39 protein-coding genes are annotated in these 42567 nt (G+C 47.0%); 24 read left to right on the top strand and 15 right to left on the bottom strand.

From position 1 onward, the window contains the following. Nucleotides 1-322: 322 nt before the first annotated feature. A complete protein-coding gene (locus ACNKW2_RS14850; RefSeq protein ID WP_419149253.1) occupies nt 323-973 on the bottom strand; it encodes an XRE family transcriptional regulator in 651 nt (216 codons plus the stop codon). Nucleotides 974-1143: 170 nt separating this feature from the next. Next, a complete protein-coding gene (locus ACNKW2_RS14845) occupies nt 1144-3183 on the bottom strand; it encodes a glycoside hydrolase family 97 protein (RefSeq protein WP_419149252.1) in 2040 nt (679 codons plus the stop codon). A 183-nt stretch (nt 3184-3366) separates the two neighbouring features. Here ACNKW2_RS14845 and ACNKW2_RS14840 point away from each other — a divergent pair, with 183 nt between their 5' ends. Next, nucleotides 3367-4014, top strand: a complete 648-nt coding sequence (locus tag ACNKW2_RS14840) for a cupredoxin domain-containing protein (protein ID WP_419149251.1) — start codon at nt 3367-3369, stop codon at nt 4012-4014. Then, complete coding sequence (locus tag ACNKW2_RS14835; RefSeq protein ID WP_419149250.1) at nt 3995-5233, top strand: hypothetical protein; 1239 nt, start codon at nt 3995-3997, stop codon at nt 5231-5233. The genes ACNKW2_RS14840 and ACNKW2_RS14835 overlap by 20 nt, the downstream gene beginning before the upstream one ends. A 35-nt stretch (nt 5234-5268) precedes the next feature. Here the strand turns inward: ACNKW2_RS14835 and sthA are convergent, their stop codons facing one another. Next, nucleotides 5269-6705, bottom strand: a complete 1437-nt coding sequence (gene sthA, locus ACNKW2_RS14830; protein WP_419149249.1) for a Si-specific NAD(P)(+) transhydrogenase — start codon at nt 6703-6705, stop codon at nt 5269-5271. A gap of 36 nt (nt 6706-6741) precedes the next feature. After that, the gene (locus tag ACNKW2_RS14825; RefSeq protein ID WP_336568242.1) at nt 6742-7875 is read right to left on the bottom strand and encodes an acyl-CoA desaturase; all 1134 of its coding nucleotides are present in this window, start codon (nt 7873-7875) and stop codon (nt 6742-6744) included. A 127-nt stretch (nt 7876-8002) separates the two neighbouring features. On the opposite strand from ACNKW2_RS14825, the gene fabR reads away from it, so the two are divergent. From fabR to ACNKW2_RS14795, 6 genes are all read left to right on the top strand, one after another. After that, nucleotides 8003-8626 carry an HTH-type transcriptional repressor FabR gene (gene fabR / locus ACNKW2_RS14820; RefSeq protein ID WP_419149248.1) on the top strand — a complete coding sequence of 208 codons (624 nt, stop codon included), beginning with the start codon at nt 8003-8005 and terminating at the stop codon, nt 8624-8626. 376 nt (nt 8627-9002) lie between these two features. Continuing rightward, nucleotides 9003-10556: a 2-isopropylmalate synthase gene (gene leuA / locus ACNKW2_RS14815; RefSeq protein ID WP_419149247.1), complete on the top strand. Its 1554-nt coding sequence runs from the start codon at nt 9003-9005 to the stop codon at nt 10554-10556. Further along, the gene (gene leuB / locus ACNKW2_RS14810; RefSeq protein ID WP_419149246.1) at nt 10553-11629 is read left to right on the top strand and encodes a 3-isopropylmalate dehydrogenase; all 1077 of its coding nucleotides are present in this window, start codon (nt 10553-10555) and stop codon (nt 11627-11629) included. The genes leuA and leuB overlap by 4 nt, the downstream gene beginning before the upstream one ends. Before the next feature lie 21 nt (nt 11630-11650). Continuing rightward, nucleotides 11651-13054: a 3-isopropylmalate dehydratase large subunit gene (leuC, locus tag ACNKW2_RS14805; protein ID WP_419149245.1), complete on the top strand. Its 1404-nt coding sequence runs from the start codon at nt 11651-11653 to the stop codon at nt 13052-13054. Beyond that, nucleotides 13051-13650 carry a 3-isopropylmalate dehydratase small subunit gene (gene leuD, locus ACNKW2_RS14800; RefSeq protein WP_419149244.1) on the top strand — a complete coding sequence of 200 codons (600 nt, stop codon included), beginning with the start codon at nt 13051-13053 and terminating at the stop codon, nt 13648-13650. Before leuC ends, leuD begins: the two co-directional genes overlap by 4 nt. Nucleotides 13651-13727: 77 nt before the next feature. Next, the gene (locus ACNKW2_RS14795; protein ID WP_419149243.1) at nt 13728-14318 is read left to right on the top strand and encodes a hypothetical protein; all 591 of its coding nucleotides are present in this window, start codon (nt 13728-13730) and stop codon (nt 14316-14318) included. A gap of 39 nt (nt 14319-14357) precedes the next feature. Here the strand turns inward: ACNKW2_RS14795 and ACNKW2_RS14790 are convergent, their stop codons facing one another. Further along, nucleotides 14358-14732 (bottom strand): hypothetical protein, encoded by a 375-nt coding sequence (locus ACNKW2_RS14790; RefSeq protein ID WP_419149242.1) that lies wholly within the window; start codon nt 14730-14732, stop codon nt 14358-14360. Between the two features lie 54 nt (nt 14733-14786). Between ACNKW2_RS14790 and ACNKW2_RS14785 the strand changes: the two genes are divergently transcribed. Then, nucleotides 14787-15239: a tellurite resistance TerB family protein gene (locus ACNKW2_RS14785; protein ID WP_419149241.1), complete on the top strand. Its 453-nt coding sequence runs from the start codon at nt 14787-14789 to the stop codon at nt 15237-15239. Here ACNKW2_RS14785 and ACNKW2_RS14780 read toward each other — a convergent pair. Then, a complete protein-coding gene (locus ACNKW2_RS14780; RefSeq protein ID WP_419149240.1) occupies nt 15236-15769 on the bottom strand; it encodes an RNA polymerase sigma factor in 534 nt (177 codons plus the stop codon). The two genes, ACNKW2_RS14785 and ACNKW2_RS14780, sit on opposite strands and share 4 nt — an antisense overlap. 356 nt (nt 15770-16125) lie before the next feature. On the opposite strand from ACNKW2_RS14780, the gene ACNKW2_RS14775 reads away from it, so the two are divergent. From ACNKW2_RS14775 to ACNKW2_RS14750, 6 genes are all read left to right on the top strand, one after another. Next, nucleotides 16126-16314 (top strand): hypothetical protein, encoded by a 189-nt coding sequence (locus tag ACNKW2_RS14775; protein ID WP_419149239.1) that lies wholly within the window; start codon nt 16126-16128, stop codon nt 16312-16314. Next, entirely contained in the window at nt 16262-17374 is a 1113-nt protein-coding gene (locus tag ACNKW2_RS14770; protein ID WP_419149238.1) for an AMP-binding protein, read from the top strand. Before ACNKW2_RS14775 ends, ACNKW2_RS14770 begins: the two co-directional genes overlap by 53 nt. Beyond that, nucleotides 17371-18192, top strand: coding sequence for a siderophore-interacting protein (locus ACNKW2_RS14765; RefSeq protein ID WP_419149237.1), 822 nt, complete (start codon nt 17371-17373; stop codon nt 18190-18192). The genes ACNKW2_RS14770 and ACNKW2_RS14765 overlap by 4 nt, the downstream gene beginning before the upstream one ends. After that, nucleotides 18167-18397, top strand: a complete 231-nt coding sequence (locus tag ACNKW2_RS14760) for a hypothetical protein (RefSeq protein ID WP_419149236.1) — start codon at nt 18167-18169, stop codon at nt 18395-18397. Before ACNKW2_RS14765 ends, ACNKW2_RS14760 begins: the two co-directional genes overlap by 26 nt. 135 nt (nt 18398-18532) lie before the next feature. Next, nucleotides 18533-18832, top strand: a complete 300-nt coding sequence (locus tag ACNKW2_RS14755; RefSeq protein WP_419149235.1) for an amidohydrolase family protein — start codon at nt 18533-18535, stop codon at nt 18830-18832. Nucleotides 18833-18838: 6 nt separating this feature from the next. Continuing rightward, nucleotides 18839-19315, top strand: coding sequence for an amidohydrolase family protein (locus ACNKW2_RS14750; protein ID WP_419149234.1), 477 nt, complete (start codon nt 18839-18841; stop codon nt 19313-19315). Between the two features lie 41 nt (nt 19316-19356). On the opposite strand, the gene ACNKW2_RS14745 is transcribed toward ACNKW2_RS14750, so the two are convergent. Next, complete coding sequence (locus ACNKW2_RS14745; RefSeq protein WP_419149233.1) at nt 19357-20322, bottom strand: AraC family transcriptional regulator; 966 nt, start codon at nt 20320-20322, stop codon at nt 19357-19359. Nucleotides 20323-20455: 133 nt separating this feature from the next. Here ACNKW2_RS14745 and ACNKW2_RS14740 point away from each other — a divergent pair, with 133 nt between their 5' ends. Next, nucleotides 20456-22600 carry a TonB-dependent receptor domain-containing protein gene (locus ACNKW2_RS14740; protein WP_419149232.1) on the top strand — a complete coding sequence of 715 codons (2145 nt, stop codon included), beginning with the start codon at nt 20456-20458 and terminating at the stop codon, nt 22598-22600. Nucleotides 22601-22648: 48 nt separating this feature from the next. On the opposite strand, the gene ACNKW2_RS14735 is transcribed toward ACNKW2_RS14740, so the two are convergent. Then, nucleotides 22649-23863 (bottom strand): isochorismate synthase, encoded by a 1215-nt coding sequence (locus ACNKW2_RS14735; RefSeq protein ID WP_419149231.1) that lies wholly within the window; start codon nt 23861-23863, stop codon nt 22649-22651. A gap of 175 nt (nt 23864-24038) precedes the next feature. On the opposite strand from ACNKW2_RS14735, the gene ACNKW2_RS14730 reads away from it, so the two are divergent. The 7 genes from ACNKW2_RS14730 to ACNKW2_RS14700 all read left to right on the top strand — a co-directional run bounded on the left by ACNKW2_RS14730 (nt 24039) and on the right by ACNKW2_RS14700 (nt 34186). Continuing rightward, the gene (locus ACNKW2_RS14730; RefSeq protein WP_419149230.1) at nt 24039-24719 is read left to right on the top strand and encodes a DNA-3-methyladenine glycosylase I; all 681 of its coding nucleotides are present in this window, start codon (nt 24039-24041) and stop codon (nt 24717-24719) included. Nucleotides 24720-24754: 35 nt separating this feature from the next. Continuing rightward, on the top strand, nt 24755-26176 hold the full coding sequence (locus ACNKW2_RS14725; protein WP_419149229.1) for a protein adenylyltransferase SelO: 1422 nt from the start codon (nt 24755-24757) through the stop codon (nt 26174-26176). Continuing rightward, nucleotides 26177-27958 (top strand): ABC transporter ATP-binding protein, encoded by a 1782-nt coding sequence (locus ACNKW2_RS14720; RefSeq protein WP_419149228.1) that lies wholly within the window; start codon nt 26177-26179, stop codon nt 27956-27958. It begins immediately after the preceding gene. 146 nt (nt 27959-28104) lie between these two features. Next, complete coding sequence (locus ACNKW2_RS14715) at nt 28105-29154, top strand: OmpA family protein (RefSeq protein WP_419149254.1); 1050 nt, start codon at nt 28105-28107, stop codon at nt 29152-29154. 323 nt (nt 29155-29477) lie between these two features. Then, nucleotides 29478-32075 carry a bifunctional aconitate hydratase 2/2-methylisocitrate dehydratase gene (gene acnB / locus ACNKW2_RS14710; RefSeq protein ID WP_419149227.1) on the top strand — a complete coding sequence of 866 codons (2598 nt, stop codon included), beginning with the start codon at nt 29478-29480 and terminating at the stop codon, nt 32073-32075. A 233-nt stretch (nt 32076-32308) separates the two neighbouring features. After that, the gene (locus ACNKW2_RS14705) at nt 32309-32941 is read left to right on the top strand and encodes a 2OG-Fe dioxygenase family protein (RefSeq protein WP_419149226.1); all 633 of its coding nucleotides are present in this window, start codon (nt 32309-32311) and stop codon (nt 32939-32941) included. Nucleotides 32942-32950: 9 nt separating this feature from the next. Next, on the top strand, nt 32951-34186 hold the full coding sequence (locus ACNKW2_RS14700) for a cysteine desulfurase-like protein (RefSeq protein ID WP_419149225.1): 1236 nt from the start codon (nt 32951-32953) through the stop codon (nt 34184-34186). A gap of 253 nt (nt 34187-34439) precedes the next feature. Here the strand turns inward: ACNKW2_RS14700 and ACNKW2_RS14695 are convergent, their stop codons facing one another. The 5 genes from ACNKW2_RS14695 to glnA all read right to left on the bottom strand — a co-directional run bounded on the left by ACNKW2_RS14695 (nt 34440) and on the right by glnA (nt 39702). Then, the gene (locus ACNKW2_RS14695; RefSeq protein WP_419149224.1) at nt 34440-34898 is read right to left on the bottom strand and encodes a cyclic nucleotide-binding domain-containing protein; all 459 of its coding nucleotides are present in this window, start codon (nt 34896-34898) and stop codon (nt 34440-34442) included. A gap of 22 nt (nt 34899-34920) precedes the next feature. Next, nucleotides 34921-36318, bottom strand: a complete 1398-nt coding sequence (gene ntrC / locus ACNKW2_RS14690; protein ID WP_419149223.1) for a nitrogen regulation protein NR(I) — start codon at nt 36316-36318, stop codon at nt 34921-34923. Further along, nucleotides 36315-37397 carry a nitrogen regulation protein NR(II) gene (gene glnL / locus ACNKW2_RS14685; RefSeq protein ID WP_419149222.1) on the bottom strand — a complete coding sequence of 361 codons (1083 nt, stop codon included), beginning with the start codon at nt 37395-37397 and terminating at the stop codon, nt 36315-36317. The genes ntrC and glnL overlap by 4 nt, the downstream gene beginning before the upstream one ends. 131 nt (nt 37398-37528) lie before the next feature. Further along, nucleotides 37529-38056 carry a DUF4124 domain-containing protein gene (locus tag ACNKW2_RS14680; RefSeq protein ID WP_419149221.1) on the bottom strand — a complete coding sequence of 176 codons (528 nt, stop codon included), beginning with the start codon at nt 38054-38056 and terminating at the stop codon, nt 37529-37531. A gap of 239 nt (nt 38057-38295) precedes the next feature. Next, a complete protein-coding gene (gene glnA, locus ACNKW2_RS14675; protein WP_419149220.1) occupies nt 38296-39702 on the bottom strand; it encodes a glutamate--ammonia ligase in 1407 nt (468 codons plus the stop codon). Between the two features lie 781 nt (nt 39703-40483). Here glnA and ACNKW2_RS14670 point away from each other — a divergent pair. Then, entirely contained in the window at nt 40484-41692 is a 1209-nt protein-coding gene (locus ACNKW2_RS14670; RefSeq protein WP_419149219.1) for a tyrosine-type recombinase/integrase, read from the top strand. A 4-nt stretch (nt 41693-41696) separates the two neighbouring features. Here the strand turns inward: ACNKW2_RS14670 and ACNKW2_RS14665 are convergent, their stop codons facing one another. Both ACNKW2_RS14665 and ACNKW2_RS14660 read right to left on the bottom strand, forming a co-directional pair. Beyond that, a complete protein-coding gene (locus ACNKW2_RS14665; protein ID WP_419149218.1) occupies nt 41697-41897 on the bottom strand; it encodes a hypothetical protein in 201 nt (66 codons plus the stop codon). A 3-nt stretch (nt 41898-41900) separates the two neighbouring features. Next, nucleotides 41901-42284, bottom strand: coding sequence for a hypothetical protein (locus tag ACNKW2_RS14660; RefSeq protein ID WP_419149217.1), 384 nt, complete (start codon nt 42282-42284; stop codon nt 41901-41903). Nucleotides 42285-42567: the final 283 nt, after the last annotated feature.

The raw sequence follows: 42567 nt of genomic DNA, 5'->3' as shown, positions 1-42567 counted from the left end.
TCGATGATAGTGTGGGCTTCCCATGTGAAAGTAGAACATCGCCAGGGCCTTATAAAGAAAACCCCGATTCGAAAGAGTCGGGGTTTTTTGCGTTTAGCGCACAATAAAAAGCGCGGGATAAACCCGCGCCTACCCGGTAAATCTAACCTCTGGGATATTTGTCCTGCGCTCGTAGTATCATCGTTGTAGGAGGTGGTTTATCCGCCGATTTGTGTGGTGTACACAGCTAGTAGAAGAGCCTAAAGCTTTTCCCTCCGACAACATTATTATGGAAAATATACGTCGCGCGGGGTAAACCCGCGCCTACAGGAAAGGTGGAAGGCTAGATTGCGCGTCCGCACCAAACAACACGCCCTGAGATCCCATGTTGCTCGGCATTTTCTGGGGTGATGTGCCAGTTGGGGTAAGCGGGATTATCACTGATAACCTCCATGTGGTGCTGTTTAGGCACTATGCGCTTGGCCATTAAGCCATCTTCCGTTTGTATAATAAAGACCGCAGCATTGCTTGGCTGTTGTTGCGATAAATCCACCAACACCATGTCGCCATCTAGTAATGTCGGCTCCATACTGTCTCCGCGAATACTAACAAATGCCAGTTGCTCTGAGTACACACCAAGTTGATTACTCAGCCAGCGTTTGTTTAAAGCAAATTGCTCTGTGGTGGTCTCTATTCCGGTGATGCTACCTGTACCGGCACTGGCCTCGATATCCAGCATAGGGACTACAGTTAGTTCTTGGTTATTAGCTGTTGCGCTTGATTGATTTTGCTCTCCCGTCAGTAACCAATTCAGATCGATTGCAAACATCTCATACAAGCGTTCAATGTAGTTCATAGATGGTCTACTAAGACCACGGCAGATACGATAAATATGTGAGGGGGATTTGCCTGTCAGTAAAGCAAACTGACGTTTGTTGCCTGCCGTAACTTGTTCGACTAAGGTAACAAAACGTCGAGAAAATGCAGTTGCCATCGCTATTATCTCTAAGCACTTTTAAAGCAGGCAAGGATACTGAGGTGGGCCGCTACTGTACAGCGTCGGCAAGCTGTTTGCTGATTACTTCACCAGCGGGTGATAAACCGACTAGCAGCGTAAGAGTTTGCCACATCGATAAAACGAGCATCGATGTGGCTTTGGCTCAATTAAAGTGCTTTGAAGCGAATAGCGACTCCGCCACTGGTGGCCAATTTTAGCTTTAGCTTATCGTTTTGCGTTACTTTTTGACGATAAATGCGCATATCATATGGGTTGTTTTTCCATTCGGCGTGTTCACCATCGGCATAGATCTGAGCTTCATAGGTTTTGCCTGGCGCTAAGAAGTTTAGGCTGATATCAAGCTCTCTGGCTACTTCATCGGTCACTGCTCCGAGATACCAATCATCACCACTGTATTGTTTGTGCTTGCGCTCCTTACGGGCAAAGACCACATAATCGCCTACCTCACCATCGAGTGCGATACTTTGCTCCCAGTCGGTTGGTACGTCTTTAATAAACTGGAACGCGTCAGGCTTTGCGAGGTAGTTTTCTGGCAAGTCGGCTGCCATTTGAATTGGGCTATATAACACCACATACAAAGCCAATTGTTTTGCTAAAGTCGTTTGTGGGCGGTTGCTTTGGTCGCCAAGGCCATTGAAGCCCATATCAAAAATACCCGGAGTAAAGTCCATTGGTCCTGCTAACATTCGAGTATAGGCCAGCATAGGTACGTGCTCTGGCGGATTAGGAGGAGTGCCCCAAGCGTTAAACTCTTGGCCACGTGCGCCTTCTCGGGTGATCCAGTTCGGATAAGTGCGGCGTAAGCCAGTTGCTTTGATAGGCTCGTGAGTATTAATGCTGATTTTATGCTGTGCCGCGAGCTTAACGTTATCTAGGTATTCGTTCACCATAAACTGGCCATCGTGCCATTCAAAGCGGGCATTACCTTGGGGGTCAATGCGCTTAATATTACCGCCATCGGCAACATAGCCGGTTTTTACTTGCGTTACGCCAGCTTGCTCATACAGCTCGAAGGCATCAGCCATTTGGTCTCGATAGTTACTGACGTTGCCTGAAGTTTCATGATGACCGATTAAGCGTGCCCCCACTTTTTCGGCGTGTGCAGCGATGGCGTTCATATCAAAGTCTGGGTAAGCTTCTGTAAAACTAAACACGTCACCGTTGTAAAACCAATCACCGTCCCAGCCGGTATTCCAGCCTTCTACAAGAACACCATCGAAGCCATGCTCAGCAGCAAAGCTTAAATACTCTTTAGTGCGCTCTGTGGTTGCACCATGTTTATCTCCGCTTCCCCAAGTATGCTTATTGATGTGCATGCCCCACCAAATGCCTATATATTTCCCCGGTTCAACCCAAGAAACATCACCTAGTTTGTTGGGCTCGTTGAGGTTTAAAATGAGGTGAGAGTTCAATAAATCAGTAGCATCATCACCAATCTGCAAGGTGCGCCATGGGGTAGTGAATTGGCCATTGGTTTTGACTGCTATGCCATCCGACCAAGGAGTCAAATCGGCCACAAAGGTGCCTGGTCTGCGTTGGTTAAGAGTCATACCGGCGAAATCAACTAAGGCTGCTTCATGAACACTAATGTGCACACCATCTTTGGTTCTTAACGTAAAGGGGGTATGTGCATGAGGGGCTTGTTGTAATGCGGTGGTGTTATATACGTATTCATAGCGGTTCCAGCCTCTAGCTGGGATCCACCAAGCGGTACTGTTAGCGCTATCAGAAAAAGCAAACTCTGTGAGCTCTCGGGTAATATAAAGCGGCTGGTCATGAGCTACTTCATAACGAAAGCCAATGCCATCATCAAAGGCGCGGACGCGAACTGTGTATTGTTGTTTGGATTCTTCATTAGCGAACGTGACTGCTAGCTCATTGTGTTTATCGACAATGACTCTTGCTTCACCCCAAGGCTGTTCCCAGCTGGTATTTACGCTGTTACGAGAGTGTGAGGAAATAGCCATGCCATCGCGCAAGGAAGCTGCCCTTGCAAAGTCAAAGCCGAGTTTAGAGCTGTGTATGACTTCTTTGCCTTTGAAGCTCACTGTGTAGCTTGGCTGACTATTATCGTCACTCAAGGTGAAGGTGATTTGACCGTTCGGTGAGCTTACAGCAACTTGTTCGGCATAACTGCCTGTTGCAAACAAGCTCAAACCGAGCAAAGAAATGGAAATGGCGCGCATAGTGCTTCCTTTTGTTTTTCGCACGAGCAATTCGTGATCTTATGAACATAAGCTAAGCTTAATGGTGTATCACTTGAATGGCGTATAAGCTGCATACGTATTCATCTGTTAAATGCGATGAATGGAATAATTATGCTGCCCGGTCTATTACTAACTGACGATAATAAGGAAGCTTGTTAGCTTATGTTGCGTTTCTCTGGGCTCAAGCCATTACTGCTGAGTTTATTACTGGTTCACAGCGCAACAGCGGTGGGCGTTGAAATACAAGTCTTTGATAATAATAATTCACCATTAGTGAATGCTGCAGTGTGGCTTACTGCACCTGAGTTGCCCTCAGTAGGAGCCAAAATTAACTATCAAATGACACAACAAGATAAAACCTTTGCGCCTCATGTGCTGATGATCCCCACTAATAGCCAAGTGGCATTCCCTAACTTAGACCCAATACTGCATCATGTTTACTCATTTTCAGCGGCCAAGTCGTTTGAGCTAAAACTGTATAAAGATGAGCCAAAACAGGTGTTGTTTGAACGTTCTGGGATTGTTGAGCTAGGCTGCAATATTCATGATTGGATGTTGGGGTACATTGTTGTGGTGCCGAGTAATTTCTTTGCCTTAACCGATAGCGAGGGCAAAGTTGATATTGCACTGCCTGAGCCAAGCATCGACCAAGTCCAGATGCATGTATGGCATGAGCGTTTTAGCGATATTGCTCAGGTTGAGTCTATTAGCTGGTCGCAGATAGACAATAACCGTCAGGTCGAGTACGTCATCAAACAGTCTTTGTTGGCCCCCTTGGAGGACTTCTCTAGTGAGTTTGATAACTACTAATGCACTGGCGCTGGGGTGCTTGCTTTCTGCCAGTGCTAGTGCCGTAGACTGGTCAGCGCAAGGGCAATTGCAACTCAGCTGGCAACAAGATGAAGGGCAAGCGGCATGGTATCAGCCTGGTTGGGGGGTCACGCGCTTTGGTGCTGAGCAGTCGGGTATCAACGTCAGCCGTGGTGCTGTGGCATGGCGGGCCGATTTCGACAGCCTGTGGTCTTTGCATGGCGTTGCTCAATACGTGCCCGACCCCGATGATAAGCTTGGAATGAGCGAACTGTACTTACAATATCGCACCTTGCCACAAAACAACCGGCGATGGCGGGTGCGAGTAGGTGGCTTTTATCCGGATTTGTCTATGGAAAACCCGGATATTGGTTGGTCTTCGCCTTATACTTATCAGTACTCGGCAATCAACTCATGGATTGGCGAAGAGGTGCGAGTGTTTGGCGGCGAGTTGACTTTTGAGCAGCCAGCCAGCAGGCGCAGCCGAGGCAAGGGCTGGGCAATACATGGGGGAGTCTTTAAAGGCAATGATCCTGCTGGTACTTTGCTGGCATGGCGCGGTTTTACGCTGCATGATAGACAAACGGTCATCAATGAACGCATTGCCTTTGCTCCGGTGGCGGCATTATCTGCACCGCAGCTTGCCAAGCAGGCACAGTTTGTTGAACCATTCACGGAAGTGGATGGCCGCTTTGGTTACTATCTTGGCCACCATTATCAGTTTTCCCCGCGCAATGAAATTAACCTCTATTGGTATGACAATAATGGCGATCCGGCACGTGTTAACTATGCCACTGGACAATACGCTTGGGATACCAAGTTCATCAGTGTGGCATGGCGCTATAAACTGACAAAACACAGCCATTTTATAATGCAAGGGATGCAAGGCAATACCGCGATGGGGCCCTTACGTGGCGTAGATAATGATTTTCACAGCTGGTATGCCATGTTGACTCAGCGACTGCAATCTTGGCGCCTGAGCGCGCGAATTGAGCGTTTTAAAGTCATAGACAAAGACACCTGGAGGTTTGATCCCAATGCCAGTGAGGGCAGTGCGGTTACTTTAAGTGCGAAATATCACTTTAATGAGCATTGGATTGTGGGCGGTGAGTGGCTCTACCTCGACACCCAAGTTGCTAATCGTGAAGACTTTAATGGCCAACCACAGCAATATGACAATGTCTGGCGCCTCAGCGCTGAGTATCGTTTTAGGTTATAGGGCATGGATGGCGGTTGCACCCATGCCAGCCGTGCTTAATCGAGTAGGCGGTTAAGCCCATTTAACGCTGCGACTCGATAGGCCTCAGCCATCGTTGGATAGTTGAAAGTGGTATTAATAAAGTACTCAACATTATTACCACTGCCTTTTTGTTCCATAATGGCTTGGCCGATATGAATAATTTCTGAGGCTCTCTCACCAAAACAGTGGATCCCTAAAATCTCTTTGGTTTCAACATGGAATAGGATTTTCAAACTGCCTACCTCGGTACCCGTAATTTGCGCACGTGCTAGGTGCTTAAACTGGGCACGACCCACTTCATAAGGGATCCGAGCCGCGGTGAGCTCTTGCTCCGTTTTTCCCACTGAACTCATCTCTGGAATGGTGTAAATGCCGGTTGGAATATCCGTGATTAAGCGGTCATCGCAGGCGCCATGGACAATGGCGTTGGCAGCAATACGGCCTTGATCAAAGGCGGCACTGGCTAAGCTGGGATAACCAATGACATCGCCCACCGCAAAAATGTTGTCGACTTCGGTTTGGTAATGCTCATTAATCTTCAACTGACCGCGGCTATCCGCTTTTAAGCCGACGCTCTCTAAATTCAATGTGTCGGTATTACCAGAGCGACCGTTGGCCCATAAAATACAGTCCGCTTTGACTTTTTTGCCCGACTCTAAGTGTAATACCACGCCTTTGTCATGGGTTTCTACCTTAGAAAACTCTTCATTGTGACGGATCACAATACCGTTGTTCCAAAAGTGATAACTCAGAGCATCTGAAATTTCGGCGTCCATAAAGGCCAGCAAGCGGTCTCGAGTGTTAATTAAATCGACCTTGGCACCTAATCCTTTAAAAATAGAAGCGTACTCACAGCCAATCACCCCGGCACCGTAAATAAGCACTCGTTGGGGGTTATGCTCAAGACTCAAAATGGTGTCGCTGTCGTAAACTCGAGGGTGATCAAAATCCACCCCCGGTGGGCGGTAAGGGCGTGAACCGGTGGCAATCACAATGGTTTGTGCTGTTAATAGCTCTTGCGAACCATCTTGATGTTGAACCTGGATGGTGTGGGCATCAACAAAGCTGGCATCGCCTTGAAATAAATGGATACGGTTGCGGCCATAAAAGCTCGAACGCAGCGTTGACTGCTTGGTGATAACATCACTGGCGTGGTGAAGAATATCTTGGAACGTATGACGCTGTGGGCGTTCGGTAAAGCGGTAAAGAGGATTGGCTTTATACTCTATTAAGCGACTAACCGAATGCCGTAATGCTTTTGAAGGAATGGTGCCCCAGTGGACACAGCCACCACCAACAGCATGTTGTTTTTCGATGACAGCGACTTTTTTGCCGCTTTTCGATAGGTTCATGGCGGCACCTTCACCGCCAGGGCCTGTGCCAATGATTATGGCATCGTATTGATAAGATTCTGCAGTTGTTTTGGTCTTTTCTGCGGCTTTTTTGCTCACGGCCTCACCCCTTTGATTTGCTGAGGCCGTTGCAGATTATGCAGTTGCTGTCTTCAACAGCCTCGAATTCAGTGCTATCCAAGCTTGCTTTTGACTTTCCCAAGCTTGTTCTAACTCTTTATATTGTTGCATTAATGCGGAATGTTCGCACTGTGCAATCACGGCTTCTTTCTTCGACTCTAATACCTGCTTTTGTACTGCACAGTAATTTTGGAGCTTTTTAAGAAGCAAATCATACTCTTGTTGTAACAATGTAAGCTTATCTTGGGCCAAAGGCAATTTTGCGAGACTGACTTTAGTCTTATTCAGTAAGGTTTCGGCCTTGGCTTTTTCAATTCTTTCTACCGGTGTGCGTTTCAACTTAGTGGCTAAGCCAAGCGCAGCAAACGTTCTGATCAGCCACTTGGTTGGATCGTAATGGTACCAGCGAATGCCATTGCGATAGTCGCTGGCAAAAATGTGGTGAAAGTTGTGATACCCCTCGCCATAGGTGAACAGAGCTAAAAAGCCATTGTCTCTGGCGGTGTTTTTCTCGGTATAAGGGCGACTACCCCAAATATGCGCCAATGAGTTAATAAAGAAAGTAAAGTGTTGGCTTAATACCAAACGCAATACACCGGCAAGCAGTAACATGCCCAGCACATTACCAAAAATTAGGCCTAGCACTAGCGGGATACCAATATTGGTGAGCCACACCAACTTCATATAATGTTTGTGCTGCCACATAACAATGGCATTACGCTGCAGATCGCGGGCATTGCTATAGTCACTGTAAGATGCCCCCTGATAGTCTCTTAGCATCCAGCCAATATGGCTGTACCAAAAGCCGTTGGTGGCGGCGTAAGGGTCTTTCACCGGATCATCCACTTGGCCGTGATGCACACGGTGATCGCTGCTCCAATGTAGCGCGCTATTTTGCAGGGCAAACGCACCACCGATAGCAAAAATAAATTGGATGACAGGGTGGGCATCATAAGCTTTATGGGCCCACAGGCGGTGATAGCCCGCGGTGATTGAAAGTCCGGCGTAGAACATACAGGCAACAAACGCCACCCAGTGACTGGTGGTATAGCCATACTCAAAGCCATACCAAGGAACCAAGGTGATAGCGGCTAAAAAAGATAAGCTAAAGAACAGCACATTGGTCCAAATAATTGGCGGTTTTTTCATCGATGGATCTCTAATAAATAAATTCAGCGTACAACTGTACGCTAAAATAGTATTTCAAACTTTCCGCGTCAAGGTTTAGACTGAAGTTTATTGTTCTTATTTTGCGAACCGAAGTGGGGAAATGTCCATGGCAGGCGTGCGTGCCCAGCAAAAACAAAAGACTCGTCAAGCGCTTATAGAGGCTGCTTTTAACCAGTTAAGTGCTGAACATAGTTTTTCTAATTTAAGCTTACGTGAGGTAGCGCGAGAGGCAGGAATAGCACCAACCTCATTTTATCGTCACTTTAAAGACATGAATGAGCTGGGGCTAACCATGGTAGATGAAGCGGGCCTAACGCTCAGGCAGCTAATGCGCCAAGCGCGTCGCAGAATCGCCAAAGGAGGCAGTGTCATCAATACTTCGGTGCACACCTTTATGGAGTTTATTGAGCAGTCGAGTAACCAATTTCGATTGTTATTACGTGAGCGTTCAGGCACATCGCCAGCGTTTCGCGCAGCCGTTGCTAGAGAAATAAAGCACTTTATTTTGGAGCTAGCTCATTACCTAGAAACCGAAACCGGTGTTGAGGCCAACCACGCTCATATGCAAGCCGAAGCCATGGTGACCTTAGTGTTTAGCTCTGGCGCCGAAGCACTGGACCAAGACTCATTACAACGCGCTGAGCTCACTGAGCGACTTAAGTGGCAATTACGTTACATTGCCAAAGGTGCTGCAGGTTATGCTAAGCACCCAGAACCGCTGAAAAAATAGCGCTATCGGCTATTTTTTTTGCTGTAATTACAATCTACATTTGTTTGGTGAACACCATATCTTATCTGCATTTTATTAAATGAAAGTAATTTTTTGCCTGTAAATAGAAGCTACTTGGTTAATCTCTCCTTTAAACTCCCGTTTTTAGCCGGTTTTTGGGATAAATTATGCTTGTTTTTATCTTTTAAAGCATGTTAAAACATAACCAATTCATCAACAGGAAGCGTTAGCTCATGATCATGACAGCAATTATTTCACTCCTACTGAACCTCCTACTGGTAAACCATAGGGGTGGAGTGTAATTGCGCACAGTGAGCGACATTACTAAATACACCCCGCACTTGCGGGGTTTTTTTTGGCTGAGGAACGGGTAGCTATGGGTGCAGAAGATAAGGTTTGGATTTTTGATACCACATTACGGGATGGCGAACAGGCGTTAAAAGCCAGCCTCACCGAAGAAGATAAGATACAGCTGGCACATACCATTAGTCGTCTCAATGTCGACATTATGGAAGTGGGCTTTCCTGTTTCCAGTCCTGCAGATTTTAGAGCCGTGCAGCGTATTGCTAATGAGGTTAAAGGGCCGATTATCTGTGGTTTGGCACGTGCTGTGAGCAAAGACATTGAAGCCTGTGGCGAGGCACTAAAAGGAGCTCAGCGGCGCCGTATCCATACTTTTATCGCAACCAGCCCGCTGCACCTTGAGCACAAATTGAAAATGAGCTTAGTAGAAGCCACAGCCATGGCGGTCAACGCCATCACCTTGGCGAAAACTTACACCGATGATGTCGAGTTTTCTTGTGAAGATGCCGGTCGCACGCCGCTGAGCGATCTCGCCCAAGTGGTTACCGCCGCGATAGAGGCCGGCGCGACGACCATTAACTTACCCGATACCGTGGGCTATGTGACACCCGATGAGTACGCCGCCATGGTGCGCTACATTCGTGAAAATGTCGGCAACATTGATAAAGCGCGTCTGAGTGTGCATTGCCATAATGATTTAGGCCTGGCTGTGGCTAACTCAATTGCCGCAGTGCAAGCTGGTGCACGACAAATTGAATGTACCCTCAATGGCATCGGTGAGCGTGCCGGTAACTGCTCACTGGAAGAAGTAGCAATGATCATCAAAATGCGTGAAGACCATTTGAAAGTGCATACGGATATCCGCAGCGAAGAAATTTATCGGGCCTCTCGTCAAGTCTCTAAGATTTGTAATATGCCCGTGCAACCAAATAAGGCAATTGTTGGAGAGAATGCTTTTGCCCATAGCTCGGGTATTCACCAAGATGGCGTGTTAAAGGCCCAAAATACTTATGAAATCATGGCACCAGAAACCGTTGGCGTACCCAATAACCAACTCAACATGACCTCGCGCTCAGGGCGTCATGTGATTGAGCATCGCTTAACCGAGCTGGGGTATCAAGCATCCGATTATGACATGGACAGCCTTTATGAGAGCTTCTTAGCCTTGGCCGACCAAAAAGGCACAGTGTACGACTATGACCTTGAAGCAATGATTTATTTTAATCAGATCCAGCAACAGGATGAGCGCTATCAACTGCAGTTCGTCAATGCTTCCTCAAATTCGCAATCGATTGCCAGCGCCACGGTGGGCATTGCCCAAAACGGTGAGTTAAAACAAGAAGCCGCTACAGGTAATGGACCTGTTGAGGCGGCGTTTTTAGCTATTGCGCGGATCACAGGAATGGCTGTGGAGGTGCTGGAATATAACTTAGACGCCACAGGCCAGGGGGCCAGCTCATTGGGTCAAGTCGATATTATTGCCCAATTTGAAGGCAAGCAATACCACGGTGTTGGTTTGGCAGCGGATATTGTCGAAGCATCGGTGAGAGCCATGATCCGAGTCTACAACCTTATCGACCGCGCCCAGAAAGTTTCAAGTCTTAAACAACAAAGGAAAGCAGGATGAGTCAAGCAAGCTACAAGATTGCCGTACTTGCCGGTGACGGTATTGGCCCTGAGGTCATGCAAGCGGCAGAGTTGGTATTAGATAAAGTATCACAACAGTTTAATTTTAGCTTAGAAAAGTCGCCAAAGGCGATTGGCGGCGCCGCCATTGAACAGTACGGCGAGGCTTTACCTGCAACCACACTCAGTGCTTGTGAGGCCGCCGACGCTATCTTATTTGGCTCGGTTGGGGGTCCGCAGTGGGAACATTTACCACCGAATGAACAGCCAGAGCGGGCTTCATTACTGCCACTTAGAAAACACTTTAAGCTGTTTTGTAATTTACGTCCTGCGCAACTTTTGCCAGCTCTAAGTGCCGCGTCACCACTGCGCAGTGATATCTCGCAGCAGGGCTTTGATATTTTGTGTGTGCGGGAACTCACAGGAGGTATTTATTTTGGCGAAAAAGGTCGTCACGGTGAAGGACAAAGTGAAACGGCATTTGATACCCAAACCTATTCTCGCGCTGAAATTGAGCGCATCGCTAAATTTGCTTTTGATGCCGCAAGACTGCGTAGCAACCATGTTACCTCGGTAGATAAAGCCAATGTACTGGCCACCAGTGTGCTGTGGCGCGAGGTAGTAAACGAAGTAGCTAAAGGTTACCCGGATGTCAGTCATGACCATATTTATATCGACAATGCTGCGATGCAGCTGGTGAAGCAACCCAGTCAGTTCGATGTGCTGTTATGCGACAACTTGTTTGGTGACATTTTATCGGACGAGTGCGCGATGATCACCGGCTCCATGGGTTTACTACCGTCGGCCAGTTTAAACCAGTCAGGCTTTGGACTTTATGAGCCCGCAGGTGGCTCGGCGCCAGATATCGCTGGTAAAGGCGTGGCAAACCCCATTGCCCAGATCCTCAGTGCGGCTCTGATGCTACGCTATTCATTGGGGCAAGACGAGGCGGCAAGAAGCATTGAAAAAGCAGTCGCCGAAGCGGTGAAAGAGGGAGTAGGAACGCCAGACATTTATCCGCAGGGTGGTTTTACGACCATGGATGTGGCGCAAGCCATCGTGGATCGAATCTAATTTAACAAGGGGCGAGAGCAAGTGGCACAAACATTATACGACAAAATTTGGCAGTCCCATGTGGTGGCTAAACTCAATGAACAAACAGACCTTTTATATATTGACCGTCACCTGGTTCACGAAGTGACCTCACCGCAAGCGTTTGCTGGGCTAAAAGAGAAAAACCGGACAGTGCGCTGTCCCGAAAAAACCTTTGCTACCATGGACCATAATGTCTCGACTAAAAGTCGCTCCATTGATGCGGCCAGTGAAGTAAGCAAAAACCAACTGCAAGCGTTAGCGAAAAACTGCGCCGAATTTGGCATTGTACTTTATGACCTGAACTCGATTAACCAAGGGATTGTGCATGTGATGGGCCCAGAGCAAGGGATCACCCTGCCAGGCACGACCATCGTCTGTGGTGACAGCCATACCTCCACTCATGGTGCCTTTGGCGCTTTAGCACATGGCATTGGCACGTCGGAAGTGGAACATGTGTTAGCAACCCAGACTTTACAGCAGAAAAAAGCCAAATCGCTGAAAATTCAGGTTAACGGTGAGCTGCGACCAACGGTGACGGCAAAAGACCTGATTTTGGCTGTGATTGCGAAGTTAGGCACCGCTGGTGGCACCGGCTTTGTGGCAGAGTTTTGTGGCAGTGCCATCTCTGCTTTGTCGATGGAAGCACGTATGACCTTATGCAATATGAGCATTGAAATGGGAGCCAAAGCCGGGCTGATCGCCCCAGATGAAAAAACCTTTGCTTACCTAAAAGGGCGAGCGTTTGCCCCACAAGGAGAAGAGTTTGATGCGGCTGTGGCGTATTGGCAGACCTTACACAGTGACCCTGATGCTGAGTTTGATCGTGTCGTAGAGATTGATGCTACTGAGATACAGCCGCAAGTGACCTGGGGCACTAGCCCAGAGCAAGTGATTGGCATTAACGACGTGATCCCAAACCCCGATGATGAGCCTAACTTAATTAAAGCGGATGCTATTCGCAACGCACTAAAATACATGGGACTTAGGGCAGGGCAAAAGCTCAGTGATGCCAAAGTTGATACCGTATTTATTGGCTCTTGCACCAATAGCCGTATTGAAGACTTGCGCGCCGCAGCAGAGGTCGTGGCTGGCAAACGGGTTGCAGCAGGTGTAGAAGCGTTAATCGTGCCTGGTTCGGGCCTGGTGAAGCAACAAGCAGAGCAAGAAGGACTGGCTGAGGTTTTTATTGCCGCTGGGTTTGAGTGGCGCGAGCCGGGCTGTTCTATGTGTTTGGCCATGAATGACGATCGTCTTGGGCCAGAAAAGCGCTGTGCGTCAACGTCCAATCGTAATTTTGAGGGGCGTCAAGGCCGTGCTGGCCGCACCCATCTTGTTAGTCCTGCCATGGCTGCCGCTGCGGCGATTGCTGGTCACTTTACCGATATTCAAGGAGTTGCGTCATGACGGCTTTTCATCAAGGCTTGGTGGCACCATTAGATAAAAACAATGTTGATACCGACCAGATCATTCCCAAGCAATTTTTAACCTCAACCAGCCGAGAGGGCTTTGATAAGGCGCTGTTTTACGATTGGCGCTATAACGAGGCAGGTCAACCAGACCCCAACTTTGTGCTCAATTATCCACAGTACCAAGGTGCCTCTATTTTACTTACTCGAGATAATTTTGGTTGTGGCTCCTCCCGCGAGCATGCCCCTTGGGCGCTGCAGCAATATGGTTTTGAAGTGATAATGGCACAAAGCTTTGCCGATATTTTCTTTAATAACTGTGGTAATAATCAAATGCTTTGCATTGCCTTAGCGGCAGAGACGCTCGACACCTTGTTTACCTTGGCGGAGCAGCCCGATGGCGTAAACCTAAGCATTGATCTCGAGCAGCAACAAATTGTTGCGCCTGGGTTGGCGCCTATCGCCTTCGGTGTCCGTGAGGATATCAAAGCCAGACTCTTAAGTGGCTTAGATTTTATAGGTGAAACGGAGCTATTGACGACAAAAATAGATGCCTTTGAACGTCAGCTCGCGGCACAAAGGCCATGGCAATAACCCTTAATTAACGCATATCTTTGCTATCAAGCCAGAAGCCCAGTAAGCTCTGGCTTTATTTTTTTAAGGTCAACACGATGCATAAAACCACAATAGTCGCCTTAGCAGTACTTAGCGGCAGTGCACTGGCACGCCCAGCCCCTTTGGTGTCGATTCCAACCCATGATGCCTTTTTTGATAGTATTAAAGCCCACTGTGGCAAAGCGTATGAAGGCAAGGTCAGCGTTGATAACCAAGGCCCCAGCAGCTTTAGTGAAGCACGCCTAGTGATGCACGTACGTAAGTGCAGTGCCACTGAACTACAAGTACCGTTTCATGTTGGCAAAGATGCCTCACGTACTTGGATTATTACCAAAACGGGCAGTGGCTTAAGTTTAAAACACGATCATCGCCACCAAGATGGCAGTGATGATGTTTCTACCATGTATGGCGGTCACACGCTTGATGCCGGTTGGGATACAGTACAGTCGTTCCCTGCAGATGAATATTCAAAGCAGTTGTTTGTGCAGCAGGGCATTCCACAATCGGTGGGCAATACTTGGCAGATGTTTATTTACCCAGAACAGTTTAGCTATCGCTTAGTACGTGAAGGGCGGGAGTTTCGAGTCGACTTTGACTTAACTAAGCCAGTCACTCCCCCTGCGGCACCGTGGGGCTACTCTGATTAAAACCGAGCAACCCGTGGCTTGAGGGTTAGATTCAAGCCTTTAGTCATTGACGCAACGAACCTCAACGGTGAGATCGTGTTGATAAGGTCTCGGCGTCAGTGGTAGCCGTTCGTATTCTTGCACGCCTTTTATCAGGGTGAGTTGGGGCTGACGACCTGAGCACAGGCGTTTAGCATGGCGAAGTAAAAACACACTTTGGCGGTTAAAATGGGCGTAACTATCCGGTTTGATAGCCAGTCGATAATGATCTTGGCTATACTGGGTTTGCTCATAGTGCACTTTGTGATCAAAGTCGTACAAACGCTCGGCTTCACCACTGGCAATGGGCGTTTGTTGACATGCCGCAAGTAGCAATGCCGCTAAGGCGACGGAACTGCGCTTTATTTGCCACCGTCTCAATGTTAACTTTGCCATAACTGTCCTTTTAATCTGCTAGATTATAAGTATATCACACAGGAGATCGGTCACTTGCTAAGTCATATTAAAAAGTTATTTCAAGCAGCCCAAGAGCAACCACAAGCCGAAAGCTCACTTGATTTCAACACCGCACTGGCGGCACTTTTAGTTGAAGTGATGCGCGCCGATGGCGAGCTCCATAGCGCTGAATTCGATAAAATAGCTGAGTTATTGCAAGGGCGCTGTGAGCTGCCTAAAGAGCAAGTTACGCCGCTGGTGGAGCGAGCACAGCAGTTAGTAGAAGAAGCCGTGGATATGTTTTCTTTTGCCAAGCAAATCAATAATTACACCAGCGATATAGAGCGCATCGAAATCATCGAGTTATTGTGGCATGTTGCTTATGCCGACGGTCAGTTGGATAGTCACGAAGAGCATATTATACGTAAAATTGCCGGACTATTTTACGTCGCCCATGCCGATTTTATTAGCGCCAAACTCGCGGCTGAAAATGCCAAAAATGGCTAATGTGGTAACACGGCTTGGCACGTTAACACCACTTCTTGTAAGATAAAATTCACTAATGTCGGCGATATTGCGCAGATCTTCGCTATCTCCTTTTGCTTGTAATTACCGCGAGTATATAAACTTAGCACCGTTAAGTGGCGGCTTGATAGCTGCTGTACGGCTTGCAGCATTCGGGTTTCTAAATTGCCCTCAATAATCTTTTCTTCCATATTGAGCCGTTGTTCATAGCAATATTGCGGCTCGACTTCATCAATATCAATACTCTTCTCCCTAGTGCGTTTACGCAGTGTATCAATCGCGATATTACGTGCCGCCTGATAGCAGTTGGCGGTTTGGTTTTGCACGCCTTGGTATTGTGAAAGCGGCATACTGGAAAGGCGAATAAAGGTTTCTTGTAATACGTCTTCGGCGAGCGCATGACAATGAAGCAAACCTGTTAAGTAAGCTACTAACTTATCCCTTTGTGACTCAATGATTTGAGCCCAGTTATGAGCAGTCACAACAAGGTTAGAACTAAGCGCGGCACCCATTTTACCCCCCCCTTTTTATTAATAATGAAAATTATTATCAATTAGATCCTATGGTTTTGCTGGTCCAGGTGTCAATATGAAAAAGTAATTTTGTTTACTAATTTGTAACTTTTGAACCGGATAGGGGAATAGGTTTTTGGGTTTAAAAGAAATAAAAATTATTTTTATTTTTCTTGAATTATTTTCGTAATAGCACGTCATAAGTACATTGAAGTTTGCTGCTCATTTTTTATAAATATATGAATTTATTTTCATTTGTTGGTGCTTTTAGTGCTGTTCTGACGTTGAGTTTTGATTAAGTTAGACGCTGGCTCATGCATTTTTAATGAAATATGTAACATCTAAGGTTTGAAATAATGTTAAATAGTTGTTTATCTTGGCCTGATGGCGAGGCAGAACAATATCGGCGTTTGGGGTATTGGTGGGATCAGGAGCTGATACAAATTTTAGAGCGTCAAGTGCAAACCAACCCCCATGGTATTGCCGTGCTCGATGGCGATATCAGTAAAAGCTATCTCGAACTCGAAAAAGAAGCCACTATTTAAAAATGCACAGTTTTATACTGAGCTACAACAGCAATCGACTAAGTTGCAGCATGTCTATTTACGCGGCCAGCAGGACTGGGCGGAGGATTTTACCACCCAGCTTCATGCGTCTGCCTGCTTTAATCACTTTGAGTCGTTGCCACTCAGGAAACACAATGCTGAAAATACGACATTTTCTCAGTTATCGGGCGGCAGTACTGGCACCCCTAAGCTGATCCCCCGTAGCCATAATGATTACAATTATAGCATTCGCCAGAGCGCCTCTGTGTGTCAATGGAATAACCAAACTCGGTACTTATGTGCTTTGCCGGCGGCGCATAACTTTCCTTTGAGCTCACCAGGAGCTCTGGGTGTTTTTTATGCAGGTGGTACCCTAGTTTGTGCGCCGGACCCTTCCCCTAGCAGTTGCTTTCCTTTGATCCAGCGTCACTGCGTGACTTGGACGGCATTGGTACCGCCAGCGGTAAACCTATGGCTCGATGCCAAAGCGAACAGTCACTATGACTTAAGCACATTACAAGTGGTGCAAGTGGGCGGCGCTAAGCTGAGTGCGACACTGGCGGCAAAGCTTGAAGATGAGTTTGGGGTGTTGTTGCAGCAGGTGTTTGGCATGGCTGAAGGGCTAGTGAATTACACGCGCTTAGACGATGACTCATGGCATCGACACCACACCCAAGGCTTGCCCATGAGCGACGCCGATCAAGTGCGCATTGTTGATGACCATAATCAACCAGTGGAGCCGGGACTGCTCACCACCAAAGGGCCTTATACCTTCCGCGGTTATTTTAACGCTGCGGCTCATAACTTAGCCGCGTTTACTGAGTCTGGCTTTTACTGTAGCGGCGATATTGTTAAGCAAACGCAGCCGCTGGTGGCAAATAATCAGCGCTTTGTCAGTGCCAGTAGAGCGTTTGCTATTAAGTTACTGATATTCCGTAGCGGCGATCTTAGTCAGTATTTAGCCTTTGCTTTTCGCATGGGGTTACTCGACCCCAGTCAGCATCCGCAGGTGGTGCAAAAACTCAAGCAAAACCATTTACTTCATGAGGAGGCATTATGACCATTCGCCAGCTTGTTAAACCTTCAGGGCCTAGGCGCGTTTACTGTTTTGCTAAGCGCTATATTACTCCGCGGCTACTGCGGATCACGGTATCTGGAGATAAGTTGTTGGGCTTTCCCAGTGACAGTGCCGGCGCGCACATTAAGTTGTTTTTTGCTAACTGTCAAAGCGGCAACTTACAGCTGCCAACTCGCGATGAACAGGGCAAAATTCACTGGCCAGAAGATAAACCCGTCACACGCGCCTACACAGTGCGCGCCTATCGCACGGAACAAAATGAATTGGATATCGACTTTGTGGTTCACGGCGATAGCAGCCCGGCGTCAGGTTGGGCGGTCAATGCCGAAATAGGCGCTGAACTCGGTGTGGCAGGCCCCGGCGGGCCCAACCCCTTGTTAGCTGCGGCAGATTGGCAACTGTTAGCCAGTGACTTAACTGCGGTGCCTGCAATCAGTGCGTTATTGCAGCAAATGTCAGACGCGCAACACGCTGAAGTGTTTATCGAAGTCGATAGCTTAGATGATCGCCATGAGCTTGCCCACCCCTGCAATGTCACTGTTCACTGGCTTACTCGCATACACGGCGACCATCAACAGTTGGCTCGGGCTTTGGCCACGGCTAAACCGCCAGCCACGGCAACCTCGGTGAGTGTCTTTGTTGCCGGTGAAAACAGTGCTGTGCTGGCGTGTCGCAAGCAGCTCATTGGTGATTTTGGACTAACAAAAAAGCGGCTCTATGCCATTCCTTACTGGCGTCGTGGGCAAGACGAAGAGCGCTATCATGATCAGCGCCATGAAATTATGGATGAGGTGTACTAATGACCGAGACCCGCAAGCCCACGTTAAGTTGGCCATTCCGTTTTTGGCGGAAATGGCCAAGCGTGGAATGCTATTGCGTTGCGAAGTGAACTTTATTTGTGGTGCCCACACCGAGGCGCACATTACGCAAACAATCTCTGCCGTAAAAGCATCGTTAATGGCAATGAAAGCAGCTGGACTGTTCGATAACCAGGAAGCAGCCTAATGGCTTACAGTTGTTTTCAGCCGCAGCGCTTTGCCAATTTAGCACAAGCGAGCGCCACCACAGCCTTTGGAAGTAGAGGATTGGCTTGCTCTAATTGAAACTTGGGAAGGGCATAGCTCTGGGCTGGTGGGCGCTATGCCTTTAGTAATCGGAGCTTTTGGCAGCTCGGATAAACAGCTGGCGGCACTGGCAAGCATTGCCATGCAGTATCAAGTGCCTTATGCCACTCACTTAGCGCCGCTTAAACATGAGCGCAGCGAAGTCGAGCGGGTGTTTGGGTTGTCACCAATCGCCCGCTTTGATGCCATGGGGCTGCTGACGGATAAGCTGTTGGCCGTTCATACTGCCTATGCCTGTGAGCAAGAGTGTCAACGCTTATTGCAAACCAGCGTTAATATTTGTCACTCACCGCCCCACTACAGCATGTTAGGTTAGGCAACGGTGAGTGAAACTGGACAAATCGGGCGCTTTCTCAAAGACGGAGTGTGGGGATCGAGTAGCACCGATGGCGATATTTCTTTTATTGGTGGCATGTGCGAAGCCATGCGCGGTGCCCATTTAGGTCATAATGAAGCGCAAAATTGCAATACCGCTTGCCCACCAACCTTGGCGCTGAAAACGGCTTCTTTGTATGGCGCCAAAGCTCTGGGTTGGGAGCATCAAATAGGCTCCATTGTGGTGGGTAAACAAGCCGATTTGGTGCTCATCAATAATGATGACTACCGTTATAAGCTTTTTGCGCATCCGTTGCGCACTTTTATTGTCACCGGCACTAGCCACGATGTTGATAGTGTGATGGTAGCCGGAGATTGGGTGGTAAGAGAGGGTCGCAGTACCCGGTTTGATGAAGCTGAGCTGTACCAAGGTTACCTCAAGGCGGTGGCCAGTGCACGTCAGCGCATCGGGAGGCCAGCATGAGTCAAACGCGTTTAGCCATCTGGTTTTTGCTGTTAGCAGAGCTAAGTTAAGTTGTTCTCATGCCGGTGCATAGCCACAAACTGCACCGGTGTGATGCCAAACTGCTTTTTGAATGCACTACTGAAATTACCGATATGATGGTAACCGGCAAGGTAGGCAGCTTCCCCCACAGACAACCCCTCTATTAGCAATGCATGTCTTGCCCGGTTTAATTTATGCTGCTGTAAATAGCGCTTAGGAGTGGTATTAAATTGCTGACGAAAAAAGCGTTGTAGGCTACTTAGGCTCATGGCCAGCTCCGCAGCAATGTCTTCAAGTGGGGTATCTGAGGTCAAAAGATCCATGATCCGGCTCTTCTTATGCTCAATGTTTGTGTTGGGTGGCAAGCGGTAATGAGCATGTTGGGTGGGTTTTTTTTGCATCAATTCTGGTAGGAATTTTGCCAACCACTTGGTTGCTAGGCTTTCAGAATGTAACCGCGTCAGCATATCTGCTTGGCTTGGGGCGTTAAGCAGTTGTTGGGTAAGAAGTAGTACCTCCTCATCAAGGGCAAGTTCAGTCACTCGAGTGCTGTTGAATAATGCAAACTGTGCCGCTGTCATACGCTTTTTTAGATAATCATGACAAACACTTAAAGTGACCTTTTTGACTTCTTGATGCTGATGTAGGTAGCGACTAAAAGGTTGCGGCTGGGCAATGATATTGGCAAATGCTAGGGGCTGTGTTTGGGCATGGAACTGGTAATATTTTTCGCCCACTCGAAAGGCCACACTGCCAGCGAGTAATACAGTAATGTTGAGGCTAGGTGGCAGTTGGCAAGATTGGCTTAACTGTTGCTGTTCAACACAGTGGCAAATATGCAGCTGCAGCTCATCAGTGAGAGGTATAAATGATAGCCTGCCAGAGACAACAGCTTGCTCTTGAGCGCCGCCGCCATGACGACAACAGGTCCCGGTTCGCACCAGGAGGTGCTCGCTTAACTGGGTGCTGGTGATGTTTCCTTCCATGTACTGCGCCATTATTTTTTAAATCGCATAACTGATTGACGATTTTGCATAACTAATATTTATAAAGCAATAAAAGCAAAGGTGTACAATATTGAGAGTGATTCTTATTAACATCAAAGTTTAAGGGACAAATATGTTGGTTTCTCGCACTAAACACAGCGCTTTTCGCCTTTCCACTCTCGCTTTAGCCGTAGCTGGGGCGACAGCAATGCCGGTTATGGCCAATGCTGAAGCAGAAGAAAAAATAGAACGAATTCAGGTTTGGTCAACGGCAGTAAAAACCTCGGCATTGTATTTACAAGAGCAAGAGATTGCTGATAAGCAGGCCGATCATGTCTCGGACTTGCTGCGTTCTATTCCTGGGATTGATGTTGGCGGTGCCCACTCGTTAAACCAACGTATCACCATTCGTAGCATGGACGACAAGGACCTAAAAATTTCCATTGATGGCGCAGCACAGAATACCTACATGTACCATCATATGGGCAACTTGCAGATCCACGCCGATATTTTAAAATCAGTCGACATAGAAACCGGTACTAACTCTGTGATCAATGGTGGCCTGGGTGGTGCGGTGCGCTTTGAAACCAAACAAGCGCGCGAATTATTAACAGGCGATGAGCAGTTTGCCATGCGTTTATCTGCCGGCGCCGCTGATAATGCCGGGCACAACTACTCTGTTACTGGCTTTGGTCTATTAAGCGATGACGTCGACTTTCTTGCCTATTTTAATCACGTCGAGCGAGACAACTACGAAGTCGGTGGGGGAGAAATCTTAGACCAAAATGGTGATGTTTTTCCTGGTACCGATGGCGAAGTGAAAGGGTTAGAAGGGGAAGTAAACGATGCGCTGATAAAGTTTGGTTGGAATATTGATGCTAATCAACGCATTGCGCTTAGTTATGAAGCCTATGAAGATGAAGGGAATTATAGCTATCGCCCAGATATGGGATTGGCAACAGATATGACGATCACCAATAATCTACAGATCCCTTTGCTTTGGCCAACCGAGTTTACCCGTGACACCATTACCCTGAGCTACGATCTTAATTGGGGAGAAAGTTCGTCACTAAAAGCTAACCTATACAGCAACACCAGTGAGTTATATCGTGATGAGTCTGGTTGGGCTGAGTCACCAATTCCGCGCTTTCAAGGGTATGCTGGCAAGGTAACTGGCGAGGCAAAAAACAGTGGCTTTAACCTATTGGCAGAAACCTTTGCCTCAGCCATGCTGGCTAATGAGGAGCACACCTTTACCTATGGTATGGATTACATCAAGCATGACACTGAGTATGAGCTAATGATTGCCGCTGGTGGCGCCAAACAATCTACAGAAACGGCCAAGAATCTAGCCTTCTTTGTACAAGATAAAATCGAGTTTGATAATGGTTTATCGTTTACCCCTGGTGTGCGCCACGATAGCTATGATATTGATTCTGGCACGGTCGATAATGACTATTCTGAGTTGTCTTTGTCATTGGCTGCACAATACCAAATCAGTGAAAGTCTACTGGTGAAGTTAAGCTCGACTGAGCTATTTAAAGGCCCTGAAATCAGTGAAGTGTTTGTTGGTGCTGGCTTGGGTGATACACAAAACCCTGACATTGAGGCTGAAACCGGTGTAAATACTGAGCTTGCTATCGCTTATGAAGGAAGCCTTGCTGTAGATAAGACGTTGCGCCTAGGTGTAACGGTATTTAATACTAACATTGATAACTATATTTTTGATAATGCGGCGCTTCCAGGTGGTGGTCCTCGCGATACCTGGAAAGACAATGTTGGCGACATGAAAGTGCAGGGCTTTGAAGCCTACGCTGGTTTTAGTGTCGATGCCTTTTCACTGCAGTTAAGTTACTCCAACTCAGAAAGTGATTTGCATGCATTTACTCAATATGCTTCCTTAGATGGCGCAAGGCTTGAGCGGGAACAAGGAGATACCCTAGCTGCAGACTTTAGCTACCAATTGCAGCAATATGACTTAGCGCTAAATTGGGACTTTATGGTAGTGGATGACGTTGCACAAGCGCCTGATCTGTATGGTGCTGATTTGGATAATAGCAAAGACGGTTTTACGGTTCATAACATTAGCGCACATTGGCAGCCGCAAAGCATATCAGGCCTGCATGTACGTTTCGGGATTGATAATGTCTTCGATGAGTTTTACGCATCGCAATCGTCAAAGAATGGGGTTTCGTTCCACCCAGTGTTTGGTGAGCTGTTCCTAATGGACTATGAGCCAGGGCGTAATATTAAAGCCAGTATTTCGTATCAGTTTTAATTAAGCTAAAAACATAAGCCCAGCACTGTTGCTGGGCTTTTTGCTTGGTTACGAGGCCACTAATTGCTGTTTGCCGAGTCGCTGATAGGCCTGTTTTGCCTCTAAAGCGTTTAACATGGTGGCAAGCTTGGCTTCGGTTTCGAGCCACTCTGAACGTGGATCGGAAGCGGCGACAATACCGGCACCGGCAAACAATCTGGCCCGGTGAGCCATGATTTCGGCGCTGCGGATCACCACCACCCATTCGCCATTGCCGTGCTTATCACACCAGCCGATAATCCCGGAGAAGAAGTCACGGCTGCACCCTTCTAGGCTACGTACCCAAGGGTAAGCCTCTGCGGTGGGCTTACCACACAATGCTGGGGTGGGGTGTAAGCGATTTGCCAGTGATAAAATATGGGTATTGGGGTCACTAAGTTGCCCTTGTACCTCAGTGGAAAGATGCCACATGGTTGCGGTGCTTAATAACGACGGCGTGCTTGGGATCGTCAGCTGCTGACACCAAGGCGATAATACCCCCGCCATTTCCGCCAGCACTACGGCATGCTCGTAGCGGTCTTTTTTCGAGTGCATTAATGCCTGTTTTGTTTGTGCCTCGGTGGCGGCACATTGGCTGCGCTTAGCGGAGCCCGCTAAAGGATTACTGAGGATTTTGCCACCGTGTTTGCGGAGCAATAATTCGGGGCTGACTCCCATTAGCACCGCGCCACTTTGGGTTGGAAAAGAAAAGTGATAGCCGCTGGTACTTTGGCTTAATAAATTGGCCAACACCGGCTCCGGTGAAATGGCCGTATCAAAGCTGAGATCAACCTGTTTGCCGAGCACCAGTTTGTCTAATTGTTGCTGAGAAAACAGGCGTTTGGCTTTAGTTACCGCGGCTTCATAGTCACGTTGCGGCTGTCGATAGTGGGCGCTGTGTAACTGAGGTAAGGGCCTTGTGCGGCTGCCGTGAGCGCCATTTACATGGTCATAAAGCGCTGACTTATCATAACGCTGTGTTGCCTCAGAGATAATAAATTCGGCCTGTTGCGACTTACAAAATGGCAGTACGCCAAAGGCCATTGCGTTGCTGCTATGTGGGCGCAGTGCTTGTTCAACCTTGGCGACCAATTTTTGGTGACAAGCTATGGGGACGCGAAAGCGGTGCACAATAGGTTCGGTAACGTAACAGTGGTCAGCAGAGACAAATACCGCTTGATGCTTTGATCGAAAGCCAGCTCGAGCCGTATTGACAGCTTCGGATAAAATGGTTTGATTGAACATAGAATTCCTCATTTCCAGCGCGTACGCAGTGTCGTTGTTCAGTTGACGAAATGAGAATGTAAATATTTAGTGATAAAACCAGTGGCGAACCAGTAGAGGCGCTGTCACAGTCTTTACTAACAAGCTGTTGGCAGATGCGTTACCCTATAGTGAAACGATAAAATAGAAATAACTGATGCAGCAATTTGACAGCATTTACCAGCGCGCAGTCGCACGAAAAGGTTCGGCAGCGGCGCTTGAGAACAAAATTAGCCAGCCATTGTCAGTAGTACAGTTAAAACAATATTCCGACGATCAGTGGCTGGAGGAGTTTACTCGCAAAATATTTCAAAGTGGCTTTTACTGGTCGGTAGTGAACAGTAAATGGGATGGCTTTCGCGAGGTGTTTTGGCAGTTTTCAGTAGAAAAGCTACTGATGATGTCACCTGAGATGTATGAGCAGCGCAGCCAAGATGAGCGCATTATTCGCAATGCTAAGAAAGTGCAAACCATAGCGCAAAATTGCCAGATGATTTTTGAGGTGCAGCAACAGCATGGCCGCTTTAGCGATTTTATTGCTCAGTGGCCGGAGGATGATATTGTTGGGTTATGGCTTTACCTGAAAAAGCATGGCGCACGGTTAGGTGGTAACACTGGGCCTTATGCTCTCAGAGCAATGGGCAAAGACACTTTTTTGTTGAGTCGTGACGTTGAGACAGTGCTGCGAGCAGAAGAGGTTATTGATGGTGGCTTACAAAGCAAAAAATCCTTATATGCCGCGCAGCGGTGGTTTAATCAAATGAAAGAGCACAGTGGTTTGTCCTATCAAGCATTAAGCCAAATCGTTGCCATGAGCGTAGGTGATAATCTGCGTTAAGGTAACACCTAGAAGTAATCGATATTGAGGTCTTTATGGCATTTATTCAGCCTTATCAAGGCACTTTGCTGCTGTTTTCAGAGCAGCCAGCGCGTTTTAATGAGCCAGAGTTGCTGTTACAAAATGAGGTGCTTACCGAGCAACTCGGGTTGCACGGCATGAATCACAGCGAGCTTGCTGCGCTGTTAAGTGGGCAAACACGACTGGGTGAGGTTGCTCCCAGCAGCTTGGCCTACAGCGGTCATCAATTTGGCCAATTTAATCCGTTACTCGGTGATGGTAGGGCGCATTTAATTGGCGCGGTAAAGCTTGACGATGGCCAGCAGTATGACTTGCATTTAAAAGGCTCTGGCGCGACGCGCTTTTCTCGCGGTGGCGATGGTTTTTGTGCCCTAGGCCCAGCGGTTCGCGAGTTCATTATGAGTCAGGCAATGGTGGGGCTGTCGGTGCCGACCACCCAGTGTCTGTCGGTGGTCTCCACAGGACACAGTGTCTATCGCCAAGGCGACAAGCCAGGGGCCGTAGTGTGCCGTGTGGCACAGAGCCATATTCGTATTGGCACCTTGCAATACTTAGCCTCTCAGCAAGACACTAGCGCCATGTGGTCGTTATTGGCGCAGCAAGGTGAGCAATTATTTTCAGGTCTTGCGGTCAAAACCGAAGCCGATGTGTTGGAATTGTTCCGCGAAGTGTGTGAGCAATTGGTGGACCTAGTGGTTGAGTGGATGCGAGTGGGCTTTATCCATGGGGTTATGAATACCGATAATATTTTGCTCAGCGCTGAAACCATCGATTATGGCCCCTGTGCCATGATGGAGGAGTTTGACTTTAATACTGTGTATAGCTCTATTGACCGTCAAGGTCGCTATGCTTATGGTAATCAGCCGAACATCATGAACTGGAATTGCGCCCGATTAGCCGAAGCTTTGCTGGTGTTATTTGCTGACGAAAAAGACGCCATTGCATCATTTAGCCAGATCTTATCTGAGGTAGCGGATTCGTTTAACCGTAAATACAAAGACATGTGGGCTGCTAAACTTGGTGTTGAGCAGTGGAATGAAGACGCGGATGTGTTGTTAGCCGATTTGTTTAGCCTGATGACCGAGCACCAACTTGATTTTACCAACACCTTTGCGGCGCTCACCAATGGCTTGTTGGCGCAGCCAAATACCCAGTTATCGATTTCCAGCGCCTTACATTCTTGGTGCCAACGCTGGCAACAACTCCGCGCTGAGCAAGACGCGGCAGTGCGGCTAATGGCGCAAGCAAACCCGATTTTAATCCCTCGCAATGCCATTGTAGAGCAGCATATTGCCCAGTTTGAGCAAACTGGACAAAGCGCGGAATTAGAATCCTGGCTCAGTGCGCTTGCTACGCCATATGACTATAAAAACTATCCCGAAGCTTGGCTTAAGGCCAGCACTCCAGAACATTATAAAACTTTTTGTGGAACCTAAATGGCAACACCGACACACCTGTCGTGGCAGGAAATCAAGCGTAATGTACTTGCGCATAAGCGACCTTTAGTTATTGCACACATCATTGCCTTATTTGCAGCGCTAGTCAGCGTACCTATTCCACTGATGATGCCGCTACTGGTCGATGAGGTGCTGCTCGACAAACCTGGCGCTGCGGTGGCATGGATGAACTCGATGTTGCCAGCACACTGGCATGGTCCGACGGCCTATATTGTGGTTATCTTGATTGCAGTGATCTGTATGCGCTTAGCGACATTAGTGTTAGGCGTGCTGCAATCACGACAATTTACCATCATAGGCAAGGACATTAGCTACCAAATTCGTGAACGCTTACTGCATCACTTGCCGCGAGTGCAATTAAAAGAATATGAAACACAAGGCGCTGCCGCCATTAGTTCACGCTGCATTACCGATGTCGAAACTCTAGACAAGTTTATTAGCCAAACGCTATCGCGGTTTTTAATTGGTATTCTGACCATTATTGGCACCGCCGCTATTTTGCTTTGGATTGATTGGGTATTGGGCTTAGTCATTCTGTTGTTAAACCCCGCTGTTATTTACTTTTCTCGGCAATTTGGCAAACACGTCAAAGAGCTGAAAAAAGAAGAAAACGCTGCTTTTGAAGCGCTGCAAACCTCACTGGTCGAAACCCTAGATGCTATTTCTCAGTTGAAAGCGGTGCGCCGTGAAGGCAGTTACTTTGAACATGTAAAAACCACCGCGAAAGATCTCAAACATTTTGCTGTGCAGTCGCAGTGGAAAACCGACGCCGTCAACCGCTTGAGCTTTACCGTTTTCTTAGTTGGCTTTGAGTTTTTCCGCGCGGTGGCGATGTTTATGGTGGTGTTCTCGGATTTAACCGTAGGCCAGATCTTTGCGGTGTTTGGTTATTTATGGTTCATGATGGGCCCGGTGCAAGAAATATTGGGCATACAATACGCTTACTATGGCGCCACAGCGGCTTTGGGAAGACTCAATCAGGTGTTTGGTTTTGCCACTGAGTCACAATACCCAGCCAAGCAGCCAGTATTTCAGGCAGAGCAAGTTGATATTCGCTTTGAGCGGATTAACTTTGCCTATGTGCCAGAGCAGCCGGTACTTAAAGACGTGTCTTTGCATGTGCCGGCAGGAAAAAAGGTGGCCTTGGTGGCGGTCTCCGGAGGGGGGAAGTCGACCTTAGTGCAATTGCTGTTGGGCCTATACGAAAAGCACAGTGGTGATATTTACATTAACGACACCGCAGTTGAGCAGATTGGTTATGATGCGGTGCGGGAAAATATCGTCACGGTATTACAGCAACCGATTTTGTTTAATACCAGCGTCAGAGAAAACTTGGCCATGGGTCGGGCGGTTGATGATGCCGTGCTATGGCGAGCGTTGGAAGTGGCTGAGCTGGCCGATACTATTGCCGCGCTCAGCGAACAGCTTGATGCCCAAGTGGGGCGCAATGGCATTAAGCTATCGGGCGGGCAAAAGCAGCGCCTAGCCATTGCCAGAATGGTGGTCGCGGATCCTAAAGTGGTGGTGCTTGATGAGGCTACCTCGGCATTGGACATTGAAACTGAGGCGAAAATACATCGCAATCTGCATGACTTCTTAGAAAATCGCACCACCTTGATCATTGCTCATCGTCTGAGCGCGATTAAACAAGCCGACCTCATCTATGTGCTGGACGATGGTGAAGTGTCCCAATATGGCGAGCATCAAGAGTTACTTCAGCAGCAAGGCTTGTATCAAATACTGTTTGGCCATCAAAATTAATGGTTTTTTTATGATTTCCCTTTGTAACGTTAAGTAAAGATTAATCGACCAACTAATATTATTGTTGCAAGGTAATCGGTCGGCGCATTTTCTGGTAAACTAACGACCATACTCAATGCGTCCACTAATAGAGATGGGAAGGAATGATGAAAATTAAAACTTTGAGCTTACTCGTTGCCATAGCAGCTGCTGCTAATGCAAACGCAAATACAACGGAGCCAACCGAGAGTGTTTACTTCGGTGTGTTTGGCGACTACTACAATGCCGATTGGAAAAATCACCGTGATATGGCGGGACTTGATATTGAAGATTCTACCGGCTGGGGTGCTGAACTAGGCTACCGCTTCAACCAATACTGGAGCGGTCGTGTTGAGTATGCTGATATGGACTTTGACCTTGCTGGTATCAGCAATGGTTCTATGGATGCCGAGCGCTATGGTATTGATGGTCTTTATCATTTTGATGGTGGCCCATTTTATGGTTTAGTCGGTATCAAAAAGATGAATCTAGATATTGTCGATGATAATACCTTTGCTAACGTCGGTGCTGGTGTACGCCATTACTTTACGGATCACCTTTTCGTTAATGCGGAAGCGGCGATTTATCAAGGTATGGAAGCAGGCTTTACCGACGTCGGTGGTAAAATTGGTTTGAACTACTCATTCGGCAGTGCTGGTAAAGCTGAAGCCGTGGCTCCGGCTCCTGCGCCTAGCGTTGCTGAAGCACCAAAAGACAGTGACAAAGACGGTGTAGTAGACAGCGAAGACCAATGCGCGAATACGCCAATGACCGATGCCGTCGATGCTTCAGGTTGTACGTTGTATGAGATGAAAGAAGACACTGTCAGCCTGTTAGTGCGTTTCCCACACGATGACGCGACGTTCTCACAACAATACGTTGATGACATCAATGCTGTGGCTAAATTCTTAAACGATCACAGCGATGCGGATGTGGTAATTGAGGGTCATGCTTCAGCGGTAGGTGATGCCGATTACAACCAGAAACTGTCTGAGCGTCGCGCGAAAAACGTGGCTGAAGAACTAGTGGAAATGGGCATTGATTCAATGCGTATTACGACAGTTGGCTACGGTGAAGAGCGCTTGAAAAACCCTGCCAATACTTTAGAAGCTCACGCAGAAAACCGTCGTGTTGAAGCGCATGTGACGGCGAAAGAAAAAGTAAAAGTGAAACGCTAAATGGTGTTTTAACTGAGCTCGCGATTATTAGCGAGCAACCAAAAGGCTCCTGCGGGAGCCTTTTTTTATCGTCGCATTGGGAACAGGGTAGAAATGATTCTCGTTTGACTATTATTCATCTAAATAGGCTTGTGTTAGTATGCTTATTCATTGTATTTATAGTGAGTATAAGGCGAGGTATCGCATGCAAGATTTTCATCTATACTCAAAGACCTTATAATTGTTGATTATAAATTATGGTCAAGGAAATGATTTTGTCGCTCGTATAGCGAGTACGACAAGAGCGTTTGCTTGTCTGTCCACGTCACCAAGAGGGCAATATTGTGCTTCAAGAATATCGTAAACACGTAGAAGAGCGTGCCGCGCAAGGTATCGTGCCTAAGCCACTAGACGCGCAGCAAACCGCAGATCTAATTGAATTATTAAAAACACCACCGGCAGGCGAAGAAGAGTTCATCGTTGATCTATTTATCAACCGTGTACCGCCAGGTGTTGATGATGCCGCTTACGTTAAAGCAGGCTTCCTTGCAGCCATCACCAAAGGTGAAGCTGAATCGCCATTGATTTCTAAAGAATACGCCGCTGAACTACTTGGCACTATGCTTGGTGGTTACAACATCGCGCCTATGGTTGATCTACTAGACGACGATGCGCTAGCACCAATCGCAGTGAAAGGCTTATCTCATACCCTACTTATGTTTGATGCTTTCTACGACGTAGAAGAGAAAGCGAAAGCGGGTAACAAATACGCAAAAGAAATCATCGAGTCTTGGGCAAAAGCGGAGTGGTTCTTAGAAAAACCAGCGGTTGCAGAAAAAATTTCTGTGACTGTATTCAAGGTAACTGGTGAAACCAACACCGATGACCTGTCTCCTGCACCAGATGCTTGGTCACGTCCAGATATCCCACTGCACGCACTGGCTATGTTGAAAAACGAGCGTGACGGCATTAACCCTGATAAACCAGGCGAAGTGGGCCCAATTGCGCAACTTGAAGAATTAAACAGTAAAGGTCTGCCGTTGGCATACGTGGGTGACGTTGTAGGTACGGGTTCTTCTCGTAAATCAGCGACTAACTCTGTGCTTTGGTTCATGGGTCAAGATATCCCATACGTTCCAAACAAGCGCGTTGGTGGTGTTTGCCTAGGCGGCAAGATTGCTCCAATCTTCTTCAACACCATGGAAGATTCTGGTGCCTTACCTATCGAGCTAAATGTTGATGACCTAAACATGGGTGACCAAATTGACATTTACCCATACGAAGGTGTGGTTAAGCGTCACGGCACCGATGAAGTGATTTCAACATTCTCACTTAAATCAGATGTTATCCTAGACGAAGTGCGTGCTGGTGGCCGTATTCCACTGATCATTGGTCGTGGTCTAACTGACAAAGCACGTGAATCATTGGGCATGGAAAAAGAAGACATTTTCCGTAAGCCTAAGCTGATCAAAGATTCTGGTAAAGGCTTCACTTTAGCTCAGAAGATGGTTGGTAAAGCATGTAACATGGACGGTGTTCGTCCAGGTCAATACTGTGAACCAACAATGACGACGGTCGGTTCTCAGGATACCACCGGTCCAATGACTCGTGATGAGCTGAAAGACCTTGCATGTCTTGGTTTCTCTGCTGACCTAACTATGCAGTCATTCTGTCACACTTCAGCTTATCCTAAGCCAGTAGATGTGAATACTCACCACACATTACCAGACTTCATCATGAACCGTGGCGGTGTATCACTGCGTCCAGGTGACGGTGTTATCCACTCATGGCTAAACCGTATGTTACTTCCTGATACGGTTGGTACCGGCGGTGACTCGCATACGCGTTTCCCATTAGGTATTTCATTCCCAGCGGGTTCTGGTGCGGTAGCATTCGCAGCGGCAACAGGCGTTATGCCACTGGATATGCCGGAATCAATTTTGGTTCGCTTTAAAGGTGAAATGCAACCTGGTATCACATTACGTGACCTAGTACATGCGATCCCTTACTACGCAATCCAGCAAGGCCTATTGACGGTTGAGAAGAAAGGTAAGATCAACGAATTCTCTGGTCGTATCCTTGAAATCGAAGGTGTTGAGCACCTAACTGTTGAGCAAGCGTTCGAACTATCAGATGCATCTGCAGAGCGTAGTGCTGCTGGTTGTACTGTTAAGCTTTCACAAGAGTCTATCGAAGAGTACCTAAACTCTAACATCGTGATGTTGAAGTGGATGATCTCTGAAGGCTACGGTGATGTACGTACTATTGAGCGTCGTATTACTAAGATGGAAGAATGGTTAGCAAACCCTGAACTAATGACGGCAGATGCTGACGCAGAATACGCGCACACCATTGAGATTGACCTTGCTGAAATCAAAGAGCCAATTCTTTGTGCACCAAATGACCCTGATGACGCGCGTTTACTATCTGACGTGACAGGCGAGAAAATCGATGAAGTATTCATCGGTTCTTGTATGACTAACATTGGTCACTTCCGTGCCGCAGGTAAACTACTGGATAACTATGGCGGTCGCTTACCGACGCAGCTATGGGTAGCACCACCAACTAAGATGGACCGTGATCAGTTAACTGATGAAGGTTACTATGGCATTTACGGCCGTGTTGGTGCGCGTATCGAAACTCCTGGATGTTCACTTTGTATGGGTAACCAAGCACGTGTTGCAGACAAGGCAACAGTGGTATCGACCTCTACACGTAACTTCCCGAACCGTTTAGGTACCGGTGCGAACGTATTCTTGGCTTCTGCTGAGCTTGCTGCAGTAGCGGCGATTATGGGTAAATTACCGACGCCAGCTGAATACCATGAGTACGCTGAGAAGATCAACGCAACGGCAGCAGATACCTACCGTTACTTGAACTTCCACAAAATGCCTCAGTACACGCAAAAGGCAGACACGGTAATTATCCAACAAGCGGTTTAATTACGTAACAATAGAAAAAAGCCAGCATATGCTGGCTTTTTTTATGCACATAAAACAGTCAACTTAAATGGTGTTGTCATTGTTTATTTTAAAAGTGGATAAATAAACTTCCAAGCTGAGTATATGTGGATTTTTATTGCATTTAAGGTGATAAATACTTAGTTTTTTAAACAGTAATTTTCTCTGGTTTTATTAGAATTGTCGCCAAATTCTCATCAATAGGCGAGAGGATCATGACTACAGTAAACAACCAGAATTTATTGCAACTTCGTTTTATCGGCCAGTCTCACATTGACGCGGTAAAACCTTTCTTTAATCAACTTCCTGATAATCCTTATGCGGATGGCGCGTTCAGAAAACGTCGCTACTCAGTGATCAAATTTGTTGATGGTGAAGTATCACTGCAACCAACCAAGGCCTTTGTTCAAGACGACTCGATTAATACCTTCCAAGGCAACGTTGAGCGTGTTTATGAAAACCTTGAAACAGAAATGCTAAATACCGCTGGCTTTAAGCACTTACTTAGCGAGTTTAAAGCCATGACAGGGATCGCTGATGACACCAATATCGAAGTGCACCAGTTCCGTATGCTGGCCATTGAAAGCGATACGCCTCCAGCACCTGAAGGCGTTCACCAAGATGGTTTTGACCACGTTTGCGTATGTGGTGTTTCTCACGAAAATATCGCGGGCGGTGAGCTGCTAGTGTATGAACACCAAGAAGCCGAACCTTGCTTTAAAATGGAAATTAAAGACGGTTTATTTGCGCTAGTGAACGACCGTGAAGTGTGGCACAACGCCACGCCAATGAATAAGCTAGATGGCAATCAAGAAGGCTACCTAGATTGCTTCGTATTTACAGCCTAAGAGGGTAGTATGGACTTAAACCAATTGCGTCGTCAGTTTCCTGCCTTAATGCAAAGTGTTAATGGCAGTGCGCCTATTTTTCTCGATGGTCCAGGTGGCTCGCAAGTGCCACAATCAGTACTCAGCGCTATGTCAGCGTATTTGGGGTATTTTAACTCGAACTTAGGCGGTGCGTTTTTCTCTAGTGATAAAACCGTGAGCTTAATGCATGAGGCAAGACAAGCGGTTGCCGACTTACTCAATGCCCCAAGTGCCGAGCAAATCGTTTTTGGTGCCAACATGACCAGCTTAACTTTTAGCTTTAGTCGGGCACTGTCTCGTGATTGGCAAGCCAATGATGAAATCATTGTGACCAATGCCGATCACTTCTCCAATGTCTCATCGTGGCGTCAAGCGGCTGAAGACAAAGGCGCAACAGTACATGCAGTCAAAATCAACGAGAGCGATTGTACCTTAGACTTAGAGCATTTTGAGTCGTTATTGAATGCCAACACCAAGCTGGTTGCGGTAACGTACGCTTCTAATACCACAGGTTCAATCAACGACATTAAACGTATTGTTGAACGTGCGCACCAAGTTGGTGCATTAGTCTATGTCGATGCTGTCCACTATGCACCTCATGAGCATATCGACGTGCAAGCGTTGAACTGCGACTTTTTAGCCTGTTCAGCCTACAAGTTTTTTGGTCCTCATGTCGGGATTGTGTATGGTAAACGCGAGCACCTAGAAGGGTTTACTCCTTACAAGGTTGAGCCTGCGAAAGATATTATTCCAGGCCGCTGGGAAACTGGTACGCAAAGCTTTGAAGGCTTGGCTGGCGTGGTAGCGGCAATCGACTATATTGCTTCACTGAGTGGCATGACGGCCGATACACCGCGTCGTGAGAAACTGGTGGAAGCGTTTGCGCGTTCTAAAGCCCATGAAATGCAGTTAAGTAAACACTTCTTGACGCGTTTAGCTGAGTTTAAACAAATTCGTTTATTCGGTATCGACTCACTAGAAAGGCTCGAGCAGCGAACACCGACTTTCGCGCTGACATTTGATGGCATCGAACCGCGCAAAGTGTCGGAGTTTTTAGGTGCGAAGCACATGTGTGTTTGGGATGGTAACTTCTACGCTCAAGGGTTATGTGAACAACTGGGCGTGATGGATAAAGGCGGTGTGGTACGCATTGGTTGCATGCACTACAACACCATCGAAGAGCTTGATAGGCTTTTTGCAGCGTTTACTGAATTACTCAGTTAAGTTGTACACGCTCAAATTTGACCTGACAGTTACCCATTTTTCAAGCGGTGACTGTCAGCTTTGATTTGGGCTAATCTCTTTGCTACTTTTTTTGTTCGCTAGTTATAAAGAGAAGTCTGACAGTAATTATATTGAAAGTACTGCAGGCAAGATAATTTCTTGGATTGGCTTATTTTATATTGTTATGAGTATAATTGCTTACATCGTAATTAAACTCTTACTAAGCGCATGATAGTTCGCTCAGGCTAAAGAGTTAACTATGCGCTTCAACAAACTCATTAAGCTTGGCAATACGTAAGCTCATTCCCTCAATTAACTTATCTTTAATTTTCTCACGAATGACATTGGGCAATCTGGTTAAAGCATCTGGGGTGATGGCCAGAATAATGCTGTCCTTGACTGCGCGCGCACTGGTGCTGCGTTCACGGTTGCTAATAAAGGCCCCTTCACCCAAAAACTCTCCTGGACCTACGCGGCCGAGATCGTGATCGTTATCCTGCTTCAAAATTAAAAACTCGCCACTGAGGACAATATATAAACGATTGTCTTTTTCAAAGCGCTTGAAGGCGTGCCGGTCTTTTTGTACTAGATATAAATGACTAAAAGATTCCAGCAATACTTGTCGTTCTGACAGCGTAAAATCATGAAAAAACGAGAGTCGATTTATGATCTCTAACTGTTTAAACAAGGGGACACTTTCTAATAACTTCATAAACGCTTTGGGTCGATTAATCTTAATCCTGAATATTGCGTTCTTTTAGCTTGCGCGTCAATGTATTGCGACCCCAACCAATTTTTAATGCCGCGTCTTGTTTATGGCCATGACAAGCTGACAGTGCCGATTGTATTAAGCGGGTTTCAAGTTGTGCTTGAACATCGGGCCAAATATGATCTTTGCCTTGGCGTAGCTCAGTGTCTAACCAAGACTGAAAAGCATCTAACCAGTCGCCTTGAATCGCATGACTCGCAGGCTCGGGCTTATCCAATTCTTCAGGAAGGTCTGCGGGTGTCACCAGCTCGCCGGGTGCCATGACAGTAAGCCAACGGCAGGTGTTTTCCAGTTGCCTAACATTACCAGGCCAGTGATAGGCCTGCATTTTTTGCAGCGCATGTTTGGAAATGATTTTTGGTTCTGCTTTAAGCTCTTTGGCACTTTTGGCCAAAAAGTGATCGCTCAGGGCGGCAATGTCTTCTGGTCGCTCTCGCAATGCTGGCAGTTTCAAGCGCACCACATTGAGGCGGTGGAACAAGTCTTCGCGAAATTTCCCTTGCTTAACTAGGGTTTCAAGATCTTGGTGGGTAGCAGCAACAATGCGAACATCCACTTTAACGCTGTGATGGCCACCAACACGATAAAATTCGCCATCGGCTAATACTCGTAATAGCCGAGTTTGCACATCTAAGGGCATATCACCAATTTCATCTAAAAACAGCGTGCCACCATCTGCTTGCTCGAAACGGCCGCGGCGCATGCTGTCGGCCCCAGTGAAAGCCCCTTTCTCGTGGCCAAACAGTTCTGACTCGACTAAATCTTTAGGAATGGCCGCCATATTGAGCGCTACAAAAGCGCCTTCTTTGCGTGGGCTATGGTTGTGCAGGGCACCGGCAACCAGCTCTTTACCTGTGCCCGATTCGCCGTTGATTAATACACTCATACTGGATGCTGACAGCTTGCCGATAGCACGGAACACCTCCTGCATGGCTGGGGCTTCACCAATAATATCTGGGCTGCTGGCTTTGCTAGTTTGGCGCTTTTGCTTTTTGCTTTGCTGTCCTGCGCGAAAGGCTCGCTGTACCAAGGAAACGGCTTCTTCCAGATCAAATGGTTTGGCCAAGTATTCAAAGGCGCCTTTTTTAAACGCATTAACTGCAGAGTCAAGATCAGAGTGGGCCGTCATGATGATCACTGGCAAATTAGGGTAGTGCGTGGCCAACTTTTCGAGCAGTGCCATGCCGTCGATGCCTGGCATGCGAACATCAGAGATCAACACGGAAGGTTGCTCATATTCCAGTGCGGTTAACACATCTTGGCCATTAGCAAAGCTTTCGGTGACAAATTCTGCGCGCTTTAAGGCTTTTTCTAGAACAAATCGAATCGAAGCATCATCATCGACTAACCAAACTGATTTCATTGCACGTTTCCTGTTTCAGTGTTGTCAAAAGGCAGGTAAATATTAAACTCGGTATGCCCTGGCCAACTATCGAACTCAATAAAGCCCTGATGCTGTTCAATCAGGGTTTGCGCGATAGAAAGGCCTAATCCAGAGCCGCCCTCCTTATTGGTGATCATCGGGAAGAATAAGGTTTCTTTTAGTTCTTCAGCAATGCCCGGACCATTATCACTGATGCGGATCAGTAACGCTTTTTTCAGTAGCCGCTCGGCATGGTGTAAGCGATGTTTGACCCGAGTGGTGATGGTGATGGTGCCATCGTGCTGCAGCGCTTGCTGAGCATTGCGGATAATATTTAACAACACCTGCTGTATTTTCGCCTGATCGATTACGATGGGCGGAATACTGGGATCGTAGTCTTTGATTAACGCTATCTCAGCGTCACGCTCCAAGGTGGTCAGTTTAATGACCGACTCCAATGCTTGGTGAATATTACAGGGTTCTTTTTGTGGTAGCTGATTCGGCCCCAGTAACCTGTCCACCAACTCACGCAATCTATCCGCTTGTTCAATGATCAAGGCTGCGCATTCTTCCCGCTCTTGTTGATCGGTTTCATACTGCAATAATTGCGCCGCTCCGCGTATTCCTCCGAGGGGATTTTTGACTTCATGTGCTAAGCCGCGAATTAAATTTCGTGATGCTTGAAATTGGTGCATTTGGTTGGATGCTTGGTCATAGCGTAGAGCGTCATCCACACGGCGGCATTCCAGTAAAATATAGGCAGCACCAGATAACATTAAACGCCTGGCATGCAGCCCTAAAGTGGCCACTCGATTATCGACAAACACCACGTCTACTCTGTGTTGCTGGCAATCGACGCCATCTTGTAAGACATACTTTGCCAGTCGTTCTAAATCAAACTGATGATGATTAAAAACACTGTCCATGGCCATACCACATAGGCGTTTAGTGCTTAAACCAAGCAGTTCACTGCTGCTGTAATTGGCAAAGCGAATCGTCATGCTGTCGTCCAGCACTAATATGGCTGTTGCCAGGGACTGCCATATTTTATCTAGTTCATTGAGGCTGTTTTGATCCATTTAAGGTCACCGTGCACCAATATGGTGCAATGAGCATAGCATATTAAACGCAGGATGCGATATGCCAGGCACTTTAATAGCAAAACATTAACCATTAATAAATCGTGCCAACTTGGGGGGGGAAAGTAATGTTAGTTGTTAATGCTGTTGCGATGTAGGAAAAACGTCACCGGTTCGCTTTGTGCTACCAATTGGCCCTTGTTGTTAAAGGCTTTTAACACCAAAGTGTGTTCACCACGGTATAGGTTTCGCAAGGCAAATTGCGTAGTGGTTTGTTTTGGCCCTGTGGCTTTACCATTAACAAATAATTGTACGCTCAAGCCTTGGCTAAAGCGTGGCTCTATCCTGCCTGCAACATGAACGCTGCCGCTATTATCACGAATAGTTTGTTCGTGTTCAGGAGTGGTAATAGTGGCTTGATATTGAATTGGATCGGCTTTGACCTTAGGGGTTAATACTTGCGTATCTACGCTTGGCATAGTTAGCGTATTGCGGTTGAGCTTCACTTCTTGAGCGCCTTTCTGGGCGATATCGGAATACACCCAATTACCGTTTTTATCCTTCCAACGGTAAACCTTTGGCTCTGCATCGGCGTAACTTGGCCAGCAAATGATTGTGCAAAGCGCACTAAAAACCAAGATGTGATACCACTGACGCACGCGCTTTCTCCCGAAAAAGTGAATACTCATACTTTAGTATATCAAATCAAAAATAGCGAGTTTAATCACGGGCTAAGAGTTCAATGTATTTAGCTAGGTTGTTGGTTATATTAAATAAAAAGCCCGCAACAGCGGGCTTGAGAACACATATGATTAAGAGTGCCAGAAACACATAACGAGTTCAGGCTCTACATGTGCGGTAAATAGTACCGCACAAAGTAGTGGGTATTACTCAGCGCTTATACGCTGTAGTACATTTCGAACTCAACAGGGTGAGTTGTCATGTTAAGTTTTTCCACTTCCTGAGACTTAAGTGCAATATATGCATCAATTAGGTCGTCAGTGAATACATCGCCTTGAGTTAAGAACTCACGATCGGCGTCCAGTGATGCCAATGCTTCGTCAAGCGACGCTGCCACGGTTGGGATTTCAGCGGCTTCTTCTGCTGGTAGGTCGTATAGATCCTTATCCATTGCATCGCCAGGGTGAATTTTGTTTTTGATACCGTCCAGGCCTGCCATTAGCATTGCTGAGAACGCTAGGTAAGGGTTTGCTGTTGGGTCAGGGAAACGAACTTCGATACGGCGCGCTTTTTCCGATGGTACCACTGGAATACGGATTGATGCTGAACGGTTACGAGCAGAGTATGCCAACATAACTGGTGCCTCAAAGCCAGGTACCAAACGCTTGTAAGAGTTAGTTGAAGCATTAGCAAAAGCATTGATTGCTTTAGCGTGCTTAATAATACCACCGATGTAGTACAGTGCTTCTTCAGAAAGACCGCCGTACTTGTCGCCAGCAAAGATATTTTTGCCATCTTTACCTAGTGATTGGTGGCAGTGCATGCCTGAGCCGTTATCGCCAACAACTGGTTTTGGCATGAAAGTAGCCGTTTTGCCGTACAGGTGCGCCATGTTATGGATAACGTACTTCATCTCTTGGATTTCGTCCGCTTTTAACACCATAGTATTGAAGCGTGTGGCAATTTCGTTCTGGCCAGCAGTAGCTACTTCGTGGTGGTGTGCTTCAACAACTTGACCCATTTCTTCCAGCACTAGGCAGGTTGCACTGCGCCAGTCTTGCGATGAGTCAACTGGAGCAACTGGGAAGTAACCGCCTTTAACACCTGGACGGTGACCGGTGTTGCCGCCTTCATAATCTTTGTCTGAGTTCCAGCAAGCTTCCTCTGAATCGATGCTGTACATTGAACCTGACATGTCTGTTTTATATTTTACGTCATCAAATAGGAAGAATTCTGGCTCTGGGCCGAATAGTACTGTGTCTGCAATACCTGTTGAGCGCATGTACTCTTCAGCGCGCTTTGCTACTGAACGAGGATCGCGTTCGTAGCCTTGGTGAGTGCTAGGCTCTACCACGTCACAACGAACAATAAGAGTGGTTTCTTCTGCGAATGGGTCTAGTTTTGCACTTTCTGCATCTGGCATAAGCACCATGTCTGACTCATTAATGCCTTTCCAGCCAGAAATCGATGAGCCATCAAACATTTTACCGTCTTCGAAGAAGTCTTCATCGGCTTGGTGATGAGGGATTGATACGTGTTGTTCTTTGCCTTTTGTATCTGTGAAACGTAAGTCGACAAATTTAACTTCGTTTTCTTTAATAAAATCTAAAACCGACTGTGACATGTGTCCTCCGACTCGTTGGGTTATTTTTTTGCTGCAATGTACTGCAATTGCTCACTATTAAGCGCAATTCATGCCAGTTTTGTAAGTGCATGAAATTAATTGCTTTTGATATTATGGCCAAGCTTAAAATGAAAGTTTTGCACTATATTGGTGCGTATTTGTTTCATTGTGGTGCGTAAAATTGGTGCAATGCCTTTCCTTGTCCATGATGTTGCTTTACCAGCAAAAATGCTTTGATTTAAATCTATACGACGAACGAAGGTTTATCAAAGTGAGTGACTACTTTTTACCACGCTATAGTGTAATAGTTATTTTCCCGCTATTTTTATGGCTAACTTGCTGACTGGGTAGGATAAAATGATGACTTCGGCCTAGAACAGGGAAAAATTCTTTGGATAAACTTTCATCTGTCACATTAATAGGGGATAATACGCGACCTTTAATTCTCAATCGGTATCCTCAACGCGCAATTTCGCGCGGATCGGCTAGGATCACTGAGGACCAACTTCACTGAGTAATAATATGAGCATCGAAAAGTTAAGAAATATAGCAATTATAGCGCACGTTGACAATTGCCTCTGAGACACCCCAAGACAACCTAAGTCATAAACCACAATAAAAACTATATAAATCAACTTATTATAAAAATCACCCAAGACAACCTTGTACTACCTCAGACGATCCAAGATAATAATATTATGTACATAAGTGTGCACAAAACTTCGTTCCCCCCATATTGAACGAATTTTCTTGTACACATTGCAATGATTGAGGATAGCGGGTGGCACTAACAGACACGTGGTTACGGTCGAACCACAAAAAGACTAGAGAAAAGCCAGAGGAAAGGGCCGACAGAGATGGGCTCTCCGTGAGGGTAAGTCCAAAGGGAAAAATTGTCTTCCAGGTACGATTTCGGTTTCGCGGTAAGGCAGCCAGAATCGACTTGGGCGCGTATCCTGGGATGTCCTTAAAACAGGCGAGGGAAGAGCTACACGACGTTAAAAGGCAGCTGGAGCAGGGAATAGACCCGCGCATCGCGAAGAAAGAAGAAAAGCTCCGGAATCAAGACCGCCAATCGCTGAGCGAGATATTCGAAGAATGGTTCGCACGGGAACGTGCGGGTAAAGTGACATCCGCAGAGCAAATTCGTCGCTCCTTTGAGATTCATGTCCTGCCTACTTTCGGCAGCTTCCCTCCAGAAACTATCACCCTTTCTGCCTGGATGGAGCTCCTAGAGGACCTGTCAGATGCTAGGCCAGCTATTACCAAAAGGCTGCTAGGAAACCTGAAGCGAATGCTCAAGTGGGCGGTCAAACGGGAGAAAATTGACCGCAATGTATTGGCAGACATTACGGCGTATGAAGATCTTGGCATTGAGTCGGGGACTCGCGGGAGAGCTTTGTCAGACGAGGACCTTCTGTACTTTTTTGACGCGATTCGAGGGAGCCGGATTGAGCGAAAGAACAAGTTATTTATGGTTCTTTGCCTATTCTACGGCTGTAGGAATGGTGAGCTTCGGAAAGCAGAGAAATCAGAATTTAACTTTGAAGAAGGGTACTGGGCAACGACCAATCACAAGAGGTATAAATATACCAAGCAACCGCTGTATCGCCCGATTACCAAGGGTATCGAGCCCTACATTAGAGAGCTAATGCTTTTAAGCAAGTCGAAGTTCCTGTTGGTAAATCGAGGTGAAGATACGCCAATGTCTGACAGTGCACAAATTTCCATTCCATATAACATCAGACAGTGGGTGCGGAAGAACACTGGTTATGAAATGGAACACTGGTCAACTCACGACCTGAGGAAAACAGCCAGGACCTACTTTTCAGCGGCGGCGACCGACACACTTGCTGATAAGATGATAGGTCATGCAGCTCCCGGTGAACGTGAAAAATATGATTTTCATCGGTATTTGGAAGAATCCAGCGCAGTGTATGATAAATGGTGGGAAAAGCTCTATAAAATAATGGGCAAGAAGCCTTTGTAATGGGTCAGGCAGCGTCTGCCTGACCGGCTACTTTTTCTTCCCAAGCGATAACATCATCGATGGCCCATAGGTTGCTAGAGCCACAGTGCGCGAAACGAGGGCGTGGAAAAGGGTTAATGTCGCGCTTTTGCCAACGGTGTAACGTTCGAGAGCAACAGCGAAATCGCTCGCAGAGATCTTTTGTTGACCAATAACCTTGGACCATAGCTCAGCTCCAAAACTTACTGTCTTTTATTGTCTTTGTAACGGCATCCATGTCCAAGTTGACCGGCTCTATGCGCTGGTTATATCGTTTTGTAGCACTGCGACCCAGTGCGGTGATAAACCATCCATTGGGAAAGCGCTCGATGCGGAACTGCGTGCTGTATGGCTTGCCGGTATAACTGTTGGGGAAATCCCTTCCGTGAACATCCACATCAAACTGTGCGCCCAACCAATTTTTTTTCGGCATAAGAGTCCGAAGCTTCTTCTCTATTTCTTCCAAAGCAACGGCCACATCCCTTGCACTAATTGTCCGAGCGGTGCTTTTTGAACCTTCAGCATCTTGAATCGCTGCTTCCAGTTTTTTCGTGTTGGTTACGCTGATCTTCATAAAATCACTCCTGCGTCATGAATGGAATTTCTTAGCACAGGAGAAATTATTTCAAATAAAGCCGACGAGGCGCGGGTGGCTATTTGCCCATTTGGGGTGCAAAGAGCCGGATGCTATAATAATTTTATGTAGCATTTGCAGGTTTGCTGGGAGTAATGGCGTGGCGAGGACATTAGAAGAGATTTTGGAAACCGAAAAGCCCGAGATTGTTGCGGCAGCACAGGCCGAGGCTGAAAGAATTCTTAAGGCAATAGAAGATGTCGAGGAGCGTGGCGGCGATCAG

Source organism: Pseudoalteromonas 'SMAR', assembly GCF_048515945.1.
In the GTDB taxonomy this organism is placed as follows: Bacteria; Pseudomonadota; Gammaproteobacteria; order Enterobacterales; family Alteromonadaceae; genus Pseudoalteromonas.
This window is presented reverse-complemented; position numbering and strand designations above follow the sequence as displayed.

What these genes read in the sequence shown, in the direction of transcription:
- ACNKW2_RS14730 (WP_419149230.1), top strand. Translation starts at nt 24,039, where the DNA reads ATGCAGCAATTTGACAGCATTTACCAGCGCGCAGTCGCACGAAAAGGT.
- glnA (WP_419149220.1), bottom strand. Translation starts at nt 39,702, where the DNA reads ATGTCACAGTCGGTTTTAGATTTTATTAAAGAAAACGAAGTTAAATTT.
- ACNKW2_RS14825 (WP_336568242.1), bottom strand. Translation starts at nt 7,875, where the DNA reads ATGAAAAAACCGCCAATTATTTGGACCAATGTGCTGTTCTTTAGCTTA.
- ACNKW2_RS14770 (WP_419149238.1), top strand. Translation starts at nt 16,262, where the DNA reads ATGGCGATATCAGTAAAAGCTATCTCGAACTCGAAAAAGAAGCCACTA.
- ACNKW2_RS14725 (WP_419149229.1), top strand. Translation starts at nt 24,755, where the DNA reads ATGGCATTTATTCAGCCTTATCAAGGCACTTTGCTGCTGTTTTCAGAG.
- ACNKW2_RS14755 (WP_419149235.1), top strand. Translation starts at nt 18,533, where the DNA reads ATGCCTTTAGTAATCGGAGCTTTTGGCAGCTCGGATAAACAGCTGGCG.
- ACNKW2_RS14780 (WP_419149240.1), bottom strand. Translation starts at nt 15,769, where the DNA reads ATGGGTGCCGCGCTTAGTTCTAACCTTGTTGTGACTGCTCATAACTGG.
- ACNKW2_RS14850 (WP_419149253.1), bottom strand. Translation starts at nt 973, where the DNA reads ATGGCAACTGCATTTTCTCGACGTTTTGTTACCTTAGTCGAACAAGTT.
- ACNKW2_RS14765 (WP_419149237.1), top strand. Translation starts at nt 17,371, where the DNA reads ATGACCATTCGCCAGCTTGTTAAACCTTCAGGGCCTAGGCGCGTTTAC.
- ACNKW2_RS14790 (WP_419149242.1), bottom strand. Translation starts at nt 14,732, where the DNA reads ATGGCAAAGTTAACATTGAGACGGTGGCAAATAAAGCGCAGTTCCGTC.
- ntrC (WP_419149223.1), bottom strand. Translation starts at nt 36,318, where the DNA reads ATGAAATCAGTTTGGTTAGTCGATGATGATGCTTCGATTCGATTTGTT.
- leuB (WP_419149246.1), top strand. Translation starts at nt 10,553, where the DNA reads ATGAGTCAAGCAAGCTACAAGATTGCCGTACTTGCCGGTGACGGTATT.
- ACNKW2_RS14775 (WP_419149239.1), top strand. Translation starts at nt 16,126, where the DNA reads ATGTTAAATAGTTGTTTATCTTGGCCTGATGGCGAGGCAGAACAATAT.
- ACNKW2_RS14740 (WP_419149232.1), top strand. Translation starts at nt 20,456, where the DNA reads ATGTTGGTTTCTCGCACTAAACACAGCGCTTTTCGCCTTTCCACTCTC.
- ACNKW2_RS14735 (WP_419149231.1), bottom strand. Translation starts at nt 23,863, where the DNA reads ATGTTCAATCAAACCATTTTATCCGAAGCTGTCAATACGGCTCGAGCT.
- ACNKW2_RS14700 (WP_419149225.1), top strand. Translation starts at nt 32,951, where the DNA reads ATGGACTTAAACCAATTGCGTCGTCAGTTTCCTGCCTTAATGCAAAGT.
- ACNKW2_RS14795 (WP_419149243.1), top strand. Translation starts at nt 13,728, where the DNA reads ATGCATAAAACCACAATAGTCGCCTTAGCAGTACTTAGCGGCAGTGCA.
- ACNKW2_RS14715 (WP_419149254.1), top strand. Translation starts at nt 28,105, where the DNA reads ATGAAAATTAAAACTTTGAGCTTACTCGTTGCCATAGCAGCTGCTGCT.
- glnL (WP_419149222.1), bottom strand. Translation starts at nt 37,397, where the DNA reads ATGGATCAAAACAGCCTCAATGAACTAGATAAAATATGGCAGTCCCTG.
- ACNKW2_RS14660 (WP_419149217.1), bottom strand. Translation starts at nt 42,284, where the DNA reads ATGAAGATCAGCGTAACCAACACGAAAAAACTGGAAGCAGCGATTCAA.
- ACNKW2_RS14665 (WP_419149218.1), bottom strand. Translation starts at nt 41,897, where the DNA reads ATGGTCCAAGGTTATTGGTCAACAAAAGATCTCTGCGAGCGATTTCGC.
- ACNKW2_RS14760 (WP_419149236.1), top strand. Translation starts at nt 18,167, where the DNA reads ATGAAATTATGGATGAGGTGTACTAATGACCGAGACCCGCAAGCCCAC.
- leuD (WP_419149244.1), top strand. Translation starts at nt 13,051, where the DNA reads ATGACGGCTTTTCATCAAGGCTTGGTGGCACCATTAGATAAAAACAAT.
- leuA (WP_419149247.1), top strand. Translation starts at nt 9,003, where the DNA reads ATGGGTGCAGAAGATAAGGTTTGGATTTTTGATACCACATTACGGGAT.
- ACNKW2_RS14705 (WP_419149226.1), top strand. Translation starts at nt 32,309, where the DNA reads ATGACTACAGTAAACAACCAGAATTTATTGCAACTTCGTTTTATCGGC.
- ACNKW2_RS14745 (WP_419149233.1), bottom strand. Translation starts at nt 20,322, where the DNA reads ATGGAAGGAAACATCACCAGCACCCAGTTAAGCGAGCACCTCCTGGTG.
- ACNKW2_RS14720 (WP_419149228.1), top strand. Translation starts at nt 26,177, where the DNA reads ATGGCAACACCGACACACCTGTCGTGGCAGGAAATCAAGCGTAATGTA.
- ACNKW2_RS14840 (WP_419149251.1), top strand. Translation starts at nt 3,367, where the DNA reads ATGTTGCGTTTCTCTGGGCTCAAGCCATTACTGCTGAGTTTATTACTG.
- ACNKW2_RS14845 (WP_419149252.1), bottom strand. Translation starts at nt 3,183, where the DNA reads ATGCGCGCCATTTCCATTTCTTTGCTCGGTTTGAGCTTGTTTGCAACA.
- ACNKW2_RS14695 (WP_419149224.1), bottom strand. Translation starts at nt 34,898, where the DNA reads ATGAAGTTATTAGAAAGTGTCCCCTTGTTTAAACAGTTAGAGATCATA.
- fabR (WP_419149248.1), top strand. Translation starts at nt 8,003, where the DNA reads ATGGCAGGCGTGCGTGCCCAGCAAAAACAAAAGACTCGTCAAGCGCTT.